This window comes from Fibrobacter sp. UWB13, assembly GCF_900177805.1.
In the GTDB taxonomy this organism is placed as follows: domain Bacteria; phylum Fibrobacterota; class Fibrobacteria; order Fibrobacterales; family Fibrobacteraceae; genus Fibrobacter.
Window position 1 is genome coordinate 690,257 of the sequence record NZ_FXAX01000001.1, and the last position, 57,671, is coordinate 747,927.

Annotated in this window: 44 protein-coding genes (2 of these 44 running past the window's edge); 14 read left to right on the top strand and 30 right to left on the bottom strand. The window is 48.6% G+C overall.

Annotated features, from left to right (window positions below; genetic code table 11):
• Nucleotides 1-237: the beginning of a ribonuclease H1 domain-containing protein gene (locus B9Y77_RS02960; RefSeq protein ID WP_085490410.1), read on the bottom strand. It extends 348 nt beyond the left edge of the window; 237 of the gene's 585 nt are visible here — the first part of the coding sequence; the start codon lies at nt 235-237; its stop codon lies beyond the left edge, outside the window.
• A 161-nt stretch (nt 238-398) separates the two neighbouring features.
• On the opposite strand from B9Y77_RS02960, the gene B9Y77_RS02965 reads away from it, so the two are divergent.
• From B9Y77_RS02965 to B9Y77_RS02975, 3 genes are read left to right on the top strand one after another with little or no spacing between them, the layout of a single operon-like run.
• Nucleotides 399-851, top strand: coding sequence for a hypothetical protein (locus tag B9Y77_RS02965; protein WP_254899897.1), 453 nt, complete (start codon nt 399-401; stop codon nt 849-851).
• 2 nt (nt 852-853) lie between these two features.
• On the top strand, nt 854-1,726 hold the full coding sequence (locus B9Y77_RS02970) for a PHP domain-containing protein (protein WP_014545083.1): 873 nt from the start codon (nt 854-856) through the stop codon (nt 1,724-1,726).
• The gene (locus tag B9Y77_RS02975) at nt 1,726-3,783 is read left to right on the top strand and encodes a TonB-dependent receptor (protein ID WP_254899898.1); all 2,058 of its coding nucleotides are present in this window, start codon (nt 1,726-1,728) and stop codon (nt 3,781-3,783) included. Before B9Y77_RS02970 ends, B9Y77_RS02975 begins: the two co-directional genes overlap by 1 nt.
• A gap of 4 nt (nt 3,784-3,787) precedes the next feature.
• Here B9Y77_RS02975 and B9Y77_RS02980 read toward each other — a convergent pair whose 3' ends face one another.
• Nucleotides 3,788-4,783, bottom strand: a complete 996-nt coding sequence (locus B9Y77_RS02980; RefSeq protein ID WP_085490412.1) for a calcium/sodium antiporter — start codon at nt 4,781-4,783, stop codon at nt 3,788-3,790.
• Between the two features lie 6 nt (nt 4,784-4,789).
• Nucleotides 4,790-5,794, bottom strand: coding sequence for a porin family protein (locus B9Y77_RS02985; RefSeq protein ID WP_085490413.1), 1,005 nt, complete (start codon nt 5,792-5,794; stop codon nt 4,790-4,792).
• A 102-nt stretch (nt 5,795-5,896) separates the two neighbouring features.
• Between B9Y77_RS02985 and B9Y77_RS02990 the strand changes: the two genes are divergently transcribed.
• Nucleotides 5,897-7,435 carry a leucyl aminopeptidase family protein gene (locus B9Y77_RS02990; protein WP_085490414.1) on the top strand — a complete coding sequence of 513 codons (1,539 nt, stop codon included), beginning with the start codon at nt 5,897-5,899 and terminating at the stop codon, nt 7,433-7,435.
• Nucleotides 7,436-7,525: 90 nt separating this feature from the next.
• Nucleotides 7,526-9,361, top strand: coding sequence for a glutamine-hydrolyzing GMP synthase (guaA, locus tag B9Y77_RS02995; RefSeq protein ID WP_085490415.1), 1,836 nt, complete (start codon nt 7,526-7,528; stop codon nt 9,359-9,361).
• A 118-nt stretch (nt 9,362-9,479) separates the two neighbouring features.
• On the opposite strand, the gene B9Y77_RS03000 is transcribed toward guaA, so the two are convergent.
• The 8 genes from B9Y77_RS03000 to B9Y77_RS03035 all read right to left on the bottom strand — a co-directional run bounded on the left by B9Y77_RS03000 (nt 9,480) and on the right by B9Y77_RS03035 (nt 21,447).
• Nucleotides 9,480-12,836, bottom strand: coding sequence for a DEAD/DEAH box helicase family protein (locus tag B9Y77_RS03000; RefSeq protein WP_085490416.1), 3,357 nt, complete (start codon nt 12,834-12,836; stop codon nt 9,480-9,482).
• Nucleotides 12,837-12,920: 84 nt separating this feature from the next.
• Nucleotides 12,921-13,949, bottom strand: a complete 1,029-nt coding sequence (locus B9Y77_RS03005; protein WP_176221704.1) for a PD-(D/E)XK nuclease family transposase — start codon at nt 13,947-13,949, stop codon at nt 12,921-12,923.
• 133 nt (nt 13,950-14,082) lie between these two features.
• Complete coding sequence (locus B9Y77_RS03010) at nt 14,083-15,192, bottom strand: restriction endonuclease subunit S (RefSeq protein ID WP_085490418.1); 1,110 nt, start codon at nt 15,190-15,192, stop codon at nt 14,083-14,085.
• Between the two features lie 154 nt (nt 15,193-15,346).
• The gene (locus B9Y77_RS03015; protein ID WP_085490419.1) at nt 15,347-16,840 is read right to left on the bottom strand and encodes a class I SAM-dependent DNA methyltransferase; all 1,494 of its coding nucleotides are present in this window, start codon (nt 16,838-16,840) and stop codon (nt 15,347-15,349) included.
• A 97-nt stretch (nt 16,841-16,937) separates the two neighbouring features.
• On the bottom strand, nt 16,938-17,528 hold the full coding sequence (locus B9Y77_RS03020; RefSeq protein ID WP_139829248.1) for a hypothetical protein: 591 nt from the start codon (nt 17,526-17,528) through the stop codon (nt 16,938-16,940).
• Complete coding sequence (locus B9Y77_RS03025) at nt 17,528-17,845, bottom strand: DMT family transporter (protein WP_073424158.1); 318 nt, start codon at nt 17,843-17,845, stop codon at nt 17,528-17,530. Before B9Y77_RS03025 ends, B9Y77_RS03020 begins: the two co-directional genes overlap by 1 nt.
• Before the next feature lie 223 nt (nt 17,846-18,068).
• Nucleotides 18,069-19,481, bottom strand: a complete 1,413-nt coding sequence (locus B9Y77_RS03030; protein WP_085490420.1) for a glycine--tRNA ligase — start codon at nt 19,479-19,481, stop codon at nt 18,069-18,071.
• Nucleotides 19,482-19,767: 286 nt separating this feature from the next.
• Nucleotides 19,768-21,447, bottom strand: coding sequence for a hypothetical protein (locus B9Y77_RS03035; RefSeq protein WP_085490421.1), 1,680 nt, complete (start codon nt 21,445-21,447; stop codon nt 19,768-19,770).
• A 280-nt stretch (nt 21,448-21,727) separates the two neighbouring features.
• On the opposite strand from B9Y77_RS03035, the gene hflX reads away from it, so the two are divergent.
• On the top strand, nt 21,728-22,927 hold the full coding sequence (gene hflX / locus B9Y77_RS03040) for a GTPase HflX (protein WP_085490422.1): 1,200 nt from the start codon (nt 21,728-21,730) through the stop codon (nt 22,925-22,927).
• Between the two features lie 162 nt (nt 22,928-23,089).
• Nucleotides 23,090-23,719, top strand: coding sequence for a phosphatidylglycerophosphatase A family protein (locus B9Y77_RS03045; protein WP_085490423.1), 630 nt, complete (start codon nt 23,090-23,092; stop codon nt 23,717-23,719).
• Nucleotides 23,720-23,725: 6 nt separating this feature from the next.
• Here the strand turns inward: B9Y77_RS03045 and B9Y77_RS03050 are convergent, their stop codons facing one another.
• The 3 genes from B9Y77_RS03050 to fabF are packed head-to-tail and all read right to left on the bottom strand — an operon-like array spanning nt 23,726 to nt 27,383.
• Entirely contained in the window at nt 23,726-25,132 is a 1,407-nt protein-coding gene (locus B9Y77_RS03050; protein WP_085490424.1) for a sodium-dependent transporter, read from the bottom strand.
• A 20-nt stretch (nt 25,133-25,152) separates the two neighbouring features.
• On the bottom strand, nt 25,153-26,139 hold the full coding sequence (locus B9Y77_RS03055; protein WP_085490425.1) for a YfiM family lipoprotein: 987 nt from the start codon (nt 26,137-26,139) through the stop codon (nt 25,153-25,155).
• A complete protein-coding gene (gene fabF / locus B9Y77_RS03060; protein WP_073424151.1) occupies nt 26,139-27,383 on the bottom strand; it encodes a beta-ketoacyl-ACP synthase II in 1,245 nt (414 codons plus the stop codon). Before fabF ends, B9Y77_RS03055 begins: the two co-directional genes overlap by 1 nt.
• Nucleotides 27,384-27,636: 253 nt before the next feature.
• Between fabF and orn the strand changes: the two genes are divergently transcribed.
• The 3 genes from orn to lgt are packed head-to-tail and all read left to right on the top strand — an operon-like array spanning nt 27,637 to nt 30,448.
• Nucleotides 27,637-28,176 carry an oligoribonuclease gene (gene orn / locus B9Y77_RS03065; protein WP_073424150.1) on the top strand — a complete coding sequence of 180 codons (540 nt, stop codon included), beginning with the start codon at nt 27,637-27,639 and terminating at the stop codon, nt 28,174-28,176.
• Between the two features lie 4 nt (nt 28,177-28,180).
• Entirely contained in the window at nt 28,181-29,548 is a 1,368-nt protein-coding gene (locus B9Y77_RS03070; protein WP_085490426.1) for a penicillin-binding transpeptidase domain-containing protein, read from the top strand.
• Nucleotides 29,549-29,581: 33 nt separating this feature from the next.
• Nucleotides 29,582-30,448, top strand: coding sequence for a prolipoprotein diacylglyceryl transferase (gene lgt / locus B9Y77_RS03075; RefSeq protein WP_085490427.1), 867 nt, complete (start codon nt 29,582-29,584; stop codon nt 30,446-30,448).
• Here lgt and B9Y77_RS03080 read toward each other — a convergent pair.
• Nucleotides 30,435-32,129 (bottom strand): hypothetical protein, encoded by a 1,695-nt coding sequence (locus B9Y77_RS03080; RefSeq protein ID WP_085490428.1) that lies wholly within the window; start codon nt 32,127-32,129, stop codon nt 30,435-30,437. The two genes, lgt and B9Y77_RS03080, sit on opposite strands and share 14 nt — an antisense overlap.
• A 149-nt stretch (nt 32,130-32,278) precedes the next feature.
• Here B9Y77_RS03080 and B9Y77_RS03085 point away from each other — a divergent pair, with 149 nt between their 5' ends.
• Together B9Y77_RS03085 and B9Y77_RS03090 are read left to right on the top strand one after the other, a co-directional pair.
• Nucleotides 32,279-32,878 (top strand): TIGR01440 family protein, encoded by a 600-nt coding sequence (locus B9Y77_RS03085; protein ID WP_073424146.1) that lies wholly within the window; start codon nt 32,279-32,281, stop codon nt 32,876-32,878.
• Nucleotides 32,879-32,924: 46 nt separating this feature from the next.
• Nucleotides 32,925-34,556: a transporter substrate-binding domain-containing protein gene (locus B9Y77_RS03090; RefSeq protein WP_085490429.1), complete on the top strand. Its 1,632-nt coding sequence runs from the start codon at nt 32,925-32,927 to the stop codon at nt 34,554-34,556.
• On the opposite strand, the gene B9Y77_RS03095 is transcribed toward B9Y77_RS03090, so the two are convergent.
• Nucleotides 34,557-35,345 carry a hypothetical protein gene (locus B9Y77_RS03095; RefSeq protein WP_085490430.1) on the bottom strand — a complete coding sequence of 263 codons (789 nt, stop codon included), beginning with the start codon at nt 35,343-35,345 and terminating at the stop codon, nt 34,557-34,559.
• A complete protein-coding gene (locus B9Y77_RS03100; protein WP_085490431.1) occupies nt 35,342-36,097 on the bottom strand; it encodes a hypothetical protein in 756 nt (251 codons plus the stop codon). Before B9Y77_RS03100 ends, B9Y77_RS03095 begins: the two co-directional genes overlap by 4 nt.
• 131 nt (nt 36,098-36,228) lie before the next feature.
• Here B9Y77_RS03100 and B9Y77_RS03105 point away from each other — a divergent pair, with 131 nt between their 5' ends.
• Nucleotides 36,229-37,605 carry a hypothetical protein gene (locus B9Y77_RS03105; RefSeq protein ID WP_085491428.1) on the top strand — a complete coding sequence of 459 codons (1,377 nt, stop codon included), beginning with the start codon at nt 36,229-36,231 and terminating at the stop codon, nt 37,603-37,605.
• Nucleotides 37,602-38,873: a hypothetical protein gene (locus B9Y77_RS03110; protein WP_085490432.1), complete on the top strand. Its 1,272-nt coding sequence runs from the start codon at nt 37,602-37,604 to the stop codon at nt 38,871-38,873. The genes B9Y77_RS03105 and B9Y77_RS03110 overlap by 4 nt, the downstream gene beginning before the upstream one ends.
• Before the next feature lie 135 nt (nt 38,874-39,008).
• On the opposite strand, the gene B9Y77_RS03115 is transcribed toward B9Y77_RS03110, so the two are convergent.
• The 13 genes from B9Y77_RS03115 to B9Y77_RS03175 all read right to left on the bottom strand — a co-directional run.
• Nucleotides 39,009-40,436, bottom strand: a complete 1,428-nt coding sequence (locus B9Y77_RS03115) for a glycoside hydrolase family 5 protein (RefSeq protein ID WP_085490433.1) — start codon at nt 40,434-40,436, stop codon at nt 39,009-39,011.
• 135 nt (nt 40,437-40,571) lie between these two features.
• The gene (locus tag B9Y77_RS03120) at nt 40,572-41,765 is read right to left on the bottom strand and encodes a DUF4419 domain-containing protein (protein ID WP_085490434.1); all 1,194 of its coding nucleotides are present in this window, start codon (nt 41,763-41,765) and stop codon (nt 40,572-40,574) included.
• A gap of 112 nt (nt 41,766-41,877) precedes the next feature.
• Nucleotides 41,878-42,369 carry a hypothetical protein gene (locus B9Y77_RS03125; protein ID WP_085490435.1) on the bottom strand — a complete coding sequence of 164 codons (492 nt, stop codon included), beginning with the start codon at nt 42,367-42,369 and terminating at the stop codon, nt 41,878-41,880.
• Complete coding sequence (locus B9Y77_RS03130) at nt 42,351-42,959, bottom strand: alpha/beta hydrolase (protein ID WP_085490436.1); 609 nt, start codon at nt 42,957-42,959, stop codon at nt 42,351-42,353. The genes B9Y77_RS03125 and B9Y77_RS03130 overlap by 19 nt, the downstream gene beginning before the upstream one ends.
• A 64-nt stretch (nt 42,960-43,023) precedes the next feature.
• Nucleotides 43,024-43,932: a virulence RhuM family protein gene (locus B9Y77_RS03135; protein WP_085490437.1), complete on the bottom strand. Its 909-nt coding sequence runs from the start codon at nt 43,930-43,932 to the stop codon at nt 43,024-43,026.
• Nucleotides 43,933-44,163: 231 nt separating this feature from the next.
• A complete protein-coding gene (purL, locus tag B9Y77_RS03140; RefSeq protein ID WP_085490438.1) occupies nt 44,164-48,039 on the bottom strand; it encodes a phosphoribosylformylglycinamidine synthase in 3,876 nt (1,291 codons plus the stop codon).
• Between the two features lie 532 nt (nt 48,040-48,571).
• Nucleotides 48,572-49,861, bottom strand: a complete 1,290-nt coding sequence (gene hisD / locus B9Y77_RS03145; protein ID WP_085490439.1) for a histidinol dehydrogenase — start codon at nt 49,859-49,861, stop codon at nt 48,572-48,574.
• A gap of 71 nt (nt 49,862-49,932) precedes the next feature.
• Nucleotides 49,933-51,540: a citramalate synthase gene (gene cimA / locus B9Y77_RS03150; protein WP_085490440.1), complete on the bottom strand. Its 1,608-nt coding sequence runs from the start codon at nt 51,538-51,540 to the stop codon at nt 49,933-49,935.
• Between the two features lie 124 nt (nt 51,541-51,664).
• Complete coding sequence (locus B9Y77_RS03155; protein ID WP_085490441.1) at nt 51,665-52,780, bottom strand: hypothetical protein; 1,116 nt, start codon at nt 52,778-52,780, stop codon at nt 51,665-51,667.
• Between the two features lie 16 nt (nt 52,781-52,796).
• Nucleotides 52,797-54,293, bottom strand: coding sequence for a hypothetical protein (locus tag B9Y77_RS03160; protein ID WP_085490442.1), 1,497 nt, complete (start codon nt 54,291-54,293; stop codon nt 52,797-52,799).
• Between the two features lie 126 nt (nt 54,294-54,419).
• Entirely contained in the window at nt 54,420-55,001 is a 582-nt protein-coding gene (locus tag B9Y77_RS03165; protein WP_085490443.1) for an FKBP-type peptidyl-prolyl cis-trans isomerase, read from the bottom strand.
• Between the two features lie 67 nt (nt 55,002-55,068).
• Nucleotides 55,069-56,544, bottom strand: coding sequence for an NAD(+) synthase (gene nadE / locus B9Y77_RS03170; RefSeq protein ID WP_085490444.1), 1,476 nt, complete (start codon nt 56,542-56,544; stop codon nt 55,069-55,071).
• Nucleotides 56,545-56,625: 81 nt separating this feature from the next.
• On the bottom strand, nt 56,626-57,671 hold the 3' portion of the coding sequence (locus B9Y77_RS03175) for a hypothetical protein (RefSeq protein ID WP_085490445.1). 337 nt of this gene lie beyond the right edge of the window; only the last 1,046 of its 1,383 coding nucleotides appear in the window; its start codon lies beyond the right edge, outside the window; it ends in the stop codon at nt 56,626-56,628.

Below are 57,671 nucleotides of genomic sequence, written 5' to 3' on the forward strand. Positions count from 1 at the left end.
AAACGCCCAGCCGGCAGGGCCAAATCCAGGCGAAAACGAACCATCGACAAATACACGGATCCCATCGGGCGCAGGAGCCTCCATTCCGTCGAGCCAAGCTTGCGCTTCATCGCGGGAACCGAAGGATTTGAACAAAACACCTTTAACCCCATGCGTGAGTTTTTGGCACTCGTCCCACGTGGTTACAATTTTCTTTTCATTTTCGCTTTTTACGGCATAGAACTTCTGTTTAGGCATGGCGCAAATTTAATATATTTTTATCGAATTTAGAATTAGGAGACCTTTTGTTTTCTTCACGGTACTTTGCCGACGGCAAAAATTATTTTGCAATGCGCTTTCTTTGCAAGCCATTATTATATCGTTGGTTTGCCAAAAAAGCAGGAGACATAAAGAACTCCATGACATTTTCGTTCCCCGAATGCTTGCAGAACGGCGAAAAAGTCGTGTTCTTCATGCCCGAGGAAAAGGAAGTCGCTAAAGTCATCCTAAGCGAAATCCCCGACGAAAATCTCAAAAAAATCTTGTTTGTTGCCCACGGCGATCTAGAAATTCTCTTTTCAAAGACAAAGGCTCAAGTTTCTTACTACACCGATAAAGGCTGCCGCTATGGAGAGACCCTTTTCGATAAGCTTGAATATCAAGTAAAAACTTTTGCCCCAACAGCCTGTGTTTATCCAGGTCCGTACAAACCACAATTTTTATACCTCGCCCTCGTTAGTGGTGCCGTGTGTCGAGTCGGTTTTGATTGCGCCAAGGAGTACCCGTTCTTAAACTTAAGTCTCCACCCGCTCAAGACGATTTCGCCCGCTAGGATGATGGCACGCTATTTTACAAAGGGTAAAAAAGGCTAGCCATGCAAAAGATGTTTTCGACAATCATCACCGAAAATGGCGGCTATGCAGACTTGCACATGCATACCAAGCTCTCTGACGGTACACTTTCCGTTGATGAATTGCTCATGCTCTGCAAGCGCAAAGGTCTTCGTTGCATTTCCATCACGGATCACGACAATCTCGACAGCTACAAGCTCGCCGAAGAACCCGCCAAGGAAATCGGTCTCGAAATCATCCCTGGAATTGAAATTTCTGCCGTGTGGCAGGGCAAGGACATCCACATTCTGGGTTACTTCTGCGACCCGACGAACCTCGCCTTGAACATGGAACTCGAAGATTTTGCCAAGCAGCGCATCGCCCGCGTGAAAGCGATTATCAAGAAGTTGAATGCGCTCGGCATAGGCATCACATTCGAAAAAGTGCATTCGTACTGCAAGGGGAAAATCATCGGACGCCCACACATCGCGATGTCGCTCGTCGATGAAGAATACATTTCGAACTTCTCCGAAGCGTTCACGAAATACCTCGGTGACGGTTGTATCGCTTTCGTCGAAAAGAAAGGTCTCAACCCACAAGAAACAATTCGACTGATTGAAAACGCTGGTGGCATTGCCGTACTTGCCCACCCATACAAATCCGGGCTCAGCGACAAGTTCATCGAGAACATGGTGGAATGGGGTATCCAGGGCATGGAAGTCTACAGCCCTGCGCAAAAAGGTGCTGTTGGACGCAAGTACAAGGAAATGGCTCAACGGTTTGGTCTTGTGGGCACAGGCGGTTCCGACTTCCACACCGAAAACGGGACTTACCCCCCAGGTTGCATGAAAATGCCCTACACAGTTGTCCAGGCACTTCGAGAAAGACGCGAAAAGTCTCGTGCAGAATGGTTCTAATGAATCGTGGAATTCTTCTAATTGCTGTATTGTCGACGCTTGTATCAAGCGTTTTTGCTGATGTCATCCACGCCAAGCAGAGCAAGCGCCCCGCTCCGCAGGACTCTGTTTTTGAAACGCCGAACTCCCCCGACCCAGCACCTCGAGAAACAGATGCTGGTCGTTGGGTCATTCCGCTGCGCGAAGTCATGCAGCGCACGTACGACCTTTCTGGGCAAAAATCAGAATGGGTGCTCGGCACGTCCATCCTCGGTAGTCCGGAACTCCCTGCCAAAGCTCTTGGCATTGGTAGCTTAAGCAAACGCTACCCGAGCAAGCTTGCGGGCATTTACACGACTCGTTTAAGCTATGACGGTTCGACGCTCGCCCTCAATGGCGAAAACGGCATTCTCTTTGAAGAGCGTCATGGAATCCCGGTCGATACGCCGATTACAGATGTGAACTGGGAACGCGGTGCATTTGAAGGCAACGCTTTGCGACTGGAATTTCGCCGCCTCATTACAGACTCGGTGACGCTCGATCTCGGTGTGGCAAGCCATTCCGACATGCTCTCAAAGCCGTATGAATACCAGCCTGTGACGCATTCGCCGTATTTTGCATTGGGTCGTGACTCTACGCAAATTCCGTTTGGCGGCCGTAACATCGCCATGAACAGCATGCACCTCCAGCCCATTGTCACTTGGCGATTTGGCTACGGCAAGGCTTTTGTGAAGATAAACTATTTAAGTCTCGACAATGCCGACAATACAACGCACGAAGTTTTGCTCGATACACTTGACCCGACAGCTCGCAATTTTCAGACAGACCCGTACAGGATTATCATCGAATCTCGCACGTATGGCGGAGGCGTTGAATTCTACCCCATCAAGGATTTGACGCTTGGCACAGAAATCCATTACGGCAATCACGAAATAGAATTGCGTAAGCTCTCCAGGATTATCAAAAGTTCGGACACGACTTACAATGAAAACGGGCTACGCAGCATCAACATCAGTTATTACGACACGAGCAAAGTCCGCAATTACGAAACGATTCTCGGAAACTTCGATGTTCGCTACAACGCCTTCCTGAACCCGAAGCTCCATTTTGAATATGAATTTTTAAACACCGAAGAATCGGGCAGCGACACGAAAAAGAAAACGCATTACCAAGACCGCGAAATTGGTTATGCCGAAGTTTCCGATACGCTTTTCGGGAAGGCTCTTTTCCGTGTGCAAGCAGGCATGCAGCGCAACAGTTCGCTCCTTAACGAGGTCAAATTTGCACCCGCGTTTTCAATTGATGGAACGTACTTGCTTCCATATCATTTGATGGCAAGCGCCTCGTACCGCCACGACAACAAGTTCCCGGACGTGAATCAAATCAAGCTAATCGAAACAGGACGAATTGCATTCCCGAACGAAGACCTCAAGCACGAAGTGCGCGACCGTACGACCGCCAATCTCGTGTGGCAAAAACGCGATGTCTTTTACGGTCTTGGTCTGCGCTATGAACATGCCAACAACTTGATTAAGCCCCACTGGGCTATTGCAGGGCGAATCGATTCAACGAGTTCATACGACGATATTAACGATGTGACGATTACCGAAGTTACCGATTCTCTGGAAAACGCCTTCCGCTACGAAAATCTCGATCATGCCCATACGCTCGACTGGTTGATGCAAATCGGCTTCCGTCTTGGAAACTGGAAATTCTACTTCGAACGTGGCGAAAAAATCACTCGCACAAAGCTTATCGATACACCTTCGCTTTACTACAAAGGCAGTATCCATTGGCAAAATCGATTTGTGAAAGATAGACTCGGCGTGAGTGTTCGCGTGGACTTCCAGTGGTTCAACAACCGCTATGACTGCACCATTGATGAGAATGGCAAGCCCAAGCTAGTACAGCTCAACAAGTACTTAGCGATGGATTTCGAAGCGCGTATGCAGATTCTCACGTTTGAACTTTACAACCGCATCGAGAATTTCAATCACAGCATTTACGCCCCGGAATCCGGCTATACGCCTGAAGGACTCCGTTTCGCTTACGGCATCGTCTGGACCTTTGGGAATTAATCGTTTAAACCGCCTGGATTCCGAGCAGTACTAAATATGCGATGTAAAGGCTCAAGAAGAGCGCTCCACCAATTCGTCCAAAACCACTCACACGCTTGCCATTCTTTTTCTTGAAAGGGATACAGATAAAGAAAAGCAAAAGCGTGAGAGCAATCATAATTGGCACGTCACGACTCATGACTTCTGGATCTGCCGCTTTTATCGGTGCAATAACAGATGCAAGCCCGACTACGACAAGCGTGTTAAAAATATTCGAACCAATTACGTTTCCGACGGCTAAATCATTTTCGCCGCGACGAGCGGCTGCAATAGAGCTTGCAAGTTCCGGAAGAGACGTTCCAATTGCGACAATCGTAAGCCCAATCAGCAAGTCGCTCACACCAAGTGCCTGTGCCGTGTAGACAGCGCCCCAGACCAGCATTCTCGAGCTTACAATCAAAAGCACAAGCCCCACAAGCAGCCATGCGAAAGACTTGACGATTGATACTTTTTCGGCTGGCAAATTTTCATCGGCGTTGTCTGCAAGTTTTGCCTTTTTGCGCTTACGTTTCTCGTGAAGCTCCATTGAAATGTTGAATGCCGTAATCACCACAAAAGCGAGCAACAAGACAACACCATCAACAAAAGAGACATTCCCATCCATCAGCAAAACAACCGTCAAAGCGGTCATTGCCATAAGAATCGGAATATCTCGAACCATAGCCTGCTTCTTGACGACAACCGGAGCGATAAGAGCCGTTGTACCAAGAATCAGTGCTATGTTTGCAATGTTGGAACCATAAGCGTTCCCCAACGCAAGCTGTGGAGAATTGTTCATTGCAGACAAAACTGAGACGACCATTTCTGGCGCAGACGTTCCAAAACCGACAATAATCATGCCGATTAGGAATGTGCTCATGCCAAAAAATTGGGCCACGCCGACGGCCCCATCCACAAACCGGTCTGCACTCCAGACCAGAAGAACAAGGCCTACGACAATGGCCACAATAGCAAGAATCATGTTATACTATAATGCGTAGAATGTTGCACCAACAGAAACAGCCTTCGAGGACAGGTTGTTGACACCGCCCCAAACTGATGACGGGAAGTCGTCATACTGGTTGTTGAGTCCCCAGCAGAAGCGGGCGTCGAAACCAATGTAACGATTAGCACGGATGCCAAAGCCAACGACAATCGACCAGTCAATCGCAGAACGATAATCTTTGTCCATCATATCGAACTTACTTGTTCTTTCAGAAGACTTTAACTTAAAGTTATCCGAAACGGCAAAGGACGGCTGGAGACCCACGTCGAAATGGAGATTGGACCTCGCTCCCTTCAATGAGAGGAGGAGCGGGATAGAGATGCGATACTGGTTGAACGTGGCGCGGTATTCACCATACTTTCCATCAACGTTATAACCGAAACTGTTGGACACTTTATCGTGTTCAAACATCACACCCGTCTTGATTGCCATGTTGTATTCATCGAGCGGGATAAGGGCGAATGCACCGACATTCCAAGTCAAGCCAGAATAGCTGTCGTATTCATAACGACCATTATCCCCCGACAGGAATTCGTTACCAATAAAGCCCTGAAGACCAAATGTAAACTTCAGCGGGATAAGCCCACGAAGTTCATCTGTGTCGATAGTTTCTGGAGAAGGCTTTTCGGTAACGTAGATTGTCTTTACGGGAGCTCCGCTTGTTTCAACTTCGGAAGGCGAATAGACAGGGCGGTAAACAAACTTTTTTGTCGTTTCTTTGACTACCGGCTTGGCGGCATCTTCGCCACGGACGGCAGTCGGTTCAGAGAATAGGTTCTCCGGAGCCAGTTCTTTTTCGACTTGGGAGAACTTGTCTTCGGTATGTGTAGCCTGTTCAGCGATAGGAGCTGCTGGAGCAGGGGCTGCCTGTTCTACCGGAGCCGGTGTTGCAGCCGGAGCGGCAACTTCAGCGGCAGGAGTTTCGTTTTGAGCCATCACGGCAGAAACGGCAATAGCGGTTAAAAATCCAGTACATTTCAGATTCATATAATCCTCCAATGATAATCATGTAATATTATAGTATTTTTATAATCGAAAAACCAATATAAAAAACAAGCGCCTCATTTATAAAATGCTAGATTACGCTATATGAAAACGAATATTGTATCAACCGCTACGGGCAAAGCTAATGTAAGTGCCCTCTTTTTTGTTAAAAAGTCCGTCCAGTTTTCCAATGTCTTATCGGAAAACGCCGAAAAACAGGTTGAATCTGTTTTGAACGGCATGGAAGACGGACCGTTCGAAGACTTGGAACTTCTGGAAATTGATGGTCAGTCCACCCTTTTCGTGAACGCCGCCAAGGAACGCGGACTTTCGAGCCTCGACCACTTGCGCATGGCTGCATTCCGCCTTGCCAAGAAAGCTTGCAAGCGCCAAATTCCTGTTGTTTCGATAATGCTTGCCGACGCCGCACCGGAACAGTTCAAGAGCATTTTGCTTGGGCTTCACTATGCAGACTACAAGTTCGATGCCTACAAGAGCAAACAGAAAGAGGCCTTCCAGGTCACGTTCGAACTTGTCGCAGGCGAACATACCGCAGAATTCAAGAAGATTGCCGAAGAAGTCGCTGTTGAAAACAAAGCAATTGTGCTCGCCAAGAATTTGATCAACACAAGCTCTAGCGACCTCACACCTGCTGAATTTGTTGAAAATGCAAATACTATTGCAAAGTACACGCCGGGGCTTTCGATCAAGGTGCGCAACATGAAGCAGCTCGAAAAAGAAGGCTTCATGGGACATGTGACTGTCGGCAAGGGCAGCTCGCACGAGCCGTACATGATTACGCTCAGTTACGACGGAAGCAAGAGCTCCAAGAAAGCTGCGAAAAATGCGCGCACTTCCGCCGATCACTTGGTATTTGTCGGCAAAGGCCTTACCTTTGACACGGGCGGTCTCTGCCTCAAGCCGCCTAAATCCATGCCTGAAATGATTAGCGACATGAGCGGTGCCGCAACGGTACTTGCCGCCATCCAGGCAATTGCTACACTAGAACTCCCGATTAAGGTGAGCGCTGTGTGCTGCCTCGCCGAAAATGCGATTGGCAACAAGTCCGTATTGCCGGGAGACATCTTTACCGCCAAGAACGGCAAGACGGTCATGGTCGACAATACCGATGCAGAAGGACGCCTCGTGCTCAGCGACGGTCTTGCCGAAGCAGGCCTTATCGGAGCAACGCACATTGTTGATCTCGCCACACTTACGGGAGCCATGGTTCGCGCTCTTGGTTACGCTGTTGCCGGATTCTTCAGCAATGACGACGCTCTCGCCTTGAACGTCATCAACTGCGGTGAAGCATGCTGCGAAAAGTTCTGGAGCATGCCGCTCGAAGAAGAATACGCCGACGCCTTGAAGGATCATTTCGCCGACCTCAAGAATACAGGAAGCGATGCTGGCGCCATTGCCGCCGCCCTCTTCTTGCAGGAATTCGTGCCCGAAGACACCGCCTGGACGCACTGGGATATCGCAGGCACGGCTTTTGTGAACAAGGCTTGGAAGTACACTGAATACGGTGCCACCGGCTTTGGTGTGCAGACGCTCATCGAGCTTGCCAGAAGGATGTCTAGTGTGGCTAGCGAAGACGCTGCAAACAAAGACGACAACGGAGAATACGCCGCTGTGGAAGTCTAGGCGAATCGTTAAATAAATTGTTAAACAAATCATTAACGTGAGTATTATAAAACCTTCAGATTTCTGAAGGTTTTTCTATCTTTGCGATGTATGAAAAACGTTGATACTATTGCCGTTTTGGACTTTGGTGGGCAGTACGCTCACTTGATAGCCAACCGTGTACGCCGTCTGGGCGTGTTTACCGAAATTCACTCCCCTGCCGCTCCTGTCAGCGAACTCGAAGGCGTGAAGGGCATCATTTACAGTGGCGGTCCGTCTAGCGTTTATGCGGCTGACGCTCCGGAATACAATCCTGAAATTTTGAACCTCCCGGTGCCGAAGCTCGGCATCTGCTACGGTCACCAGCTCATCGCCCAACAGTTGGGCGGTCACGTGGAACCGGGCAAGGTCAAGGAATACGGCATTGCAGACCTTATCGTGGGCGACGAAAAGTGCCCGCTTTTGAAGGGTCTCCCGAAGGCATCCCCGATGTGGATGAGCCACGGCGACCAGGTCACCAAGCTCCCCGAAGGCTACAAGATCGTGGCCAGCACCAAGGACTGCGAAATCGCCGCCGTTGCATTCGATAGCGACAAGCCCGAACGCCAGATTTTCGGCATCCAGTTCCACCCCGAAGTCACGCACAGCAAGTTCGGTATGAAGCTTCTCGAAAATTTCGTCGACTTTACGGGTGCCAAGAAGACTTGGAACATGAAGAGCTACTTGCCGCTCATCACGCAGCGCATCAAGGACCAGGTCAAGGACCGCAAGGTGTTCTTGCTCGTGTCTGGCGGTGTGGACTCCACCGTTGCATTCGTGCTCTTGAACCGCGTGCTCGGACCGGAAAAGGTTCTCGGCTTGCATGTGGATAACGGCATGATGCGCCTCGGCGAATCCCAGAAGATTATGGACTTCCTCACGAAGGAAGGAATGAACAACCTCAAGATTCGCGACGCTAGCGAACACTTCCTTGCAAAACTCAAGGGTGTGACTGCACCGGAAACCAAGCGCGGCATCATCGGTAAGGAATTCTTGACGGTCAAGGACGAGGAAATGGCTAAGCTCAACCTCGATCCGAACGAATGGATGATGGCTCAGGGCACCATCTACCCCGACACCATTGAAAGTGGCGGCACCAAGAACGCCGATAAGATCAAGACGCACCACAACCGCGTGCAAGAAGTTTTGGACCTCATGGAAAAGGGTCTCGTGCTCGAACCGCTCGCCGACTTGTACAAGGACGAAGTCCGTGCGCTCGGCGAAGAACTCGGCATTCCGCACAACCTCGTGTGGCGTCACCCGTTCCCGGGTCCGGGTCTCGGCGTTCGCTTGCTTTGCAGCGAAGGCAAGCTCACGAACGATATGGTGAAGTTCGAAGACGTGAAGGACACCGCAGGCCAGTCCCTCGCCGACTACCTCAAAGCAAACAACATTGCAGGCCGCATGCTCCCGATCAAGAGCGTTGGCGTCCAGGGCGACGGCCGTACTTACGCACAGCCGTTCCTCATCACGACTCCGGGCTTAAGCTGGAAGGATTGCGAAAAGTTCTCTACCGAACTTGCCAACCGCTTCAAGGCCATCAACCGCGTGATTTACCAGATCGGTAGCGTTGCTGATGAAGATCCGAAGCTTGTCGAACAGTACGCCACCCGCGAAAACTTCGATACGCTCCGCAAGTTCGACAACATCTGCACCGAATTCCTGCAGGCAAACGACCTGTACGAAAAAATCTGGCAGATGCCAGTCGTGCTCGTTCCGCTCCGCACGGCTAACAAGCCCTGCATCGTGATGCGCCCGGTGAACTCCACCGAAGCCATGACAGCAAACTTCGCCGAAATCGACCAGGGATTGCTCGCCGGTCTCTGGCGCAAGTTCGAAGCCGAAGGCGCTGGCAGCCTGTGGTACGATGTGACGCACAAGCCGCCCGGAACCATCGAGTGGGAGTAAGCGGCTTCGCCGCAGTAGACAGTAGGAAGTAGACTGTAGGCAGTAGTCGCAATGGGAATAAACTAAGCATTCAAAGCTTAAAAAAAATCCGAATGAGTTTGTCTCATTCGGATTTTTCTTACCCCGACATTCCTGCTGGATCCACCACATCGTGGAGATTTTCGAGATAACGCCTTAGCGGAATAATTTTATCGTCGAACACATCCATCACGTGATCTTCAAATGGAGCTTCATTCACGACCGTATCTGGTGTAATATCGCCGTTCTCACAAACATAAGTAATGATATCTTTCAAAAACTCTTCCTGGTCAGCATTCAGCACGCTACCAGACAAAAAGTCATTGAAACGTTCCATCGCCTGTTTGCGATCCACCCCAATCAACGAACGGATTAGAACAGCCACGTTTTCGCCACACGCCATACCATTCGTATATTTGTCGTAATCTTCCTTTGAACCAAGTTCCTTCCACATGACGCGTTCCAGTTCAATGATATCGTCATTGGTCAGCTGTTCCAAATTATAAATCTTCTGCAGCACAGGATTCTTGTCTTTACGGGCGATATAGTCCAGAACCTTCTGCTTATAAGTCACTCGCGTCTGCACACCGGTACTTTCGCCGTCATCAGAAATAACATCCTCAATATCGACGGTCCAAGTTTTGCTATCTCCCACAAGGAACTTGATGAGGTCGCGGAGCTCGACACGGACACGTTCCAGCCAACCCAAGGACATGTTTTCCCAAGCGGTCGGATTCAGCACTTCCTTGAGAGTCCCCATCTTGGCGACCACCTGCGGAATTGAAGCCTTTGTCATTAAGCGTTCAGCGAGCCCTTGCACATTCACAATAGCTCTGCTAGCATTGTACTCGTTATTCACAAATCCAAGTTCAATCGCAAGCATCAGCACATCGAATTTCTTTGCGTTTTCGTCTTGCGTGTTGTGCGGCAACAATGGTGCAATATCCAGTTTCAAAGTTTGCACGTTGGCTGTAGTCAGGCAAACCCAAGCTTCGTCACTCTTGAAATGGCTCACAGCTTCCCAGCGGTTTCGCACGGAGATATGGGCATCCGAAAGCGTTGCGACTTGACCCTTCAATTCCGCCTTGATATCGTCATGCAAACTCTTGGCAAACGCATCTTCCTGATAAGTCTGATGTTGCAAATAGAATGATATTTCTGCTCGCAAACTGAAAAGCCGTTCCGTCAGCGACAAGCTCTGCTGAACCACCTTGCCATCTGGATTTTGTTCAAAATACTCAAAATTGCGGCACCAGTCGAAGATGTAAAAACATTCCTTGTCCTTGCCCACGCCATAGATATTTTCGGACAAACGCGTTCCACGGCCAATCATCTGCATGAACTTGATTTTCGACTTCACAATCTTGAAGAACACCAAATTCAGCACATCCGGCACGTCAATACCCGTATCCAGCATATCGACCGACACAGCGATTTGCGGATCCTTGTCGCGGATTTCAAGCTTGTCAATCAAGTTTTGAGCGTACGTCACGTAGTTATCAATCAAAACACAGAAATTCGGGCCATACTCCGGATAAAGTACATTAAACCGTTGAACAATAAGCTCGGCATGTTTGTGGTTATAAGCAAATATAATCGTCTTGCCGATACGTTCACCGCTTTGGACTTTCAGGCCATTTTTCATCAAATCCTGAAGAACGTTATCTATAGTATTCTCGTTATAAATGTACTTGAAGATTTCGTCGTTGCGGATATTTCGTCCGCGTGCGTTTCCACCATTCTCAGGCGAGACCAAACCCGAACCAAGCTCTTGCAAAGTTTCTTCGTAATCCCAAACCTGTTCAAGCTGAGCCTTTTCTTCGTCAGAAAGAGCACTGTACTTGATTCCTTCCTTGAGAATCATGGAGCCACGCTTGAACCCCCGATAATTCACGAGGAAACCATCAGCCACAGCATCTTCCAATTCATACGCATAGTTCGGACAACCGTTTTCCATCTCAAACGTATCGTACGTGCTCTTGTCCACCTCGTCGCGAGGCGTCGCCGTCAATCCTAACAACAAACTATCGAAGTAGTTGAAAATCGCACTGAACTTGCCGAAGATGCTTCGATGCGCTTCATCAATGATAATCAAGTCAAATCGACCGACCGAGAACTTCTTGTCGTCCGTGTCGATGTAATTAATCATCGTCTGGTACGTGCTAAAAACAATTCGGGCATTGTAGTCAATATCTTCCTTGTTGTCCTTATCGCTCAAAACCGTAATGGACGTATTCGGCAACAGCTTCGCAAAATTTTTCTTTGCCTGATCCACGAGCGATGTACGGTCTGCGAGGAACAGCACGTTCTTTACCCAATCATTACGCATGAGCACATCGACAGTCGATATCGAAACGCGCGTTTTGCCAGTTCCCGTCGCCATCACCAACAGACCACGGCGATGCTTGGCATTGTACCACTCGCACACAGCCTTGATAGCCATCTTCTGATACGGACGGTCCGTAATATTCGCCTTCACGCTAAAATCGCTAATGTCTTTGCGACCACGTTTTTGAATCAGTCGTTCTAGATCGGCTTCAGTATGGAATGCATAAAGGCGACGTGGCGGGTAGCCCAAGCCATCAATGATGTTGGTCTCGAAACCATTGGTATAGTAAATAACTGGGCGGCGGCCATAGCGTTTTTCCAGACAATCCGCATAAAGTTCCGCCTGATGTTTGCCCTTGATAGGAGAAACGGAAGCCTTCTTCGCCTCGATTACAGCGAGCGGCAATCCGTCGGCTCCGAACAAAACATAGTCCGCATAACCGACCCCATGGCCGTTCGGCATTCCCTCCACTTCAACTTCGATACAGGCCGCAGAACGCTTCACCATTCCTTCGGTGTCCAGCACATCCCAGTGAGCTTCGCGGAGCATCAAGTCGATGAACGCCTTACGCGTTTCGGCTTCGGACATTCCGCTAGGCATTTCCTTGGCTGGCTCCTTGCTCTCCAGCGCTTCCTTGTCCGCCTTGGAGACGATTTCGTCCGATTCCTGAACTTCAATTTTCGTTTCAGCAACAACAGGAGCAAACTTGCTTTCGGGAATAAGGGTCTTGTCGAAGGGTGCTACAGTTTCGACAACTTTGAGCTTCACGAGAACCGCAGCAACAACGTTGTATAAATCCAACAGCCCAAAGAACGATTCTTTTTTACCTACATGATCGTTATGAGCACCAGCGTTACCCACCTTGCGGATGTAATGAACCGCCATCATGATGCGATTGTCACCAATAAATTCACGGAACGGTTCGCCATCAATCAGCTCGAACAAAGAAGCTTTTTCCGACACCATGATGTGCTTCATGGCATAGATGGACTTTACAATGTACTCCAACGCCCTACGTGCACTGATAACACTCAAGTCAGGGTGACTGACCTGGTTATCTTCGGCGGCGGCACACAGGCTGTGCAACCGAAGCATGCCACATTGCTGTAAGTAGTCAAAGTTCTTCATAGGCTCAGATCAAATATAGACCTTATTTACCTGTAAAGATAAATTCTTTTACCCCTAACAGCAACTAAATGTACTTGAAAAAGACTACTTAGTAGCAAGAGCCGTAGCAATATGCGCGGAAGATACCCCAATAGAACGGAGGTATTTTGCAATCTTTTTATCGCGAGCGGCCATTTTCTTTTTCATTTTCGCAACTCCACGAGCCTCGCCAAGAGCCACACCGCGGGCTTCACCGCGAGCAATGCCAAGAGCCTCACCTTTAGCGAAGCCCTTTTCGTGACCTACACGACTAGCGAAACTCATACAAGCATTGTATTCATCTCTATCAATCATACTTTTAGCCACCTTTGTGATAAATAGGTCCGTCGAGTTGCTAATCCTCATACATTCATAGACTTCTGCAATGATTTCGTCCTTGCACTTGGGAGCGCGTTTCGCGAACCGCATCGTCTTGAAAAGCTTAATCCACTCATTTTCGGGCGAATCATCGTTTTTCGGAACGTATTTGGTTAGGTCAATTATAATATACCTTTTCTTCGGGTAAACTGGCAAGGCCCCCGACTTTCCGACATCCGAAGCCCTATAAAGGGCAAAATCTTCGCGGTAATTGTCGCAAAATTCAACATCGAAACAGCAAATCCAAATGGAATATACCTTTGGCATGAGGTACGGATGGCTTTTTAGCTGATTCTTGGTTGCGTTGTTAATCTGAGCAATTTTTGCATTGACCGAAAGCATCGCGGAATACAACTCGATGCGGTCAAGAAAATCCTCTTGGGCAGCCCTTTGCATCTCCACATCTATATATTCACCGTTCGCAGTCCGAGCATGTATATCGAAGCGGACTATTTTAGGTTTCTTGGCCGAAGTAGCCAAACGCACCGTCGGCTTGAGCCGTTCTACATGAACAATTTTTTGGTCGCCGTATAGACGCAAAATAGCGTTCAAGAAATGGATGAGATTTGCAATCTTCTTGAAGATTCTCTTAAAGGTCGGATCCATTGTCGGGTCGAAGAATACCTGATTCTTCAACTCAGCCTTCTTTTCTTGAATCGCCCGCAAACGAGCTTTTTTGCGGCTTAGCTTATTTAAATTTTCGCGGTTCATCTCCATGCACATTTCTCCAGAAAAAGAAAAAACATCCAAATTCTTGGATGTCTCGGTACACTTTTCTGAACCGCAAGAGGAAATGTAGAATAAGCCCCTATTTTGGCAAGGTTGAGTTTGTTAAAGTTGTGTAAATTCGTTATCCGAAATATTTGTCCATGGTGTAGTCAAGCAACTTTTGCGTGTCGGCGATGGAAGCGCGGATGGTTTCTTTTTGCTTTTCGATGGACTGGATTTTTTCGGCAAAGGATTGCTGGAGAGTGAGTGGCGGGAGAATGACATCAAATTTTCTAATAGAACCCAAGCCAACCGTTTTTTGCGCAATACCAGTCGCAACACCATCAGCCATCAACTTTACACTCTTACACAAAGCCCAATAGCACAAGAAATACGTATTCAAAAATTCCTTCTTAGGTCTCAAAAGTGCAATATGTCTTTGAAAACAAAAATCTCTTTTTTCCGTCACAACAACAGGTATTCCATATGATCCCGTAACCGTATATAATAAATCTCCAACTTGAGCCTTTCTATCATTTTTAAGAGAATTGAAATACTCCTGAGGAACATAAAATGTATCTTCAAAATTCAACATTCTTGTTTCTTTATCTATATCAGAAATAGTCAAAAATGGAATACCTCGATTAACCTTAGGAGGAGGCATATGATCCCCATCTGTTATAGAAAGGCAGACATCCCCCAACTTATTGACTTCCCAACCTTTGGGGTTTTCGATGGGGTCGCCGAACATGTCGTAAAAGATTGCCTGAGCGAGGTTATTGAGTTCCTTGAGCTGCGCGTTCTGCTTGTCGATGATACCCGTCAGTAAATCCAGCTCCGCAATAATACGAGATTGCTCCTCAAGCGGCGGGACGGGAACATCTTTTTCTCTTAGGAGCTTATAATGGCGCGAGTAACCTAAAGACGGAATATCAGCACTTTTCACGAAATAATACAGAAATTTTGGATTAAGAAAATCCTTGGGAGATAGAATTTTAACGCCGTCGGCACCAACAACAAAATCAAAGTCGATATACTTAACAACTCTTGAATGATCTCCAAACACAACTACTGGATGTAACAAACGAACTACATCAGAATCATTATTCCAATAGCCACTTATATAATCCACTTCTTGCGATACAATTGGAAATTTACCTTTCGACAAAAAGTCTTTCGTCTGTAATTTTGATACTACAGTGACCTTTTCTAGACATTCTTCGATATTCTTGTATTCCCAATTACGCTTCATTTCTTTTTCTCGCTTTATGGATTCTATCGGCCCTTCGGCAGGCTCAGGGACCTATTAGGTTGGTGAGCTTAAGCCTGTGCTGAGCCTTGTCGAAGCAAACCACGCTCCAGAATGCCACTTCCTAATCACTAACCACTGTTTACTAACCACTTTCCTACAGATACTTTTCCTTAAACTCACTCATTGCCGCATTGATTTCGTCTTGGAGTTTCGCGATGCGCTTGAAGACAGTCTTGGGATTTTCGTACTCGACTTTGACTTTTTCGATTTCCTTGTACTTGTTGATGCTGAGGTCGTAATCGTTCGCGATGATTTCATCTACCGGCACAAAGAACGACTGTTCCTTGCGGGTGCGATTTTCTTCGGCAGCGAGGTTCTTCCAACGCGCAATAATATCGGGAATGTCGTTTTCCTTACATTCGGAGCGTTTCTGGTCGAGTGTGTAGCCGTCAGCCTTCATGTCGTAGAACCATACTTTGTCCGTACCGCCCGCATTCGTCTTGATAAAAATCACGATAGCCGTCGAAACACCACTGTAGGGCTGAAACACGCCACTCGGCATGCTGATGACTGCCTGCAAACGTTGGTGTTCTATGAGTTCCTTGCGGATAGCCTTGTGGCCCGTACTGTTGCCAAACAACACACCATCCGGCACAATCGACGCACAGCGACCGCCCAACTTGAGCATTCGCACAAACAGAGCGAGGAACAAAAGTTCCGTCTTCTTGGTCTTGGTAATCGCAAGCACAGTCTTGTTGACCGCCTCGTAATCCAGGCTTCCCGCAAACGGCGGATTCGCCAAGCAAAGCGAATATTTGTTTTCGTCGGTGTTGTCCGTGCTGAGGCTGTCGCGGTAAGCAATGTCCGGATTGTCCGCACCATGCAACATCAAGTTCATTGCACCGATACGCAACATCGTCTGGTCGGTATCGAAGCCATGGAACATGTGATTGCGGTAATGGTCGGACTTGTCCTTCTTTAAAAGTTCTTTCTTGTGGTGGTCCTGAACAAACTTCGCCGCCTCCACGATAAAGCCTGCCGACCCCATTGCCGGGTCGCACACGGTATCTTCGAGCGTAGGCTCCATCATATCGACCATCATGCGGATGATGTGACGCGGTGTACGGAACTGACCGTTGGTGCCGCTCGCGGCCATCTTGCCCAAGATGTACTCGTAAACATCGCCCATCGTATCGCGGTTGTTCATGTCGAGACCGTCGATACCTTCCACAATCTTGGTCAGCGTCCTCGCATTCGGAATGAGGAACGTCGCATTGTCCATAAAGCGGCTGTAAGCCGATTCCTTGCCCTCGTTCATCGTCTTGATGAACACGAACACGTCCTTCGATATCGTCGAGAACATCACCTCGGCTTCTTTGTTTTTGAACAAGTGCCAACGCAAATTTTCGTAAGGAACATCCTTGTCCGTATCCGGGTTATGCCACTTGCCCGCCTTGAAAACCGGGTCCTTGACATTCACGCCCATGGCATTCGCTGTCGCTTCCTTTTTCATCTGGGCATCGTCCAGCATTTTCATAAAGAACAGATACGTCATCTGTTCCAGAATGGTGATGGAATTCGTGATGCCGCCCGTCCAGAAAGTGTCCCAAATCGAGTCAATACGGTTCTTGATATCGCCAGTAATCATGCAAAGTCCTAAAATTCTGTTTTAAACGGAATATAAAAAAATGCCCCGATTTAATCAATCGAGAACATTGTAATAGAGAATTTTGCAAAGGATTAAACTATTCACAATCCAAGCAGGTCCACTCCACAACACCGTCGCCATTACCGTCAAAACGTTCGCGTGTGTATTTTTCAATATCGATGAGGAATCCGATTTCGCCGGCATTTTCGGTGCAGCAACCATCACAATCGCTGTCGGAACACATGTCGTAAACCACGGCATCAATCGTCGAACCATTCATACGGAGCCTGAAGGTTTTAAGCTTGTATTTTTTCCAGTCCTTTTCGTGGACGGCAATGATGTTGTGCTGGCTCACCCATTCTTCGGTCATTTGCCCTTCAACACCAGCAAAGTAGCCAGCCCACGTACAGCCGTTGTACTCAATGCATTCTTCGCTGTCGGGTTCCGGCCAGGAGGTGTACCACGTGAGATATGCCTGATGCCAAACGGTATCCGCGACTGTTTCACTTGATGAAGACTGTGCGACATTTTCCGTGCTACTGCTAGATGGCGTTCCCGGAACGGAGTCCGGGATGACAGTGCTGGATGACAATTCCGCGGAGTTCCACACTACAGGAGCATTTTCATCACTACAGGCGACAAATCCGCACGCAAAAGCAACTATCGCAAACAACTTCAAAAATTTCATCAGTGCACATCCATTTTAGAGAAGAGGTTCAACACAACGACACCCGAAACAATCAGGAGCAAGCCAATATAAGCACCAATATCTGGCACCTGCTTAAAGGCTACAATTCCGATTATAGTAATAAACGCGACCCCAAGCGCGGACCAAATTGCATAAGCAACCGCAATCGGGATTGCTTTTAGGCAAACGCTCAAGAAATACAGCGCAGCCACGTAGCAAATGAGTGATGCAACTGTCGGCACAACACGCGTAAACTGTTCAGAGAATTTCAAAAGCGTTGTCCCCGCTGTTTCACAGACAATCGCAAGCAAAAGCATTAAGTAATACAATTTTGCACCTCCATCTATTACAAAATAATAAAAATTTGTACAAAAAAAGAACCCGTTTCCGAGTTCTCTTTTTACAAATGGACTTTCAGCGGGAATGACAATTGTGGAGCAAAGCTCCACAATTGCCTACAGCCTTCAGTCTAAAGCAAACTCCTTTGCGAAAAGGGAAAGGAGTCCTGAGGAAAGGGAATGCCCATTCCTCTGCGTCTGACTAGCAGCCGAGCTTTTCGAAGAGGTAAGCTTCGAGCTTGTCGATTGCGACGAGTTCCTGCTTCATGGAGTCGCGTTCGCGGACAGTCACGAAGCCGAGCTTTGCCGGATCGGATTCACCCTCGCCAACAGTGTCGAAGTCAACGGTCACGCAGAACGGCGTGCCGAGTTCGTCCTGACGGCGGTAGCGCTTACCGATGGACTGCGTTTCGTCGTATTCGACGTTCCAGCGGTTGAGGAGCTTCTGATAAAGTTCTTCGGCCTTTTCCTTGACCTTGCCCTTCTTCACGAGCGGAAGCACTGCAACCTTGACCGGAGCGACCTTCGGATCGAAGTGGAGCACGGTACGTTCGTCGTTTTCAAGCTTTTCGACTTCGTAAGCGTTGCAGAGAAGCACGAGGAGCAAACGTTCCACACCAAGAGACGGTTCAACAACGTACGGGATGTAACGCTTGTTCTGTACTGGGTCGATGTATTCCTGCTTGACCTTGGATTCGTTCTGGTGCTGCGTGAGGTCGTAGTTTGTACGAGATGCGATACCCCAGAGTTCGCCCCAGCCGAACGGGAATTCGTATTCGACGTCGGTGGTGCCGTTACTGTAGTGAGAAAGTTCTTCCTTGGCATGTTCGCGGAGGCGGAGCTTTTCACGCTTCACGCCGAGATCGTTCACGAGCCATTCGAAGCAGTACTTACGCCAGAAGTTGTACCAGTCGAGTTCAGTACCCGGTTCGCAGAAGAATTCAAGTTCCATCTGTTCGAATTCGCGAGTACGGAAGATGAAGTTACCCGGAGTAATTTCGTTACGGAAAGACTTACCGATCTGGCCGACACCGAACGGGATGCGCGGGCGGACGTTGTCAACGATGTTGCGGAAGTCCACGAAGATACCCTGAGCGGTTTCCGGACGGAGATAAACCTTGTTGCCTTCGCCTTCAATCACGCCGATTTCAGTCTGGAACATGAGGTTGAAAGCACGCGGCTTTGTCCAATCGGTCTTGCCGCAAGTCGGGCATTCGATCTTGTTGTCCACCATCATCTGGTGAACTTCGTCAAAATTCTTGCCAGCGCAGCAGCCTTCACCGAGCTTTTCTTCGAGGAGCTGGTCAGCGCGGAAACGTTCATGGCAAGCGAGGCAATCCACGAGCGGGTCAGAGAAGTTACCCACGTGGCCAGAAGCCTTCCAAACGCGGGGATTCAAAAGAATAGAGCTATCGAGACCAAGCACATCGTGGCGGGAAGTCACGAACTTCTTCCACCAGAGATTCTTGATGTTGCGCTTGAGTTCCACGCCATACGGACCGTAGTCCCAAGTATTGGCGAGGCCATCGTAAATTTCGGAGCCGGGGAAAATGAAGCCGCGGCGTTTGCAGAGGGAGATAATGTCCTTGAGGGCATCCTGAACTTTCTTTGCCATTATATATCCTTTATCGGCCGTGCCCATGAGGCATGTATTGGCCGGACTAGGAACCTACCTGGATGATAGGCCCTGACGGGTGCAAATTTAGTAAAAGGCGAACGCCGCGGCAAAGCAATTTTTACTTTGACATGGCTGAGCCGAACTAAATGCGCTCCGAAGGAGCGCAAATTTAGAAAAAAGACGAGAGACGAGAGACGAGAAATAGAAAAAATTAAATGCAAAAAAGGCCCCGCTAGTGCAGGGTCTCGTTTAGATTGGGTTGATCTATATTTTCTGTTTTACACTATCGGACATTCACAACCTTCTGCTGTGTTCCAATGCGGAGGAGGTAAGAACCGCTGCCCGGAGCTTGCATCGAGAAGTTTGTTGTACCAACACGACCATTGTAAATCACGCGGCCCTGCATATCGAGCAAATTAATATCACTTCCGACTTTAGCGCCCGAAATCTGGAGATTGCGACCGTTCACAAGTGCGGAGAATTTCGCGACATTTGCAACCAGAGCGAGTTTTGTACCCGGATTAAACTTTTCCCAAACTCTATTCTTGCAAACAAATACAGTTTTGAGTTCAGTTACGTAGTATGTCATGTTTTCGCGTTTGACGGTGCAGCTCGGCATATCTTCTTCTGTTCCCACGGCTTCGACAACGATATCCGGGATAACACTGGAGCTAGACACAGCCTTCGAACTTGACGAAGCAGATTTCTTGCTACTCGAAGAAGCGGGTTTAGCACTAGAACTCGAGGCTTTTTTGCTGCTAGACGAAGAAGATGCCTTGGCAGAAGAACTTGAAGATTGCTTTGTGCTACTAGACGACACTGATTTTGCAGAAGAGCTAGATGTAGACTTTGTACTGCTCGAAGACTGTTTTACGCTGCTAGAAGAGGTTTGCTTTGCGCTAGAGCTAGAAGACTTCACGCTAGAAGAAGATTTTGTACTAGAGCTGGATTCCTGCTTAGAACTAGACGAAACATTCTTACTGCTCGAAGATTTAACGCTAGAGCTAGATTCCGTTTTAGAACTGCTAGAAGATTGAGTCTTGACGCTTGAACTCGAAACTTCCTTAGAACTGCTGCTAGAAGAATTCTGGCTAGAGCTAGACTTTGCACTAGAACTCGACGAAGTTACAGAGTTGCTTGATTCCTGAGCTGAGGAACTCGAGAGATCTGCGCTAGAGCTCGAGGATTCAACACTACTCGAAGAAACGATTTCACTAGAACTGGACTGTTCGACGCTGGAACTCGATTCTACAGAACTACTGCTTGATTCAGCAACAGAGCTTGAACTCGAAACTTCTTCTGAACTAGAAGAAGACAAATCAACAGATTGGTCCACAAATAATGCGGTCACTTCGACATCAAATTCCGGCATGTCAAAAGAACAGCTTCCTTCAACAGCGCCAATGCCCCACACGCCCGAGCCAATCGCGCCATTTTCATTCTTTACGCAAGGCACTGTCGTGCTAGCATCAAGATAACGACTCACGGTAATCGAAGCAACCTTGTAGCCGTTTGCAGCATTCGGATTTACGGTAACCTTGTTTCCCGGCTTTGTACGATCCCTATAGCGGTCATTGAATACAAGCGTTATCGTTCCGTTATCTGTATTTTTTACATTAAGGAAATATCTTAAGGATTCAAACGAAGCCGATACAAAAACATCATGATACGGCATTAAAAAAGACGAGTCTTTTTTTTCTGTAGTAGAAACTCTACGCTGTTCACGGGTATTACCATATTCATCGTAAACAGTAAAGCCCATAAAGACTTTTCCATCGGGAACAATGGGATCAATATTCAGCCAAGACCCTGCTGATGCTTCACCAACAACAGTTTCGTTTAGCAAGACGTTAAACGATTTTTCTTCATCGGTTCCGACTTTGTTGATTTTATAATTTTGAGCATAAACGCTCATGGCAAACGCAAGCGTTGCACCCATTCCAAGGCAGATTTTATTCCTCATACAAATCCCTAACTTTTGTATTCTCAAATTTAGTATATGTTTTTTCATGTGCAATATATCACAATTAACGAAATATTACAAATAAGGAATTTATATGCAAATAAACGTTGAAAAAAATTAAAAAATCACATTTTTAGTTATTGTGAAATTTACAACGCCTCAAATTGAGTAAACAAACCATTACAGATTTTCACAACAGATTCATCATATTCCATTTTCGTATCTAAAATCGCTTTTATTTTTTTGATATATTTCCAAAGCAATTCAGTAAATAGAGATTATGGAAGAACCAAAGAAAAAAGGTGTCAAGCCAGTCGAACACAAAAAAGAACAGGAACGATGCATTTTGGTGGGCTTCGCCACGCCCAAAATTCGCCCATGGCTTGCAGGCGAACAACTTGCCGAACTCGGCCGCCTCGCCGAAACAGCGGGTGCATACGTTACACGTAGTTTCTTGCAGCGCGTACAGAACTTCAGCCCAGCAACGCTCATTGGCGAAGGCAAGGTGGGCGAAGTCAAACGCGCCCTCGAAGAAGATAACGCCAAAATGGTCGTCTTTGACGATGACCTCTCGGGTTCTCAAGTCCGCAATCTCGAAGAACGCATGCCGGGAATCAAGGTTCTCGACCGCACGGGGCTTATCCTCGATATTTTTGCAAAACATGCAGTTACTGCCGAAAGCCGTTTGATGGTCGAAGTGGCGCAATTGCAGTACATGATGCCGCGTCTCACCGGTGCGTGGACGCACCTTTGCCGCCAGCACAATGGCGGCATCGGCACCAAGGGGCCGGGCGAGACGCAGCTCGAAACAGACCGCCGTATGATCCGCAAGCGCATCCAGGAACTCAAGAAAAAGCTGGAGAAAATCGAAGACGCCCGCGAACAACAGGCAGACAAGCGAAACGACATTTTTCAGGTCGGCATCGTCGGCTACACGAACGCCGGAAAATCGACACTCACGAACCGCTTGACCGGCGCCGACGTGTATGTTGAAGACAAACTTTTTGCGACGCTCGACAGCACCACGCGAAAGCTTTACCTCGACGGCGAAAATATCATCTTGAGCGACACGGTCGGGTTCATTCGCAAGCTCCCCCACAACTTGATTGAAACGTTCAAGAGCACGCTCGGCGTGGCCGCCCACGCGGACTGCATCTTAGAAGTCGTTGACGGAAGCGCCCCGGATTACCGCGACCATCTTGAAGTCACGCACAAGACGCTCGAAAGCATTATCGACAAGGATACGCCGCGCCTCCGCGTTTTCAACAAGGTCGAAGTCGCAAGCGAAGCGCGCCGAACCGAGCTTTTGCAGAACTACCCAGACGCCATCCAAATCAGCGCCAAAGAGAACATCGGCATGGAACGCCTCCGGGCTGCCTTCAAGGAACAGCTCGAACGCTGGCACGAGAAACGCGCCGCCGCCGAAGCCAAAGAAAAAGAAATTGCAGAAGCCCCATGGCCGCCGGAAGACAATTCGTAATCAAAAAAAAATTGTCATGCCCGATTTAATCGGGCAACTCCCTTCTCAAAAAAATCGAAAGGAGATTCCCGCTCGGTGGCGGGAATGACAAATAAACAAAAAAAACTTAACTGGATGCTTCGTTACATTCAGCATGACGTTAAAAAAGGAATGGATTTTTGAATGAACAAACAAGAACTTAAAGAAAAATACGGCAAGAAGCGCGTTCCGCACGAATGGCGCAAGACAGACAAAATTTCTACGCTGATTACGACTTTTTTCGGCTCGGGAATGAGCCCGAAGGCGCCCGGCACCATGGGAAGCCTTGCCGCGGCAATCGTTGCCTACCCCTTGGCCATGTTAAGTTACGCCTACCCCATCGTCATCAACGACAACGCGTTCAACACGAAAGATGCAAATGCACTTGAATCATTTGCCGCCATTTTCCTCGCGGTTCCCAAAAACTTTATGATTGCAGCGCTGCTCGTTTTTTTTGCAGCCATCCCGTTTGTGAAAAAAGCGATGAAGGATACCGGCACTGAAGACCCCGGCTGGATTGTGATTGACGAAGTCTGCGGGATTTTCATGACATTCGCCTTCATCCGCCCCGAATGGATTCTGAACGCCCCCTGGATCTTAATCATCGGCTTTGCGCTTTTCCGCTTTTTTGACATTCTCAAACCGCTCGGCATCCATAAAACGGAAAAACTCCCCGGCGCTTGGGGAGTCATGGCCGATGACTTGCTCGGCGGAATCTACGCCGGGTTAGTACTCACCATTGGCCTTGTTTTACCCGCCGTATTTTTGATGTAAGACTATTTATTCAAATATCTTGTTGTACAAGCTCGGGGCAAACTTTTGCATGTAGCCGAGTACGAAAATTACGGAAATGATAATAGGCAAGCCCCACTTAAAGTAGAGGTGCAAAATCTTCAACTTCGGGAACTTCATGCCCGAGCCCAAATTCGCCTCGGCAATGAACTTGAACTGTCCCCAGCCATAGCGGGAATTACAGAACAACACGAACACAAGCGAACCCAGCGGCAAAAGTGTATTCGAAACGAGGAAGTCTTCCAAGTCCAAAACACAGCTGCCCGGACCAAAAGGTTCAAAGCCCGAAAGCACATTAAAGCCAAGCGCGCACGGGAGAGACAAAATCACAATCGCGACAAAATTCCACTTCACCGCTTTTTTACGTTCTACATTGCGCACGTCCATCCAGTAAGCAACAATGTTTTCGAACACGGCAACAAGCGTCGAAAGAGCCGCAAAAGACATAAAGAGGAAGAACGCCGCACCGCAAATACGGCCTGCTGGCATCTGCGCAAACACGTTCGGTAGCGTTGCAAAAATAAGCCCCGGACCAGCATCCGGCTTGAGTCCAAAAGCAAAGCAAGCAGGAATAATGATAAGACCAGCAATCAAGGCAACGCCCGTATCGAGCACGCAAATGTGGGCGGCTTCCGTCAAGAGAGAATGTTTCTTCTTGATGTAGCTTCCGAAAATGCTCATGGAGCCAATGCCGATACTCAGCGTAAAGAACGACTGACCAAGCGCCGCAAACACGACCTCGCCAATACCGGCTTCCTTGAGCTTTGCAAAGTCCGGTAACAAGTAGAACTTGAGGCCTTCGCCTGCACCCGGGAGCGTGAGCACGCGAATCATCAAGATAAGCATAATGACAAGGAGCGCAGACATCATCGTCTTCGTAATGCGTTCCACACCGCGCTGGAGCCCAAGCGCCACAATCGAAAGACCCGCAAAAGTCGCAACCACCATCCAGAACGAGAGCAAGGGGCCATTGCCGAGCATATTCGTAAATTCGGCACCGACTTCGGCTGGAGACAAGTTCATAAGGTCGCCCATCGTCACCATGCGATAGAAGTAATAGAGCATCCACCCCGTCACCGTTGTGTAGAACATCATCAAGATGTAGTTACCCGCAATCATCGGGACACCTGCATAATGCCACTTTTGCCCAGGCTTTTCAAGAATGGCAAACGAACGGCCCACGCCACGCTTAGACGAGCGGCCAACCGCAAATTCCATCACGAGAATCGGGAAACCGAATATCAGAAGGAAGAAGAGGTAAATCAGCACAAAGGCGGCACCGCCATACTGCCCCGTGATAAACGGGAAACGCCAAACGTTGCCAAGACCGATGGCGCAACCAGCGGCAATCAAAATAAATCCTAAACGGGACTTAAAGTTTTCTCTTTCTGTCATCATTTACCTCATACACAAATCTAGAACTTGATCGGGTACAACAAGTACCAGTGGAACTCCGGATACACCTGAATCGTAGGCGCCGGGAGCTTAAAGTAGTTCAGCATCTTAACGGCAAAACGTGCAAAACGGCTTTGCGGGCGGAATGCTTCCAGGTCATAATCCAAAGCGACATAAACTTCACGACGCGGGTGCGGTTCCTTGGTAAACACCTTTTCATCAATGCTGAGACCCACAGCAATGGCAAGCCAGCTTGGGTAATACTTACGAGCCGCTTCCGGCAACATCCTGTAAGGCTTCAGCGAAAGCCAGAAAGTCTGGTTCACGTAGTCATCCGTAAACACGCCTCCAGACGCATTATGTTCACTATCGTAATACGCATTGGAATTAATCCAGTAGCTCCACTTGAGGTCTATGTACTTGAACAACGGCACATAACGTTCCGCCATCGGCAAGAAGCCACCAATACCTCCCGAGAGCACGTCAAAAATGCTAAAGCCCCACTTGGGAGCAAAGCCATCCTTGATATCAATCGCAATGTGTGTTGCAAGCGCTGTTAACCCAGCAAACAAATAGGACTGGAATTCACTAGCCCCAGCCCAACGATAGCCTTCGTAGAAAGCCTCGCCAATGACGACACCCGAAGCAAAATGCCCAAGCTTATCCAAGTTCAAAGCATAGTCGAAATCATTTTCAAAATGGAAGCCTCGGCCACCATTGTCGTCCCACCAGCCCTTTTCAAAGACAAACCCGTAAGCAGCCCCATAGGCAATCAACGTCAATGACGCCACCCCAGCAAGTCGCAAAGGCTTAATTTCGGGATCGATATCAGTCGGATCTTCACTCCGGTAATCCCAGGTGGAATCACGCCACGTGAGCGGATCCCCTGGAGACGACAAAGCTGCCGCCGGGAACACCAGCGACAGCATAAGCAAAAACGCACAAATTTTAGCGTTTAATTTACGAGAAGCGGAAGAGCCAATAGCAGAACTGTTGGCCTTACGCATTAATTCCTCGCAAAAATGATAACTCCATTTTGGCCTCCGAAGCCAAAGCCGTTGCTCATAGCGTAGTCAATCTTCTGGTTGACGGCACCATTTGCGCAGACATCAAGGTGAATTGCAGGATCCTGCTCGAACACATTGAGAGTACCATGAATCTTCTGTTCCATAACAGACATGATAGTCACGACGGATTCGAGTGCACCAGCGGCACCCAGGCAGTGACCGAGCATGGACTTCGACGAATTGACCTTGAGGTTGTCGAGAGCAGATGCAGAGGACTGCTTGAAGAGCGTTTCGATGGCAGAGCATTCTGCAATGTCACCGAGCGGTGTGGATGTTCCGTGCGTGTTAATATAGCTAATATCCTTAGCTTCGATGCCAGCTTCCTTGATTGCATTAGCCATTGCGAGCATCACGCCCTTGCCATCCGGACGCGGAGCGGAGATGTGGTGAGCGTCAGAGCTAGCACCGACACCGGCGATACGGGCAAGAATCTTTGCACCGCGAGCCTTAGCGTGAGATTCGCTTTCGAGCACGAGGACTGCAGCGCCTTCACCGATCACGAAACCATCGCGATCCTTATCGAACGGGCGGGAAGCCTGTTCCGGAGCGTCATTGCGCTTGCTGACAGCCTTCATGCTGGTAAAGCCAGCGAGGCTGAGCGGGTTCACCGTTTCGTCGGCACCACCAGCGAGCATCACATCGCAGCGGCCGAGACGAATCATGTCATAGGCATTGGCGATGGAGTGGTTGGAAGTTGCGCAAGCGGAAGTGACCGTGTAGGACGGACCCATCCAGCCAGTCTTGTTGCAAACTTCACCGGCCGGCATATTCACGATAGCCATCGGAATATAGAACGGAGAAACGCGGGACGGACCACGATTGCTGAGAGCCACAGCGGCGTCATAGCAATACTGCAAACCACCGATACTGCTACCAATGATAGCGCCGCAACGTTCCGGATTTTCGTTTTCCGGAGCGATTCCAGCCATCTTCAATGCCTGGAAAGCCGAGTAAACAGCATACTGGATGCAGCGGGAGAACCTGGACTGGTCTCTGGTGCTGTAAATTTCCGAAGCGTCGAACTCACGGATTTCGCTAGCCATGCGAGAAGTGTAAGCGGAAGCGTCGAAACGCTGAATGGGAGCAATGCCAGATTTGCCCTGGAGCAAGTTCTGCCACAATAATTCGGGGGAGTTTCCGAGAGAGGAAACGCAGCCCATACCTGTAATAACAACATTTTCCATAATGCGCCAAATATAATAAAAAAAAAGGTAACATTTTCGTAAGTGTTGTAAGAAAAAGACAATTTGTAACAAAAAATTACATTTTGGAAAATATTTTTATAACTTTGCAAGAATTTATCCATATATATAGCATTTTCTTTCATTTCTATTACGCAATACTTACGGTCAGTTATTAGTCATTAGTCAATAGTCATAGGTCGGGACAGGTTCCGGCGGGAACGACGAATCAAAAAAAATGCTATTATTCGCGCGTATGCCAAAGAGTTCTCGAAATTTAGTTTGGATGGACCTGGAAATGTCCGGTCTCTATCCTGAAAAAGATGTCATTCTCGAAATTGCGACCATTGTTACTGACGCCAACTTGAACATCCTCGCCGAAGGCCCTGTTATCGCTATCCACCAGCCCGAAAACGTTTTCGAAAGCATGGACGAATGGAACACGCGACACCACAACCAAAGCGGTCTCGTGGACCGTTGCCGCCGTTCGCAGTACTCCCTCAAGGATGCCGAACAAGAAACGCTCAAGTTCATCAAGCCGTTTACCGAAAAAACAAAGAACCTCCTCTGTGGAAACTCCATCACGCAGGACAGGCGCTTTTTGTACAAGTACATGCCCGAAATTTCGGAATGGCTCTGCTACAGGAATATTGACGTGAGCTCCATCAAGGAACTCAGCTATCGTTGGTACCCGAACCTCGAAGATTTCCAAAAAGAAAAACGCCACGAAGCCTTAAACGACATCCGCGAAAGCATCGCCGAACTCGCCTACTACCGAAAGACAATCTTCAAGTAATTTTATGGAAAGACTCCCCTACGCCCAGAGAATGCGCAACCGCTGCATTGCGATTACCGTCCTCGTTACGATTATTGTTGCCATTGTTCACTGTTCCACAAAAGACGACCCGGCGGAATCCGCAAAAGCAACCACCGAGCAGCTAGCTGCAGATACGGTCGCGCAAGCAATTGCCACGAACGACACAAATCCTTTTGATGAATCATTCACTGCAGAAACTGCGGCAAAAGAAAACTCGAACGGACTAGCCGCCCTGAAAGGCATCGAAGACGAAGACTTCGAAAAATCGGGCAACACAGCCGCAGGGAATGACGCAAGCGCTTCCAACGCAACAAGCGAAAGCACGGATAACGTCCGCGACACCGTTCACATCAAGTCGCAAAAAGACCCCGTACTCGCTGACAGAATCGACATTCTTTTACGCCGTTATCACCCAGACCTGGGCGTCATCCTTGTCGTGGACACCAAGACAAACGAAATCATAGCCTGGGGCGAACGCCGCGATGGTAAGGTACAAAACAAGCCGGACTGGATTGGTCGCCCCACCTTCCCTGCCGCATCGCTTGCAAAGCTCGTGACAATAGCCGCCGCCATGGAAAGCAACCGCTACTCGCTCAATACACCGATCCCAATGATTGGGCGCCACCACACGCTTTACCTGAACCAGCTCCGCGTCCCCGAAAAGTACAACGGTCCCACGATGGAACTTTCCGAAGCTTTTGCCCGCTCTGCAAATCCGCCGATGGCAATCGTCGGTAAAAATGTCGGAGGAAAGCGCCTCAACGCTGCCGCCGCAAAACTCGGATACAACAAGAATTTCCCCGGGAACGCCCCCAACGCATCGCACTATACAGCCCCGGACACTGGTTACGGCCTTGCCGAAGTTTCCTGCGGTTTTACAACCTCCACAACCCTTACACCGCTCCTCGCTGCAGCGCAAGTCCGTGCTATCCTTACCAAGAAGCCTCTTGAAATTCCATGGGCTCGCGACATGGCTCCATTCGCCCCGCAAAAGCCACTCGCCCTCAACCTTGGCAAATTCACAGAAAACACATACTACGGTCTCCGCGAATCGATGCTCCGCTCCGTAACACAGGGCACCGCACGCAAGCACATGTCCACAAAAAACATGGCTCGCAAGAATTTCGAAGCGCTCCGCCTCGGCGGAAAAACCGGTTCTCTTGATGGTACAGATCCCGCCGGCCGTTACGATTGGTTCATGGGATTTGCCGAAGCGAAAAACGATCCGAGCAAATCAATTGTCGTGATTGTGATGCAGATGCACAAAGAAATTCGTTCGCAACCAGCAACGCAGGTGGCAGCAACCGTCATCAATTATTGGGCACACCAAAACCTGGACTTGAAAAAATAATTTAGATTTAAACACAAAAGAAGAAGGCTTATCATGGAATTATCTTGGTGGAACTTAATACCGACTTATTTTGATGGAACGGCATTCCAACTCGGAAGTTTTCCGGTGCGCTGGTATGGCATCATGTACATTTTTGCATTCGTGACCGCCTATATCACCATGTGGAAAATCAGCCAGAAAGAAAAACTCGGCTACACCAAAGATCAGCTCGACAACTTCTTCACATGGATTATCGCAGGCATTCTGCTCGGCGCCCGCCTTGGTTACGTTTTCTTCTACAAGGCAAGCTATTACCTTTCCAATCCGTCCGAAATTTTATTCCCGATGGTTCACGATGACCTCGGTTACCACTTTGTCGGAATTTCTGGAATGTCATACCATGGCGGTCTCGTGGTTGGTCTTCTGTTCATGTATATCGGTGCAAAGCGCAACAAGCTCGACATTTGGAAGACTTTCAACCTAGCCTTCTTGGTAACGCCTCTTGCCTATACTTGGGGACGTTGGGGCAACTTCATCAACGGTGAACTTTTTGGAGAAGCTACTACAAGCGCCATCGGCATGTGGTTCCCGCTTGCCCATGACAGCACGCTTGCAAACCCGATTCTCCACCACCCGAGCCAGCTTTATGAAATGGTCTTCGAAGGCATCGTGCTCTTTATCGTCTTGTACAACCTGCGCAAGATTCCAAAGCTCCACGACAAGGTTCCTTGCCTCTATTTGATGGGTTACGGTCTGTTCCGCTTCTTCATTGAATTTTTCCGCAAACCGGATGCACACCTTGGACGCGTGGACCTCTTTGGCATGAGCCGAGGTCAGACGCTCTGCTCGGCAATGATTATTGCCGGTCTCGTGTGGATGATTTACCTCTTCTACAAAGAGAAGAAAGCTAATAACCCTTAAACAAGTTTTCCCAAAGGTTACGTTCTTCTTCGAACTTTTGAGCAAAAAGTTTGCTCACTTGTTTGTAGACAGCCTTGATATGTACCGCCAATTCATCGGTAACATATTTCTCTGCCTTACCATCATCAGCACCAGCTTCATTCATAAGCTTCATCCACTGGCTTTCCTGATTTTTGCTACCAAGCGTCGAAGATAGCGACGTATCTTCGTAGCACTTGTTTTTCATATATTTTTCCCAAACGGACTGAGGAATCTTCTCCAGGAAATTCTTGAGGAACGGTTCTGCATTTGTAGAATAACCGTAAGAGTTACCAATCAGGCATATAAGAGGCACATTGATCACACGTTCCTCGTTCACACCACTCCAGGATTCTTCCGTCAGTTCAAAAGCGGCATTGCTTAAATCTTCGGCAGGCTTCGGTTCGTTGTAGAAGTTGTCAATTCCCAAATGGGCGTCGCGCAAGCGGTTCAAGAAATCAGACAACGGAGAATTGCTATCGGCAATCGAGTTTTCAACCATTCCCGCATTGACTGCAGAAGCAAGAGAGGCAGCCTTGCCATCAACATGTTCTGCATTCTTGGCCTTTGTATTTTCGACTTCAGCAGAACCATCACAACGATCCATGACTGTAGAATCGAACGATGAAGATACGCGGAACTTATGGTAAAACCTGATGTTTCCTTCTTGCGATTGGAAGTAAAGCGCCTTGTACTTTTCGTTATCTTTAAACAAATTCGCAAGAGCTCTATAGGCGCGGTGTCTTGCACCGCCAGACGTAAACTTACCACGGTGGATGGACACAAAGCAATGGAATGCACGCACGCAACCGTTCGTATCGATAACCGTAATGCCGTCGTAGTTCAACATCGAGATGAACATCTTACGAATAAAATTCTGCTCGTACAAATCGCGGTACGACTGCGAGTCCAGCATGGAGTCCGGCTTGATCTGCATTTCCTTGTAGTCGTCAAAGACAATCTTGCCGCTATCGAAATTGTCATCCGCATTGCCATTCCAGGACGGATCGACAAACAGACAGATGGTGCCATGAACTTCCCTTTTGATTTGCGAGAAAAGCCCAGCCCAGAAGCCCTTCGGGTATGACTCCAGATTATTGTCTTCCAGATTATCAGAGAATTCATTTTCATCCAAATCAAAGCGGATGAGCAAGTGGTCACTGACACCAGAAGAGGTATGAGAATTTATGCAAATTTTAGAACGGTTCACGCATTCAATCAGCAAAAATCCCTTTTCGAGAAGCGCACGTTCCGTCTCGCCCGCATTCCCGATATCCGACTGGAACACCCCCACCTGGATAGAGGGTTCGGTCTTTTCTCGTGCCGGCATCTGCAGAATAATCAAATCGCATCCGCTTTTGCAGAAGTGGATGACATCCTTCAAACAAGCTTTTACACGTTCCTTGAACAGGTTCTCGAGTGCATCTCCCGCAAACTCATAGATACGACGGTTCCAGCCCATCGGCGGGTTCCCGTTTCCCATGATGATTCGGAACGTAAAGTGGTCGTTTTCTTCTTGATAGTGCGGAACACTCGGCAAAATTTCGATAATAGCATCAATAACCGCTTCCTTCATCTCAGGAAGCTTGCGCAGAAAGAAATCCTTGATCTTCTTCCGGTCGAGCCCAATGACGCTCGAAGAATTGTCAGTTTCAGCACTCATAAAAACCCAATATATTTCTTACTATTAATATACATTGCTGTAAGAGGATTTTGGCAAAGCAATCTCCAAAATAATACTCCAAATTGCCTTTTTTTGCCTAAATCCACAAAAAAGACTATCTTTTACATGCTTTTAGCAGGAGTTTTAAAATGGCAGGAATTACTTACGAAATTGACGACAAGAACATTGTTGAACAAATCAAGTCTGATGCCATAAGCGTCGCAGCAGAACTCGTCGAAGTGGCAAAGCTCAAAAAGGGCGATATCGTTGTCGTCGGTTGCAGCACTAGCGAAACTTTGGGTAACCAGGTCGGGAGCCACTCCGTCCCGGAAGTCGGCAAAGCTATTTACAACGGGCTTCAAAGCGTTTTTGGCGCTAAGGGCATCTACATTGCCGCCCAGTGCTGCGAGCACCTGAACCGAGCCATTATCATCGAACACGAGGCAGTCCCGAATGCCGAAATCGTGAACGTCGTGCCACAGCCAAAGGCTGGGGGCTCCTTCGCTACTGCTTGTTACGAAAGCTTCAAGGCTCCTGTGGCTCTCGAGCATATCAAGGCAAATGCAGGGATCGACATCGGCGGGACCCTTATCGGCATGCACCTCCGTGAAGTCGCCGTTCCCGTCCGCTTAAAGCAGAACCATATCGGTAAAGCCATCATCATTGCCGCACGTACCCGCCCCAAGTTCATCGGTGGTGAACGTGCACACTACAACGAAGCTCTAAAAGACGGCTACCCGGAATTTTAGCACTTTCCTGTTGCTTTTTCATTTTATTTTCTTACATTTAGCATATATGAGAAAACGAGTTGCTTTACTTTTCGTTGTTTTCGGTGTATTTTTCGCTATTAGCACCGGTTGTAATGGATTTTCCGAAGAGCCTCCCTCCAAAGTCTCCAATGCTAATTCGTCCAAGTATAAAATCGGTGTCGAAGAAAAATCAAGCATATCCGAAGGGGTTGCCGGTCAGCTTCCTAAAACACAAATCAAGCAATACCCCGACTTAATAACGGCTTATTTTGCGCTCCAGGTTGGCGATATCGACATATTGGCTTATGACGAGAACGTCCTTACGCACACATTCAACGATAGCATGAGCGGCATTACGTTCATCGAAAACGATGTTGGCGTTCCGAACGAATTCGTCATCGCCATGAACAAGCACAGTTCCATTCCTGACTTAAAAGGAATCATCAACCGCCTTATCGACAGCTTAAACGCGGCTGGCACGCTCACCGAGCTCAACGAGCACTGGAACAAGAACTCAAAAACAAATCCGCTAATCAGCACCAAGGAAAGCGAATCCGAGCAAGTCCTGAGAATCGCCACATCAGCCGACGTTCCCCCGTTTTCATTTACCAGCGGGAACCAGATTGTCGGGTTTGATATCGATTTAGCGAAGCTCCTCGAAGAAAAACTGAACGTCAAGACCAAGATTATCAAGACGGACCGCAACAAGCTCGTCTCTGCACTCAAGAATCACGAAGCTGACCTCGTCATTTCGGCATTCACCGTCTGCGAATGCTTACAGCACGAAATTGACAATTCAAAGCCCTACTACATCGGGAAAACCGCTTTCGCCATTCGCAATGACTTTGGCAAAGAAGCGACACTCAGCAAAGTTCCCAAGATGACTTACCTCGAACCCAAGAAGCCCGACGAGATTTACAAGCTCGCCGACTTGTCCGGGAAATTCGTCGGAGTCCAGACAGGAACAACGCTCGATGAACAAGTACAGCAGCTAATCAAGCTCCCCCGTATCCAGTACTTTGCAAACATTCCCGAAATGACCAAGGCTTTGGAAGAGAGGAGCCTGGACGGAATTGCAGTAGATTATTCTGTTGCAGAATCCATTCTCAAGCATCATTCTGAATTTTCCATTTTAAAGGATAGGCTGAACAAGGACGAATTTGGCATTGCCATGAGCAAAAATAGTCCTCTGAAAGCTAGCATCGATTCGTGCATCAGCGTGCTCCAGAAAAAAGGCGAAATCCAGAAAATCAAGGACAAATGGTCTAGGAACAAGTCCGCAGTCAGATCCATCAAGCAAGACTGGATTGGTAGCGATACGCTTATCGTTGGCACCGAAGCTCTTTACGCTCCTTACGAATTCTACCAGTGGGGCGAAATCTCCGGCATAGATATCGATATCATGTACACCATCGGCAAAATGCTGAACAAGAACATCAAGTTTGCGGACATGAACTTCGATGTGCTGATTCCATCCCTAGTAAACGAAAAAACGGACCTCTGCATCGCCGCCATGAGCATTACCGAAGAACGCAGCAGTCTAATCGACTTTTCGATTCCTTACGACAAGAACGAATCTGTTATTGTGGTACACACTCCTAAACACTCTCTCGAAGTTGTCGGAGACTCTACCGGCGTTTTAAGCCACATATTCCAGAAGATACAGGAATGGTTTTAATTAAAGCGCTTTGTGGTGTCTCATGGCGCGGATATTTCGCGGCAAGACTTCCTTGTGCCACTTGATCCATTCATCGTAATAGATGTAGCGTTTTTCGCGCTGGCGGAATTCTCGCCCATGCACAACACGACGCCCGCCACGTTCTTCGACAGGAATCACGATATGCAGGCACTCGTGATAGACAACACCAGCAATTGCATACAAAGGACAATTAGCGGCATCGTACCCACGGCTAATGCTGATGAGATGGAAACTCTCGCCCGTCACCGGATCCTTGCGCACGGAATGGAAACTAAGCCCACCCACGCGATTGCTCCACGTGATTCGGCATGTCAGCGTTCCATCGAAATACGTATCGTTAATAGCGGCAAGCACATCCGTTAAGTTGTGATGAACGCCCTGCGGACGTATGGGCGGCAAGCGACCTTTACTCGCCAGCGGAGCTTCACCTTTATCAGAAAAAATCTGGTCGACAGTCTGCCAAAAGCGATTGACCAAGTCCTTGATAATTGCTTTGTTCTTTTGCGTTTTGCGACGCACCGCATGCTCTGCCCATTCTGCGGCTAGTTCACGCGCATCGGCAAATTCTGGAGCTTTCATGTATGCGGGCAAAAGCACTTCCGGGTGTCCGAACAAGAACCCGCCCTTGCAGCGGATGCTCTTTTTCATCAGCGGACTGTACTTGAAATGCACAAGACCATTAGCGGAGCATTCTGGCGAAGGATCCCTGGCTACAGGTGCATTGTCACTGGCGACAAAGCCAAACAAGTCCAGCTGCCCGTCGTTCACGCGCCCAACACTCCTTCATAGCCGTTCAGAGCAAGGAGTCCACCAAAAAAACTTTCTGGCAAATCCAGTTCTGCATAATGTTCCGAGATTCCATACACAGCATCTTCGACAACATCTGGCATATAAACTATATAGCTATCGTTCTTTTCGGTCTGAAGCATGTCAGGCGTGCAGTATTTCGGGTCCGTCTCGCTAAAGTACATGCGACAAGAGACCGTCCTGAGCGGGTAGACCGTGCAGTCCCCCACGCCATTCGAAAACGGGCACGAACGCCACCATGCAAAGTAATCGTGAAGCGCCTTGTCCTCAGCATCGTCTTCAGAAAGTCCTTCACCTTTACGGGTTTCGAATAACGTTTCAAACTTATCCGAGCGCATTTGGCAGGCTTCCATCAGCATCAAGAGGTCATCCCTCTTACGGAGTTCATTGTACATGAAAATCAGCTCGAACGGCTCCACCGACATTGGGTAGTGGTGGCAGCAGTTTCCGCATGCCGGCCTGCATTGGATAGGGCGTGGCTGTTGCACGAGCACTGCTTTCAAATACTGGTCATAAGCGGCATGGTAAGCTTCGGTGAACTTGAGTATCTCGGGCAACTGCTCCCGCAAATTGTCGGGACCAATGGCACATTCTCGCCCCAAGGCGGCAGCAATACCGTCTAGGCGATCTCTCTCGACCCTGAGCAGAGTGGAAAGCCGCATCTCGGCAATGCGGTAAGCCTTCGTCGGAAAATACTCTTTATAAGCATTCATTGAGCGCAAATATATTTTTTTACGAGAATACCGTAAAAACGGGCTTTAAAAAAAAGCAAAGATTTCATTTTAGTTAGAATGAAGTTATTTTATTATACGAAGTAATGAAATACTTTTTCAGGACTGGCTATATGAGAAAAAATACGCACAGCAAATGGATGTGGTCTCTTGCAACCGCATTGTTCTTAGGCTTCGCAGGCTGCAACCTGTTCCACCCAACAGACAGTCGCGACGCCGATAACGATGACGCAGCAGCCCTTACCCTAGAAGGCTACTTGGAATACCAAAATTCGAACTACGATGCTGCGCGCAAATTTTTCAACAAAGCCATCCGAGCCGACTCTTCGTACTCCGAAGCGTGGATTGGTCTCTGCAAGACAGTTATCAAAGCCCAGGAAGGCATAAATGTCTTTGAGCTCGCCTCCTTAGCACAACGATACGAAGGTCCTGACGGAAAGATGACCAGCGGTTTCCTCGTCATGAGCGACGAAAAGGCAGACACAATTTCAAGAGGAATCGATTCCGTCATGTTCTACCTGAACCAGTTTGTCGCTCGCGATACAACCGACAGGACCGACAAGAAGGTTCGGTTCAGTACTATCGCCGATAGCTACACCATTCTCCAGTTAACCAAGGCAGCTCTCCGCATCAGAGCTGTGAACTCCCAGATTTCATCAGTGGTGTCCGCAGGCAGCTCAGGTATGATGATGGACCTCAACGCACTCAACGACATGGGCGATAGCCTCAAGCCATTCCTGAGCGACATGGCAGCCGCAGCAGAAGCCATCAAGGCATCTCCTGACGCCGCCGCAGAAATCGTGAAGGCTTACCTCCCGGACTCCACTCGCCAGTACTTTGACGATGAAGATTACGCAGATGTATCCGTTGGCCTTGCCAATACAATTATCCAGATAAACGACAGAGCACAAACCGTCGAAGAAGACCGTAACGACGTGTTCTTCAAGTTTGGAAACGGTCGTGACGACGACGGCGATGGTTGCGTAGACGAAGAAGCTCTTGATAATTACGACAACGACGGTGACGGAGAAATTGACGAAGACGTTCGCGACAGCCGTTCTATTGTCCTGGTAAAGAAAAGACCTCAAAATGTCGAAGACGTTGCTAAATTGAGCCAGGACACGGAAACATACGATTTGACCAAGTCTCAAATTGATTCGCTTAGCGTCCTTGAAAAGTACAACATCATTGATATTGACATGGACGGGAAGACTACTCAGGAAGACCTGGATGAATGGCAGTTTGTCTACCGCAACCCGAACGAACGAGACGAAAAGGACAACCACCTCCTCAAGTTCGCTATTGATTTGAGCTTCCCAGGAAAAGATCTCGACGAGAAGATTAAGAACAAAGAACTCATCCGCCATGACACGGACGTAAACAACATAAAGTACTCGCTTGAAAAGAGAAAGAAAATGGTCGGAGGTTGCTGGGTCAACTACGATGAAGAAGAATTCCTCAAGTGGTTTGAAGGGAGGAATGAAAAATGAATAAATTAACAATACTCGCAGCACTCGCTTGCGCATTTGGCATAGCCTCGGCAAAAGCTCCTACACATTTTTCACTCCGTGCAGAATCCATGGGTGGCGCCCACGTCGCTGTCGTTGACGATAAAGAAGCTATCCATTACAACTATGCAGGCTTGACCCAGATCAACAGACTTGGCAATTACGAACATCGCCCAGAACAAGGTTACTACCCACGTAACTGGATTGGCGACATGCGCATTACCTTTGGTGGCGCTGGCGACATTTTCAAGTTCCTTTCGACATATAGCGATGTGAAAGATGTTCAAGATTTGTTCCGAGCCGCACAAAAAGACGCGAACAGTATCACAAAAGACCATCCGCAAGTCACGAGCCAGACAGGAGCCATCCTCGATTCACTCCTTCTGAATCCGAAATACGGCAAGATCGTCAACTCTTACGACCACAAGGCAATGGAAGCAAGAGTCAAGTTTGATGCGGAAATGGCTTTCCACAACTTTGGTGCAGCCTTCTGGATGAACGGAAGCGTTGCCCCTTACGTTGATGCAGGTCTTGTTCTCCCCTATGTCGTTGTCGACACATTCATCATCGACGCCGTCGCTCAGATGGGTGGTGCCTACGAAATCATCCCCAATCAGCTTTCTGTGGGCTTGGGCGGTAAAATCGCTAAACGTCACAAGACCAACATGGTGACAGTAGGTCTTGCCAATTACAGTTCGATTGTCGACACCCTCAAAGATCAAGCAGGCGATGCGACAGACAACTTCTTTGATTCCAAGACATTCTCTATCGGCATTGATATGGGCGTGCTTTACCAGTTCAACCGTGAAGTGCGTTTCGGTGCATCATTGCGCGATATTTACTTCAAGCAGCTCGCTGGTGAAACTCTAGTCCCGAACTTTACCATTGGCGCAAACTACAGCCCAAGATTTATGAACAGCAATACGGGATTCGGGCGCAAATTTAATTTCGCAATGGACTTTGCCGATATGTTCAATGCAGAAAGGAACTACAAGTTCTTTACGCACTTGAACTTCGGTTTTGAACTGGAGCAGACGTTGGTGGCAATTCCAGGCCTAAACAACGAGTTCCGCTTCCTTGTTCTGCGACTTGCAGGCGGTTTCAGAGGCGGTTACCCGTCAGCGGGTATCGGGCTTGAAGTGCTGAGATTCTTCTCGATCGAAGCCGCCACCTGGGGCGAAGAACGCGGCTACTACACCGGTCAGGACGAGAACCGAATCTACATGGTCCAGGCAAGCATAGGATTCTAAGTTAGACAAAGGTCGCGCATTTGAAAAGCGCGGCTTTTTTTATGACGAGAAAAGGCGAAGTTCAGCTTCGCCTTTGATGTATGAGGTTAGGGATGACTTATACACTTGTCACCCCGGACGCCGTTCCGGGGTCTATTATTTCTTCACTTTCACGACTCTCGCCTGCGGGTTCTGCTTGCCAAGCAAGTCGTAAGTGCGGGATGTGCGCAAGCTGCGGGACTGCGCCGGGCGATTGCGCTTAAAGATGGAAATCGTTCCGTCATCGGTCTTAAAGTTTTCAATGTGCGTAATGCCGTTGTTCACGTAATCCGCAAGGCCATAAGCGTGACGCATGATGTTCAGAACGTCCTTGTCAAACACGGAACCGTCCGGTTCTGTCTGGCGACGGATAATCGTCATGTTGTTTTCGCCTTCGTGGCCCGTATCCCAGGCGATAGGCACCACCTTGTTTTCCTTCGCTAGTTTCATCACGGCTTCGTAATAAGCGAGGCGGCCCTTGCGGTGTTTCGCATAATTGTCGCCGGTCAACACCCCCACGCGGTCATTCGCACCGAACTCGCCGATAATCACAGGCACGCCCTTATCGACAAAGTTCGTTTTCATCTTGCCGAACTGGTCCTGAATCTGAGCACTCGTGCACTTGTCGCCCATGGCACCTGCCCAAGCGTTGTAGCCGCAGTTATGCACAATATCCGCACCAGTCGCGAGGTCATCGCCCCAGTAGTACTGCGGATAGACTTGAGCGCCCCAATCAACAACGTCATTCAACAGCGTGTAGGTATAAGGGTCATAGAAATGCACTTCGACCATCAGGCGGTTTGCAATCACATCCTTCGGGAGCTTGCTCACAGGCATCACTTCGCAACTGCGATCCACACTTGTCGACGGCCCCTGAATCACGAGCGTACGGCTAGCATTGTTGCCACCCGTCGCACGCACGGCATCCACAAACGACTGGTGATACGTCATCAAGATTTCGGTTTCGTGCTTGTAATTGTCATCCGTTGTCGCAGGCTCGTTAGCGCTTGCAAAAAGCAAATTTTCGTTATAGTTCTTGAAGCGGTTTGCAATCTGCGTCCAGAAATCCTTCTGGCGGGCGTTCACCTTGTCTTTTTCCTTGTCGTTTAGGTTGCCTTCGAGCCAGCCATTATCCCAATGGATGTTCAAAATCGTCACGAGGCCTGCGCGCATGCAGTAATCCACGACCGTCTGCACGGAATCCATCCAGCTAGAAGCAATTTCGTTCGGGCCACCGCCCGGAACAATGTCTGCCCTGCTAGAATCGCGCGACAAGGCATTCGAATGGCTGTACCACGCGCACGGAATACGGATCGTGCTGAAGCCCGCCGCCTTGACCGAATCAATGTACGCCTCGGTCGGGAACTTATTGCCCCACCACGTTGGATTCTGGGGAACTTCCATCGTGTTCCCGATGTTTATGCCAAAGCCCATCTTGGCAAACATTTCGTTTGCCGTCGGCAAATCAGCCGCGAAGGAATTTGACGCCAATGCAAAAGAGAACGCGCTGCAAAGAGCAGCAACGCGAATGTGCTGTTTCAACATAGTTAATCCTTTGGTTCTATGCCATTCGCGTTTTATCCCCAAACAACGAAAGACCATAACACCGAATTTAAATATACGCTCAAAGCACGGCAAAAGCCCAAGTTTTGCCGTTAAAAGTGTTGACGATTTGTCAAATCAAAACTTAAAGCTTTCGAAAAGAGCGTATCCTCGGGCCGCTTTCAACATATTCGTGGTGGTATCAACTTGAATACCAATAAAACCAGTATAAAGCTTCAAAGGATTCACTTCACCTAAATAATTCCATTCAACACGTATCGAGGTCACACCTCTAGGAACATTCTGAGCATCCAGTTGTTCATTCCAATCCGGAGAATGTCTTCTATAAACATCAAGACTCTCACCTATTCCCGTATAGGGGAAAAATCTAGAAATCCAACCGTTAAAGGTCACATTGCCGCACCCTTCCGGTTCGAAATACTTGTATATTCCCCTCCAATGTTCCATATTAATTTTGCCATCAAAAACATTGATAAATTCATCAAGAACTGGATTAAGCCCAACAGCCCACCAGTCCATATCCAGACGCGAAGCAAGCTTGTTAAAGGAATCCTTGAGCAAAATCCAGTCTTCTTTTTTACCATTTATCTTGATCTTGGGGATTCCGCAAAGAGTAGTAACCGAATAAACGTAATATTCCGAAGCCACAGCCATGACCATCGCACTAGAAATGTTATAATCCACCGGGCTTGTCGTCGAAAACTTTGTTTTTAGCGGCAAACCAGTCTCTTCAGGCAACTTAGACTGTAAGACTTCAAATAAATTCGCAAGCGTCCAGAACCATTCACGATGCGTTGATTCGGTAGTCAGCGAATTGTCCTCAAAAACAACTACAGTATCCGTGCCTGGAGCGACAAATTTATCTTTCAAAGCTTCGCGATTGCTTTTGACATGAAGGCGGAAACCATCCAAAATCATAAGCCAAATATCATCCGGATTTATTTCCAAGGAATAATGATTGGCAAACGCAAGTGTAACGACATCAAAGAAAGATGATTTATCAGACGTACCTCTGACAAAAGGACTTATCGAATCGGAATACGCATAAAAAATCTTGCGTCCCTCTATTTCACGTTTATTTTTAGAAAAATGTTCTGCAAAACCACCCTTTTCAACAGGAACAAGCTTTTCTTTAAAAGGTTTGCTTTGAATGCTAGAATCAACGATCATGACATACGCACTCGTATCGCGAACAAAGCCTTCGAAACTTTGCTTCACGTTCGAAGACAATTTGATGACTTTTTCGTCTTCACAAGAAAGCAGAACGCATGCGGCAAGGAGGAGGAGAAGGAATTTGTAAACAGAAGCCATGTTTATAATATAACAACATGACCGTCCATAGATTTAATATGGTATAGTAAAATAAAGTAGATACAAAATGGCGATCCCGGAATAAATCCGGGATGACATGGTCGAAAAGGGATTATTTGCCGCTCATAATGGCGGCGAGATCAGCACCACTCAAATTCGTCTTTTCGCTTAAGGCGGCAACGATTGCTGTGAGCGACTTTTGGCAAGCCATCATGAGATTGTAAACTTGTTCGACAACGTTTGTTTCGGCAAGCTGGTAATAATAGCAAGCAGCCTGGAAACTCTGGTAATCAGGGTCACTCCTGTAAAGTTCCATCGGGAGTTCTTTCATAACAGTGTCGAGATCGCAAGCAAAATTTTTGCGGATTAAAAAGTCCGACATGTGGCCCGCAATAGCAATGTGGGCGGCACCATCGAGCGAGCTCCCGGGCATGCGCGTGGTACTCGGTTTTTCCTTGGAATTGTTGATTCTGACGTAATCAATCTGGCGCTTGAACAGGAATGCGATTAGAGCGTGGCCCGCCTCGTGGCGGCAAAGTTTTTCAAATTCTTGTTCACCGAAAAATTCAATTAAGGTTTCGCGAGTTAATGTTTGTTCTGACATTTTTCAATCCACCTGTCTAAAAATTGCATCTGTTCATCGGTATGGAACCAATGTTCGCCGCCTTGCATAACCGTGAGCGACGCGCCCACTTTTTGAGCAAAGTCTTGCATCGTTTCGAGGTCGGTCAAATTGTCATTGGAGCCGTACAAAATGTGCGTCGGGATGTTCCACTTGATGGGATTTTCTCGCACGTAGCAAAGGTATTTCCAAGAAAGCGTCTCGCCGAAATTCGTCGCGATTTCACCTTTTTCGCGGAGTTCATCTTCGGAGACGTTAGCCCATTGCATCATATTGCAAATGAGCTTTTCCAAGTTCACCATCGGCGAAATGAAAAGCGCCTGCTTGATACGTTTTTCAGCCAATGCGTTCATCGAGAAGAACGCGCCGATGCTATTTGCGATAAGCACGACTTCGTCGTAGTTTGCGGCAACCGAGTCAAAATACGCCGAGAATTCCTGTTTGGCATCCCACGGGGTTTCAGCCTTGTAATCAAAACCGATGACATCATAATCCGGGAAAAGAGGCTTGTAATGATAGGCCTCGTCGGCGTTGCCGCCTTTCCCATGAATGTAAATAACGAGCTTTTTCATTGTATTTTCGCTTTTTTCGCCTAGAAAATACAAAAATCTACACCAATCGGCTAGAGATTGGGCTTCACTTTACCAAAGCAAGCAACTGTTCCTTGGTTACAAGGTTCAGTACCGAAAACGCCGTCATTTTACAGCCTAAATCCATAATCGACGCCCCAACATGATATATAGTTTCGTCAACGATGATAAATCTATCGTGAACATCACGCATCGTCTGCAATTCAACAGTTGGAAACTGGCGATTTATACGGTCAACTTCATCCTTCATCATACGCGTAATTCGAGCGGAGTAAATGATAGCATTGACCCCAACGGCACGTTTTGCAACAAGCGAAAGAGATGTGTCATTTGCAAACGGATCGATAATTATGATTTCTTTTTTCGCGGAGCGAACTAATTGCACCGCAAATTCATAACCGCTCCAACGTGCATTAGCAGGTATAACGCCTTCACTAGGAGGTAGATTTGCTTTGACAAAGAAGTCTACCTGCTTTTCAAGGTTAACGACACGAGAGTCTAAATTCTCAATTTTATTTTCTTGAGAAATCAATCGTTGATTAACACTATATCCCTTAAGCAAATGCTCCTTAAGAACTTGGTTCGCCCATCGACGAAATTCAATTCCTTTTTGAGTGTTTACACGAAATCCAACAGATATAATGAGATCCAAATTATAAAGCGCTACGGAACGTTTTACAACTCTATTACCTTCCTTTTGAACTAGTTCCAAAATGGAACTAGTTGACATTTCATCCAATTCATGAGATTCATAGATATTTTTCACATGTTTGGTGATTGCTTGGCGATGAACATCAAACAACTCCGCCATCTGCGCTTGTGTCAACCATACAGTTTCATTTTCTACGCGAACTTCAATGTGAAATTCACCGCCCTCCGGCTGATAAACAATAATTTCGTTTTTCTCACCATTATTGTTTTTGTTATTGATTAACGAAAAATTCTTCTTATTCATAATACCTCCAATCGCCTACAAGCTAAAAAGGCAACATAAAATTGTTCATGAATTAATATAGTCTTTTACGATGTCATATTGTGACATTATAGATTTTCACAAAAAAAATCCGCCCCTGCGGTCAAGCAGGAAGCGGATTTTTCAAGCGTCTAAGGCGACCCCGTCCCGGAACGGAGTCCGGGATGACAGCTGGGATGACATAACGCAGGCCCTTCGGCAGGCTCAGGGACCTTACCCTACGAAGATACGGCCGTTGCGGAACAGCTGCATCCACGGGCCATCTTCACCCCATTCTGCCGGGTGCCAAGAGTATTGGCAAGTGCGGAATACGCGTTCCGGGTGCGGCATCATCACGAGAGCGCGGCCATCTTCAGAGCAGAGGCCGTTGATGCCAAACGGAGAACCGTTCGGGTTGAGCGGATAGCGTTCGGTGTATTCGTGCTTGCCGTCGACATAGCGGAGAGCCACGAGACCCGTCTTGAGGCAGGCTTCGGCAGCTTCGCGGCTTGCGAATTCGGCACGACCTTCGCCGTGAGCAACAGCGATCGGGAGGACAGAACCTGCCATGCCCTTGAGAAGCACAGCCGGCGTATCTTCGACCTTCAAAGAGCAGTAGCGAGCTTCGAAGCGTTCGGAGATGTTCTGCACAAAGCGCGGCCAGTGCTTAGCGCCCGGAATCAAATCCTTGAGGTTCGAGACCATCTGGCAGCCGTTGCAAACGCCGAGCGTGAAGGTATCCTTGCGGTTGAAGTAAGCTTCGAATTCAGCGCGAGCCTTCGGGTTGAACAAGATGCTCTTGGCCCAGCCTTCGCCTGCACCGAGAACGTCACCGTAGCTAAAGCCACCGCAAGCGACGAGACCGTTGAAGTCCTTGAGGCTTACGCGACCGGAGAGAATGTCCGTCATGTGAACGTCGATGGATTCGAAGCCGGCCTTTGCAAATGCAGCAGCCATTTCGAGTTCGCCGTTGACGCCCTGTTCACGGAGAATAGCCATCTTCGGGCGGCTTGCGTAATCCTTGATGACCTTGGCGCTAGCAGCGAGATCGAAGGTGACCTTCGGCGTGATACCCGGATCGTCCTGTTCGAGCTTGAGTTTGTATTCACTTTCGGCACATTCCGGATTGTCGCGGAGGGCGGCAATGCGGCGAGTCGTATCGCTCCAGATTGCGCGGAGGTCAGAGAGGCCTTCGGCGTAGTCGCCAATCACAATGTTGTACGTATCGTTGAGCTTACCGATTTCAGAAACGGTATCGCCGAGACCGACAGCTTCGAAAGCAGCCTTCACAGCAGCGAGGTCTGCGTTTGCGACCTGGAGAACGGCACCGAGTTCTTCGTTAAACAAAGCGTCAATCACATTGCCCTTGAGAGCAGTAGCATCGAGCGTTACACCCACATGACCGGCAAATGCCATTTCGACAACAGTCGTGAAGAGGCCGCCATCGCTCTTGTCGTGGTAAGCCATAATCTTGCCATCGGCGTTGAGCTTCTGGATCGTTTCGAAGAAGGCGCGGAGTTCCTTAGCGGAATCGACATCCGGAGCCTTGTCGCCGAGGAGGTTGTAAACCTGAGCGGCAATGGATGCGCCCATGCGGTTCTTGCCACGAGCGAGGTCCACGAGCACAAGCGTCGTGTCCTTCTTCTGCAAGAGCTGCGGCGTGAGCGTCTTGCGAACGTCAGCGCACGGAGCAAAGGCACTAATCACAAGAGAAATCGGAGCAGTCACGCGGTGGCTACCCTTTTCATCCTGCCACACGGTGCTCATGCTCATGGAGTCCTTACCGACCGGAATCGTAATGCCAAGTTCCGGGCAGAGTTCCATACCGATGGACTTCACGGCTTCGTAAAGGTCTGCGCCATCGCCTTCGTAGTTCGGCGTAGCCATCCAGTTTGCGGACAAGTTTACGCGGCCCATATCCGGGACGCAAGCGGCAGCCATATTCGTGAGAGATTCTGCAACCGTCATGCGAGCTGCAGCTGCCGGAGAAATGAGAGCAATCGGAGCGCGTTCGCCCATACTCATGACTTCGCCTTCGTACGTGTCGAGCGTTGCACTGGTCACGGCGCAGTCAGCAACCGGCACCTGCCACGGACCAACCATCTGGTCACGGCAAATCATACCCGTCACGGAACGGTCACCAATGGAAATCAAGAACGTCTTATCTGCAACGGTCGGGTTAGCAAGCACGCGATGTGCAAGGTCCTTCACCGTCACACCAGCCGGCACAACCTGAGAAGAGAGCGGACGCTTCTGGGACTTTTCATTGCGAATCATGCGCGGCGGCTTACCGAGGAGCACGCCAAGCGGCATGTCAATCGGAGTCGTACCGAAGTGCTTGTCCGTAAGGGTCAAGTGCTTTTCAGGGATAGCCTCGCCCACAACTGCGTACGGGCAGCGTTCACGCTTACAGATAGCGTCGAACACATCGAGCTTGTCACCAGCAATCGCGATAACATAACGTTCCTGGGATTCGTTACTCCAGATTTCGAACGGGCTCATGCCCGGTTCGTCGTTCGGCACGTTGCGGAGTTCAAACTTACCGCCGAGGCCGCCATCGTTCACGAGTTCCGGGAAGGCGTTTGAAAGTCCACCTGCACCCACATCATGAATAAACGTAATCGGGTTTTCTTCGTTCATCGCCCAGCAGCGGTCGATGACTTCCTGGCAGCGGCGTTCCATTTCCGGGTTTTCACGCTGCACAGAAGCAAAGTCGAGAGATTCATTACCGGCACCGTTAGCAACAGAGCTAGCTGCACCGCCACCAAGACCGATCAACATGGCCGGACCACCAAGAACGATCAGGTGGTCACCCGGGTCAATGTGGCCCTTTTCAATGTGCTGGTGCTTGATGTTGCCCAAGCCCCCAGCAAGCATAATCGGCTTGTGGTAACCGCGAACTTCGGTACCCTTTTCAGAAGAAACTTCCTGTTCGAACGTACGGAAGTAACCGAGGATGTTCGGACGACCGTATTCGTTGTTGAACGCGGCACCGCCGAGCGGGCCTTCAATCATAATGTCAAGAGCAGATGCAATGCGGGACGGGCTTCCGAAGTCCTTTTCCCACGGCTGAACTGCACCCGGAAGCTTAAGGTTCGAAACGCTGAAGCCCGTAAGGCCAGCCTTCGGCTTGGAACCCTTACCCGTTGCACCTTCGTCACGGATTTCACCACCACTACCCGTAGCGGCACCCGGGAACGGAGAAATAGCCGTCGGATGGTTGTGGGTTTCGACCTTCATGAGGATGTAGACTTCTTCGTTGTGGAAGTCATACTTGTTGTTGCGCGGGTCAGCGTAGAAGCGGCCAGCCGTTGCACCCTTCATCACAGCGGCGTTATCCTTGTAAGCGCTGAAGATGTTGGAATTGTGGAGCTGGTAAGTGTTCTTGATCATCTGGAACAAGGACTTGTCCTGCTTCACGCCGTCGATGGTCCATTCGGCACCGAACACCTTGTGGCGGCAGTGTTCCGAGTTGGCCTGAGCGAACATGTAAAGTTCCACGTCGGTCGGGTTGCGCTTGAGTTCAGTGAAATTCTTGACGAGATAATCGATTTCGTCGGCGGAGAGGGCAAGACCCATTTCCTTGTCAGCCTTCACGAGAGCGTTGCGGCCTTCGGTAAGCACCGGAATCACATTGAGCGGACGCGGTTCTTCCTTGCTGAAGAGCACTTCGAGAGCGGCAGTATCAGCAAACACGGCCTGAGTCATGCGGTCGTGAATCTTGGCCGTAATCTTTTCACGGGCACCGGCGGGAGCGGCACCTTCGAACTTCACGTAGTAAGCAATGGCGCGTTCGATGCGCTTGATTGCCGGGAGGCCGCAAATGTGAGCGATATCGGTAGCCTTCGAGCTCCACGGGCTAATCGTACCCGGACGCGGGCAGACCACAAAGAGTTCACCTTCGAGCGCCTTGACTTCGCGCATCGGGCCGTAATGAAGGACCTTTTCGAGCGTTTCCTTTTCGGAAGCGGTCAGGTCGGCGGACAGATCCACCACATGGAGGAATTCGGCATACACAGATGCAACCGGAATCCCAGCGGCCTTAAAATCAGATGAAAGCTTTTGCAGACGGAAATCCGACAGAGCCGGAGTACCACGAAGAATGAGCATTTTGACCTCTTTTAGCCTAAATATTTACCGCCCCAAATATAGCAATTTAGGGGAAAGATTAAAGACTAGAAAGACGAAGACAAGAATGCAATGAAGGTGGCTAAAAAAGAGGTTTGAGGCAATCGAACAGACTTTTTTTTGCGTTTTTATGCTACTAAACATTCATTTTCAGCAATTTAGTAGCACGTTTTTTACTTTGTTCAATAGATTTTTGATAATGAAAGAGTGTCATATGCTATTAAATCAGCATTTCAACAATTTTAGTAGCATAATTACAGCGTTAATTCTGAAAAAAAGCGCCCAGATTGGTTAATTTATTCAAAAATTATGCTACTAAATTCGGATTTTTAAGCATTTAGTAGCACATTTTCGCATTTTGTCCACTTTCAGCGAGCGAAAAACGCTTTTTCAGCAAAAAAAGCTCCGCAAAATGCGGAGCCGTTTCATAAAATGAAAATAGAACTGTGTAAGGCGATTCCGGCATACTTCGACTGCGCTCAGCACAAGCTCCGGCCGGAATGACAATTCACAATTACAGTCTCTTGAGGACTGCGGCGGCGTGGTGGATGAAGCCTTCTTCATTAGCCACGACAGCGATTGCCTTTGCGTTCTTCTTGATAGCCTTTTCAGAGTACTTGATGATGCTCATGCGCTTGAGGAAGTCATAGACGCCGAGCGGGCTGAAGAAGCGACCCGTGCCGTTCGTGGGGAGCACGTGGTTCGGGCCTGCAAAGTAGTCGCCCACCGGTTCAGAAGACCACGGACCGATAAACACGGCACCCGCATTTTCGATCTGGGCTGCCATAGATTCAGCTTCGTCCGTCATGATTTCCATGTGTTCCGGAGCAATGGCGTTCGCAATCGCCACACCGTCGAACCAGTCCTTCACCACAAGGATGCGGCCGAAGTTATCGAGCACCTTCGTCAAAAGTTCCTTCTTCGGGGAGCTTTCAACCTGGATGTCCACACATTCGCTAATCATCTGTGCGGTTTCCATGTTGTCCGTAATGCAGATAGCGGCTTCAAAGCCAGAACCGTGTTCTGCCTGGCTCAAGAGGTCAGCAGCGACAAAGTCCGGATCGCAGGTGTTGTCTGCAAGCACGAGCACTTCGGACGGGCCTGCCACCATGTCGATATCGACAATGCCAAAAACTTCCTTCTTGGCGACTGCGGCAAAGACGTTACCCGGGCCCACAATCTTGTCGACACGTTCCACGACGACCTTGCCCTTGCCATCCTTCGCACCGTAAGCGAGCATACCGATAGCCTGAGCGCCACCGATGTGGTAAACTTCAGTAATGCCGAGTTCGCAAAGCACAAAAGCCACAGCGCGGTTGATTTCGCCCTTGATCGGAGTCACGACAACGATGTCCTTGACGCCAGCGACAATGGCCGGAACCGCATTCATAATGACGGTACTCGGATAAATGCCAGCACCACCCGGAACATAGAGACCCACGCGCTTCATCGGACGAATACGCTGACCGAGAACCACGCCGTCCTTGCCTTCCATGAGCCAAGAATCTTCCATCTGGTTCACGTGGAAATCACGAACATTCTTGATAGCCTGCTTCAATGCACGCTGCATTTCGGGCGGGCACTTGGCGGCAGACTTCTTGATTTCGGCTTCGGACACGCGGAGGTTCTTGCCTTTGAGACCATCGAACTTCTGAGCGTATTCAACAGCCTTGGCATAACCGCCGTTCTTGATGTCGGCGAGAATGTCCATGACCTTGTCGTGAATTTCCTTGCTCGGAGCAACTTCACGACCACAAATTCTGTCAATCTCTTGAGACTTCGGAGTGACTTTTACGATTTTCATTTTAACAGACCTTCTATTTTTAAAACTCTTAAACCCGGCGCGGTTCGGCAAATTGTCGCGGTTCAGCAAATTTACACGGACGCCACATCCAAATGCTTGTATGCATTCGGGATAACGTTGTCTTCAAGCAAAATCTTGTACGTAAGACCATCGACAAAAGCCGTCCAGCAGGCTTCAATGATGTTGCTCGAAACGCCGACCATGTTCCAGTAGCCGTGTTCATCACCAAACGTCGTCCACACGCGAACCGTCGCATCGGATGCCACATTGGAACCGAGCACGCGCACCTTGAAGTCGTCCAAGCGCACACTTTCCATGCACGGGAAGAACGGCAAAAGCGCCTTACGGAGAGCGGCATCAAGAGCGTTCACCGGACCGTCACCTTCGCTCACCTGATGACTAATCTTGTCGCCCACCTGGAGTTTGACCGTCGCCTGCGACACAGAAACACCCTGCGGCGTCTTGTCTTCAATCACGCGGTAGTTGAGCACTTTGAACGGTTCCTTGACCATTCCCAAGTGGCGATAGACCAAGAGCTTGAAGCTTGCTTCTGCACTGTCAAAATGCCAGCCAGCGTTTTCACGTTCCTTGATTTCCTTGAGGAGGCTTGCCACCACCGGATCCTTCTTATCGATGCCCGGCTTAATCGCCTTGAGCTTTTCGACAACGAGAGAACCACCGGCCTGGTCGCTTGTCACGAATACGCGGTCGTTGCCCACAGTATGCGGGTCGATATGTTCAAAGCTGCGGCTAACCTTCATGACGCCATCGATATGAGCGCCACCCTTATGGGCAAAGGCAGCATCACCCACATACGGAGCATGCACGTCGCTCGGCAAGTTCACAATCTGGTCGATGTTGCTGCTCAACTGGCGCAAGTGAGAGAGCTTCTTGGCAGCCGTAAAATCGCAGTCCATCTTGAACTTCAAATCGGCGGCAATCGTCGTGAGGTTTGCGTTACCACAGCGTTCACCGTAGCCATTCACCACGCCCTGCACCATCACGCAGCCCGCCTTCACAGCGTAAATCGAGTTTGCCACGGCAAGTCCACTGTCATTATGCACGTGGATGCCAAGCGGCGTCGAAATTCTAGCCTGAACCTTCTTTACGATTTCTTCGATTTCCCACGGCATCGTTCCGCCGTTCGTATCGCAAAGCACGATGCAATCGGCATGGCCAAGTTCGGCTGCCTTGAGCGTTTCGAGCGCGTATTCCGGATTAGCCTTATAGCCATCGAAGAAATGTTCCGCATCGTAAATCACCTCTTCGGAATGTTCCTTGAGGTATGCGACCGAAGACTCGATCATGTCGAGGTTTTCTTCGAGAGTCGTGCGGATAACGTCCGTTACATGCAAATCCCAGCTCTTGCCGAAAATCGTCTTGACCGGAGCTTCGGACTTGATGAGCGCCTGCAAAAGCGGGTCGTTCTCGGGCAAAATACCCGGACGGCGCGTGCTGCCAAATGCGGCAATCTTTGCATGTTTGAGCTTTACGTCCTTGATGAGCTTGAAAAATTCCTCATCGGTCGGATTGCTGGGATTCGGCCAACCGCCTTCAATATAGTCAAATCCAAAGTGGTCCAAAATTCGAGCGATCTGGACTTTATCAGCTAGGGAGAGACTTATTTTACGGTCTTGGTTACCGTCACGGAGCGTTGTATCGTATAAAAGGACTTTCATGTGAGTAAAAATAGAAATTTATAAAAATGGCGATGCCGGAATAAATCCGGCATGACAGCATAATGAGCTATGTCAGAACAGATCTGGCATGACAGCTTAATACGCGAAAAGCGACAAGTAGTCGTTACTCGCGATCGTCGAGGGGTTCGGCGTCTTCGGGTTCTTCAACAGTCCATTCGCGGATGTGCTTAGCAAGTTCAGTTGCTCCAGCGCGTTCCACCTCATCCGAAATCGCATTCAGCTCGGATGCATCGAGGCCCGGCAAATCGCGTTCGTAATGATTAACGTAGCTTTCGAGCAATTCGAACTTCTTGAGATTTGCAAGGAGCATCATCAAGCTCGTATCGCACTTGCCGCTATCGCGGTACTTGATGTGATCGAACAAAAGCTTATCGACGCTAGCGTCGTCCTTAAGCATGCAGAGTCTTGAAAGATTCATGACCTTCGGGTAGCATTCGTACAAACGCGTGGCGTACTTGAGGCAATCCGTCTTGCGGCCTTCGCGGTCAGCAATGGCAGCCTGCAAATCGAGGAACGCTTCTTCGTCTTCGGCACCCGGATCTTTCACATCACCGAGCCACTGCTTTGCCATGGAAATGTTGCCAGCGACAAAGTAAGAGTTTGCAATATCGATGAGCGTTGCATTGCTCTTGTCCGGATCCTTGTAAAGCGAAGCCTTCGCAAAGTTTTCGGTATCCTTGATGGCATCCGCCATGTCGCAAATCGCATCGAGAACGTCTTCGCGATTTTCAAGTTCCGTCGCATCAATCACGCTCAGGAGCTCTTCAATCAAAGCCTTTGCACGTTCCACCGGCATTACATCTTCAATCGAGAGGAACACGACTTCGCGACCTTCCCCACCCACGTGACGCACCGCCAAATCGTGGATCAGGTCCGCAATGTAATCCTTGTCGTCATAAGTCTTGGCGACTTCAATAAAGAACGTTCCGGCATCGTAGAACAAGTCGTTCCACGTATCCATTTCTTCGTCGTCTGCCTTGAAAGCCAAGAAATCGCAGCGAAGCGTCCAAGCCAAAAGTTCAAGCTGGAGCTTCACATCCTTGATTTTTTCAATATCATCAAGACCGTTCGCAATAGCCTCGTACAGTTCGTCCGGGCGGTGCAACAAACGGCTTTGTCCGTTCACAATTTCGCAAAGAGTCTTGCGAAGACGGTCTTCTTTACCACGAAAAGCCGCCTCAGCAGAAGGCGACTTCCAAAATTTTTTCTTTTTAGCCATGTTCTAAATGTAGAAATTACTCAGTCCAAGTAAAAGCCGGATAGCCACCAAACGTAGCCGAACCCGCCTTCCAAGCGCTGCCGGTTCCGTTCAAAGTGGCGATGAACGTTGCCGCCTTCATTTCATCAGTCGTAAAGCCTGTCGGGAGTTCCATGTTCATCTGGCTTGCTACAACGAGGCACGTTCCACCGACAGTCTTGTCATAATAGACATTAGACACGGTTACCGTCGAAGAAGCCTTACCTGCAACAGTACCCGAGACGTTGTTATCAGGGACCTTACCGGCATTGTAACCAATATCGACCTTAGATTCTCCATCGACAATACCCATAATTCCACCCATATTCGTGGCGGTACCTGAGACTTCAGCGATGTTGAAAACATTCGTGACCGTAGCGCCTTTCACGCTACCAAAGACACCACCTGCAGACAAAACTTTCTTCACGGTAACAACACCAGCATTAAAGACTTCGCTTAACACAGACTTGCTCGATGCTACAGCAATGACACCACCGACATTGCTCATGGCACTTTCATCAGCATTCACAGAACCATAGTTGCCAGCATGGTCCAGCTTTGTAGCAGAAAGCGTTGCCATTACACCGCCGACATCCTTTGTTCCCGAAACCTTGCCATAGTTAAACAAATCACGGACAAAGCCTTCACCTTCCGTCACGGAACCATCACTATTGACAGTCGTTGCAAAAGCGCCAGCAACACCACCGACCGTGGACTTACCAAAGACTTCGGCCTTATTCGTCAAATGGTCAAAAGCACCATCTTGCAAACGACCGACGACACCACCAACGGAATTTTCACCTTTCACGACACCCGAGACCACGACGTTAGCCACCGAAACATGAGAAGCTTCGCCAATCAAACCGCCAACGCGGTCCATACCGCTAACATCGATATCTTCGAGAACGCAATTATCGACAACAGAAGAATCCATCTTGCCAGCAAGGGCTCCTGCATAAGTACCCACCACCATTTTAGCACTCTTCAGAACAACATTCTTAACCACGGCACCGCGTGCAAGACCAAACAAGCCCTTATAACTAGCCGTATCGTTAATCGTCATCCCCGAGATGGTCTTGGAATCGCCATCAAAGGTTCCGCTAAAGGGGCGGTTGCCTAAACCATAAGCATTCTTTCCAAAAAGACCGATCGGCTCCCACGCTTCCGTAAGAGCAATATCAGCCGTTTGCTTGAAATACTTATCCTTGAAAGTCATTGAGGAATCGTTCACATAAAAAGCAAGCGCTTTCAGTTCCTGTTCATTCGAAATCTGATACGGGTTTTCAGCAGATCCATCACCTTGTGGCCAAATCAGGGAATAATCCCTTTCAATCGGTTTCAAATCATCATCGAGAATATTAGGAGGGGGTTCTGTTTTAGAGGTATCCTGCGGAGTCTCACTATGTGAAGAAGGTCTTACCGATGCAGCATCATCGCTGCAAGCAAACAGAAACATGGGCAAAGTAGCCACTGACAAAATTTTTGCAAAACGCATATTCAACCTCTTGTGAAGATTCCACGACTCCTCAGCTTAAATTAAATAAAAAAAGACCAGAACGTACGTCCTGGTCTAGTCTTTTTTTCATATTTCGCGAGATTTTCGAAATCTCAGCAATAAGCCTTACTTGCCGTGATGTTCAGCGTGGTGTTCGCAACCGCAGCCGCCATTGCCATCGCAGTTTTCCTTATTGCCATGACCACCGCATTCGCATTCGTGATCACCATCGTGACCACCGCAGCAGCAGTGGTGTTCAAACGGCTTGAGGTCTTCTTCGGTAGCTTCGCGAACAGAGACAACTTCAATAGCAAAGTTGAGGTTCTTGCCAGCAAGTTCGTGGTTCGCATCGATAATAGCCGTCTTTTCGCCAACAGACTTGATGCGAATCTGCATCGGACCACCCGGAGTCTGGGCATAGAAAGCCATGCCTGCTTCGACCTTATCGACTCCCTGGAACACGTTCAGCGGAACTTCCTGAGTCATGCGTTCGTCGTATTCGCCGTAGCCTTCTGCCGGAATGACGACAACGTCAAACTTGTCGCCCACATCGTGACCGACCATAGCCTTTTCGAGACCCGGGACGATCATGCGCATGCCCTGGATGTACTGGAGCGGTTCGCGACCTTCAGAGGAATCGATAACCGCACCTTCATCGGACTTCAGGGTGTAGTGCATCTGGACGACTGTTTTTTCTGCAATTTTCATAAATATCCTTTAGAATCGCGAGCGAACCCGCGGTTGAATCTTGATGCCCAAATGTAGAAAAAAGAGGCTAAGCACTCAGCTGGCTTTCGCGGTATTCGCCACCGAAAGCATGACCGCTCACAGAGAGGATCGGCGGGAACTGGATGCGCTTTGCCAAAGCAAGTCCCTTGAACCTGCGATACCAAAGACGCATGTCTTCAATAACCGCTTCGACTGTCGGCAAATGAGCCTTGAAGTAAGCTGCATCCACACCGAGCGATTCGCAAATCATTCCTTCCATCGCAAGCTTTTCGGTAAATTCAAGGCTCACACCCTTTTCCACCCACATCGCAAAGAGCTTGTCGTGGTACGGGTAAAGAATCGGGTCACCCTTGCCTTCGTCGACGTTCATCGCTTCGGAAAGTTCAGCACTCGCCGGAATATCGATCGATGCAGTCGGGATAATTTCCTTGTCACGGTTGATGTAGCGAGCCAAAGCATAGACCTGAGTTTTCCACAAGTCACCAAGAGCGCACATTACACCGCAAGTATCGCCATACAGCGTGCAGTAGCCGACCATCGCTTCACTCTTGTTGCCATTGCAAGTCACGCCTGCGCCGACCACAGATGCAACCGTTGAAAGGATCGATGCGGAACGCGTCCTCGCCTGCAAGTTCTCGTGGTTGATTCCAGCGACTTTCATCACAGTATCGTTACGCACAAAAGAGCAACGTTCCAGCGTATGGCAAACAGATTCGATAATGTCCGAAATCGGAGCAACCATGTACGGCGTTCCGAGATTTTCTGCCAAGTCACGAGCGGCATTCTTTGTCGTATCGGAATTGAAGCGTGTGGGCATGTTCACGAGGTAAACATTCTCAGGTCCAATCGCTTCGGCATAAAGAGCTGCCGAAACCGCGCTATCGATACCGCCACTTGCGCCAATGACCATACGCGAGATATGGAACATCTTCAAGTTTTCGCGAATCATGAACACAAGCGCATCGTGAATCTCTGCAATTTCACTCGGATAAGGTTTCGCCGATTCTACATCAGCTTGCACCAGTCCATCGTTAAATTCGACAACAGCATCCGCTTCGCTAAAGAGTGGCATTTCAAAAACGATTTTGCCATCGCAGTCAAACACGCGGCTACCGCCAGCAAGAGCGTAAATGTTCTTACCGGTATTGTCAGTTCCAACGCCGTTCACACAAACGATCGGCATTGCACTGTCTTTTGCCAAATGAGAAAATTCCCTATTTTCTTCTTCACGGCGACCGACCGTATAAAAGTCTCTACCATGAGTCACATGGGCAATACCATGAAGCGGAGAATCATCAAGAGCGTCCCCACTTAAAAAGAACGGCATCGTTCCTGCATACTTGCGGATTTCAGCCCAATCCACAGGGAGAGCCCTATTCGTCGGTCCAGTCAAAGCATAACGCGGGAAGACAATGCAATCGGCATCTGCTGCACGAGCACGGTCCAGTGCGGATTTCATTGTTTGCATATTTGCCTGCACATTGCCCGGCAAAATCTTCATCTGCGCTATATAGAGTTTCATGATTTAATTCCTTTGACAAAGAAAATAAAAAAAATACACCGCCCATGAGCGATGCATTTTTTGAAAGACGCGTCCTAAAACCTATTCGTACTGCGGAGCATCGAAAGAGGTCGGAATCTTAGGCGTATCCGTGCCATTATGGATGAACGAGAATCCGCTAATCTTGTTGGTTGCTTTATCGATCGGTCCCGTCTGGAGCTGTCCATGAATATTTGTACACCTATCCAGATTCAAGCAGCTTCTGTTACGCAGTATCATTTGATAACCATAAATGTCCCAGAAACCAGACTTGAGTTCTACATTTTTGTTGCCTTCAAAAGCGGCAATTTCAAATGTACCATCCTCTTTTAGCGAAAATTCCCATTCGATTCCATCTTTTGTCGCCTGCCATTCACCGACAAAATCGCTAGCCTTTTCGTATTCATATTCGGTAGCTTCAACCTTGCAGTTCATTGCCTTACCATCCGAGAGAGCAATAGTGTTATCCGTTCCAACAGAATAAGCATACATGGTATGAGCTGTTTTGCTAAAGTAAGCAGGACGCATCAGCAACGTACTGCGCTGGATATCATAGTGACCACCAACCCAGTAAGCAAGTTTTTCACCTGCAGAAACGTCAACAATATACGAATTGTCAAAGAACGTAAATGTTCTCGTCGTATCGCCATCAGTGCATTCGTAAATTTTGTTCTGAATGTCGGCAGCCTTGGAGACTTTACCCTTCTGAACCGCGACACTAGCCTTTACAGCTTCGCTATATTCTTCAGAATCATTGAGTGCATACTTGACCTTTTCATCCTTATCAACAATGAACGAAAGCTTTAGTCCCTTTTCAACTTCTTCCTTGATCTTTTTAGCACCGTCCGTATCGGCATACTGCATACCGGTATTTTCATCGGTAAACGTCACCACGCCATTTGCAAAATCCGTATAAGTTACTACCCACAATTCATCAGGAATGCGGAGTGCCACAACGCCTTTTTTGCTACCGGTAGAAAGGTAAACCGTCTGATCAAAAATCTTGAATTCATAGTTCTTTTCGAGGTCTTCAAGCTTTGCTGTACGAGCACCTTCTGGAACATCAACAGAAGAAGACGAAGACTCCGGAGCTACACTACTCGAAGAGC

What these genes read in the sequence shown, in the direction of transcription:
- B9Y77_RS03050 (WP_085490424.1), bottom strand. Translation starts at nt 25,132, where the DNA reads ATGACAGAAAGAGAAAACTTTAAGTCCCGTTTAGGATTTATTTTGATT.
- B9Y77_RS03035 (WP_085490421.1), bottom strand. Translation starts at nt 21,447, where the DNA reads ATGAGGAATAAAATCTGCCTTGGAATGGGTGCAACGCTTGCGTTTGCC.
- B9Y77_RS03030 (WP_085490420.1), bottom strand. Translation starts at nt 19,481, where the DNA reads ATGGCAAAGAAAGTTCAGGATGCCCTCAAGGACATTATCTCCCTCTGC.
- orn (WP_073424150.1), top strand. Translation starts at nt 27,637, where the DNA reads ATGCCAAAGAGTTCTCGAAATTTAGTTTGGATGGACCTGGAAATGTCC.
- B9Y77_RS03010 (WP_085490418.1), bottom strand. Translation starts at nt 15,192, where the DNA reads ATGAAGCGTAATTGGGAATACAAGAATATCGAAGAATGTCTAGAAAAG.
- B9Y77_RS03105 (WP_085491428.1), top strand. Translation starts at nt 36,229, where the DNA reads ATGAGAAAAAATACGCACAGCAAATGGATGTGGTCTCTTGCAACCGCA.
- B9Y77_RS03020 (WP_139829248.1), bottom strand. Translation starts at nt 17,528, where the DNA reads ATGAAATTTTTGAAGTTGTTTGCGATAGTTGCTTTTGCGTGCGGATTT.
- purL (WP_085490438.1), bottom strand. Translation starts at nt 48,039, where the DNA reads ATGCTCATTCTTCGTGGTACTCCGGCTCTGTCGGATTTCCGTCTGCAA.
- B9Y77_RS03015 (WP_085490419.1), bottom strand. Translation starts at nt 16,840, where the DNA reads ATGATTACTGGCGATATCAAGAACCGTATTGACTCGATTTGGGACACT.
- guaA (WP_085490415.1), top strand. Translation starts at nt 7,526, where the DNA reads ATGAAAAACGTTGATACTATTGCCGTTTTGGACTTTGGTGGGCAGTAC.
- B9Y77_RS03110 (WP_085490432.1), top strand. Translation starts at nt 37,602, where the DNA reads ATGAATAAATTAACAATACTCGCAGCACTCGCTTGCGCATTTGGCATA.
- B9Y77_RS03135 (WP_085490437.1), bottom strand. Translation starts at nt 43,932, where the DNA reads ATGAATAAGAAGAATTTTTCGTTAATCAATAACAAAAACAATAATGGT.
- fabF (WP_073424151.1), bottom strand. Translation starts at nt 27,383, where the DNA reads ATGGAAAATGTTGTTATTACAGGTATGGGCTGCGTTTCCTCTCTCGGA.
- B9Y77_RS02985 (WP_085490413.1), bottom strand. Translation starts at nt 5,794, where the DNA reads ATGAATCTGAAATGTACTGGATTTTTAACCGCTATTGCCGTTTCTGCC.
- B9Y77_RS03025 (WP_073424158.1), bottom strand. Translation starts at nt 17,845, where the DNA reads ATGCTTTTGCTTGCGATTGTCTGTGAAACAGCGGGGACAACGCTTTTG.
- B9Y77_RS03155 (WP_085490441.1), bottom strand. Translation starts at nt 52,780, where the DNA reads ATGGCTAAAAAGAAAAAATTTTGGAAGTCGCCTTCTGCTGAGGCGGCT.
- B9Y77_RS03120 (WP_085490434.1), bottom strand. Translation starts at nt 41,765, where the DNA reads ATGGCTTCTGTTTACAAATTCCTTCTCCTCCTCCTTGCCGCATGCGTT.
- hisD (WP_085490439.1), bottom strand. Translation starts at nt 49,861, where the DNA reads ATGAAAATCGTAAAAGTCACTCCGAAGTCTCAAGAGATTGACAGAATT.
- B9Y77_RS02965 (WP_254899897.1), top strand. Translation starts at nt 399, where the DNA reads ATGACATTTTCGTTCCCCGAATGCTTGCAGAACGGCGAAAAAGTCGTG.
- B9Y77_RS03055 (WP_085490425.1), bottom strand. Translation starts at nt 26,139, where the DNA reads ATGCGTAAGGCCAACAGTTCTGCTATTGGCTCTTCCGCTTCTCGTAAA.
- B9Y77_RS03005 (WP_176221704.1), bottom strand. Translation starts at nt 13,949, where the DNA reads ATGGAGATGAACCGCGAAAATTTAAATAAGCTAAGCCGCAAAAAAGCT.
- cimA (WP_085490440.1), bottom strand. Translation starts at nt 51,540, where the DNA reads ATGAAAGTCCTTTTATACGATACAACGCTCCGTGACGGTAACCAAGAC.
- B9Y77_RS03090 (WP_085490429.1), top strand. Translation starts at nt 32,925, where the DNA reads ATGAGAAAACGAGTTGCTTTACTTTTCGTTGTTTTCGGTGTATTTTTC.
- B9Y77_RS02970 (WP_014545083.1), top strand. Translation starts at nt 854, where the DNA reads ATGCAAAAGATGTTTTCGACAATCATCACCGAAAATGGCGGCTATGCA.
- B9Y77_RS03000 (WP_085490416.1), bottom strand. Translation starts at nt 12,836, where the DNA reads ATGAAGAACTTTGACTACTTACAGCAATGTGGCATGCTTCGGTTGCAC.
- B9Y77_RS02975 (WP_254899898.1), top strand. Translation starts at nt 1,726, where the DNA reads ATGAATCGTGGAATTCTTCTAATTGCTGTATTGTCGACGCTTGTATCA.
- B9Y77_RS03080 (WP_085490428.1), bottom strand. Translation starts at nt 32,129, where the DNA reads ATGAGTGCTGAAACTGACAATTCTTCGAGCGTCATTGGGCTCGACCGG.
- B9Y77_RS03115 (WP_085490433.1), bottom strand. Translation starts at nt 40,436, where the DNA reads ATGTTGAAACAGCACATTCGCGTTGCTGCTCTTTGCAGCGCGTTCTCT.
- lgt (WP_085490427.1), top strand. Translation starts at nt 29,582, where the DNA reads ATGGAATTATCTTGGTGGAACTTAATACCGACTTATTTTGATGGAACG.
- B9Y77_RS03125 (WP_085490435.1), bottom strand. Translation starts at nt 42,369, where the DNA reads ATGTCAGAACAAACATTAACTCGCGAAACCTTAATTGAATTTTTCGGT.
- hflX (WP_085490422.1), top strand. Translation starts at nt 21,728, where the DNA reads ATGGAAGAACCAAAGAAAAAAGGTGTCAAGCCAGTCGAACACAAAAAA.
- B9Y77_RS03165 (WP_085490443.1), bottom strand. Translation starts at nt 55,001, where the DNA reads ATGAAAATTGCAGAAAAAACAGTCGTCCAGATGCACTACACCCTGAAG.
- B9Y77_RS03070 (WP_085490426.1), top strand. Translation starts at nt 28,181, where the DNA reads ATGGAAAGACTCCCCTACGCCCAGAGAATGCGCAACCGCTGCATTGCG.
- B9Y77_RS03130 (WP_085490436.1), bottom strand. Translation starts at nt 42,959, where the DNA reads ATGAAAAAGCTCGTTATTTACATTCATGGGAAAGGCGGCAACGCCGAC.
- B9Y77_RS02980 (WP_085490412.1), bottom strand. Translation starts at nt 4,783, where the DNA reads ATGATTCTTGCTATTGTGGCCATTGTCGTAGGCCTTGTTCTTCTGGTC.
- B9Y77_RS03085 (WP_073424146.1), top strand. Translation starts at nt 32,279, where the DNA reads ATGGCAGGAATTACTTACGAAATTGACGACAAGAACATTGTTGAACAA.
- B9Y77_RS03100 (WP_085490431.1), bottom strand. Translation starts at nt 36,097, where the DNA reads ATGAATGCTTATAAAGAGTATTTTCCGACGAAGGCTTACCGCATTGCC.
- B9Y77_RS03045 (WP_085490423.1), top strand. Translation starts at nt 23,090, where the DNA reads ATGAACAAACAAGAACTTAAAGAAAAATACGGCAAGAAGCGCGTTCCG.
- B9Y77_RS02990 (WP_085490414.1), top strand. Translation starts at nt 5,897, where the DNA reads ATGAAAACGAATATTGTATCAACCGCTACGGGCAAAGCTAATGTAAGT.
- B9Y77_RS03160 (WP_085490442.1), bottom strand. Translation starts at nt 54,293, where the DNA reads ATGCGTTTTGCAAAAATTTTGTCAGTGGCTACTTTGCCCATGTTTCTG.
- nadE (WP_085490444.1), bottom strand. Translation starts at nt 56,544, where the DNA reads ATGAAACTCTATATAGCGCAGATGAAGATTTTGCCGGGCAATGTGCAG.